The organism is Terribacillus sp. AE2B 122 (assembly GCF_902497585.1).
Taxonomy (GTDB): domain Bacteria; phylum Bacillota; class Bacilli; order Bacillales; family Amphibacillaceae; genus Terribacillus; species Terribacillus saccharophilus_A.
Map to the genome: position 1 here is coordinate 1 of NZ_LR700942.1, position 45,128 is coordinate 45,128.

Annotated in this window: 42 protein-coding genes and 1 other annotated feature; of the genes, 34 read left to right on the forward strand and 8 right to left on the reverse strand. The window is 42.9% G+C overall.

The genetic code is table 11. From position 1 onward, the window contains the following. The first annotated feature begins 46 nt into the window (after nt 1-46). On the forward strand, nt 47-610 hold the full coding sequence (locus AE2B122_RS00005) for a GNAT family N-acetyltransferase (protein ID WP_175072758.1): 564 nt from the start codon (nt 47-49) through the stop codon (nt 608-610). 15 nt (nt 611-625) lie between these two features. Here AE2B122_RS00005 and AE2B122_RS00010 read toward each other — a convergent pair whose 3' ends face one another. Further along, nucleotides 626-1,894 (reverse strand): NAD(P)/FAD-dependent oxidoreductase, encoded by a 1,269-nt coding sequence (locus AE2B122_RS00010; protein WP_175072759.1) that lies wholly within the window; start codon nt 1,892-1,894, stop codon nt 626-628. Between the two features lie 105 nt (nt 1,895-1,999). Between AE2B122_RS00010 and AE2B122_RS00015 the strand changes: the two genes are divergently transcribed. Both AE2B122_RS00015 and AE2B122_RS00020 read left to right on the forward strand, forming a co-directional pair. After that, the gene (locus AE2B122_RS00015; protein WP_254593384.1) at nt 2,000-3,646 is read left to right on the forward strand and encodes a polysaccharide biosynthesis protein; all 1,647 of its coding nucleotides are present in this window, start codon (nt 2,000-2,002) and stop codon (nt 3,644-3,646) included. Between the two features lie 3 nt (nt 3,647-3,649). Then, complete coding sequence (locus AE2B122_RS00020; protein WP_095220626.1) at nt 3,650-4,372, forward strand: pseudouridine synthase; 723 nt, start codon at nt 3,650-3,652, stop codon at nt 4,370-4,372. A gap of 61 nt (nt 4,373-4,433) precedes the next feature. Here AE2B122_RS00020 and AE2B122_RS00025 read toward each other — a convergent pair whose 3' ends face one another. Then, nucleotides 4,434-4,652 carry a DeoR family transcriptional regulator gene (locus tag AE2B122_RS00025; RefSeq protein ID WP_093879353.1) on the reverse strand — a complete coding sequence of 73 codons (219 nt, stop codon included), beginning with the start codon at nt 4,650-4,652 and terminating at the stop codon, nt 4,434-4,436. A gap of 167 nt (nt 4,653-4,819) precedes the next feature. On the opposite strand from AE2B122_RS00025, the gene pepV reads away from it, so the two are divergent. From pepV to AE2B122_RS00050, 5 genes are all read left to right on the forward strand, one after another. Further along, entirely contained in the window at nt 4,820-6,235 is a 1,416-nt protein-coding gene (gene pepV, locus AE2B122_RS00030) for a dipeptidase PepV (protein WP_175072760.1), read from the forward strand. Further along, entirely contained in the window at nt 6,235-7,419 is a 1,185-nt protein-coding gene (locus AE2B122_RS00035) for an MFS transporter (protein ID WP_175072761.1), read from the forward strand. Before pepV ends, AE2B122_RS00035 begins: the two co-directional genes overlap by 1 nt. Then, nucleotides 7,416-7,967, forward strand: a complete 552-nt coding sequence (gene thpR / locus AE2B122_RS00040) for an RNA 2',3'-cyclic phosphodiesterase (protein WP_175072762.1) — start codon at nt 7,416-7,418, stop codon at nt 7,965-7,967. The genes AE2B122_RS00035 and thpR overlap by 4 nt, the downstream gene beginning before the upstream one ends. 6 nt (nt 7,968-7,973) lie before the next feature. Beyond that, nucleotides 7,974-8,885: an NERD domain-containing protein gene (locus AE2B122_RS00045; protein ID WP_175072763.1), complete on the forward strand. Its 912-nt coding sequence runs from the start codon at nt 7,974-7,976 to the stop codon at nt 8,883-8,885. A gap of 164 nt (nt 8,886-9,049) precedes the next feature. Continuing rightward, the gene (locus AE2B122_RS00050; RefSeq protein WP_095272939.1) at nt 9,050-9,835 is read left to right on the forward strand and encodes a phosphotransferase family protein; all 786 of its coding nucleotides are present in this window, start codon (nt 9,050-9,052) and stop codon (nt 9,833-9,835) included. Here AE2B122_RS00050 and AE2B122_RS00055 read toward each other — a convergent pair. Then, nucleotides 9,832-10,116, reverse strand: a complete 285-nt coding sequence (locus AE2B122_RS00055; protein WP_095220573.1) for a YtzH-like family protein — start codon at nt 10,114-10,116, stop codon at nt 9,832-9,834. The two genes, AE2B122_RS00050 and AE2B122_RS00055, sit on opposite strands and share 4 nt — an antisense overlap. Before the next feature lie 86 nt (nt 10,117-10,202). Here AE2B122_RS00055 and trmB point away from each other — a divergent pair, with 86 nt between their 5' ends. Together trmB and AE2B122_RS00065 are read left to right on the forward strand one after the other, a co-directional pair. After that, nucleotides 10,203-10,841, forward strand: a complete 639-nt coding sequence (gene trmB, locus AE2B122_RS00060; RefSeq protein WP_175072764.1) for a tRNA (guanosine(46)-N7)-methyltransferase TrmB — start codon at nt 10,203-10,205, stop codon at nt 10,839-10,841. A 507-nt stretch (nt 10,842-11,348) separates the two neighbouring features. Further along, entirely contained in the window at nt 11,349-12,851 is a 1,503-nt protein-coding gene (locus AE2B122_RS00065; protein WP_175072765.1) for an alpha-glucosidase/alpha-galactosidase, read from the forward strand. Between the two features lie 211 nt (nt 12,852-13,062). On the opposite strand, the gene AE2B122_RS00070 is transcribed toward AE2B122_RS00065, so the two are convergent. Further along, nucleotides 13,063-13,380, reverse strand: coding sequence for a PepSY domain-containing protein (locus tag AE2B122_RS00070; RefSeq protein ID WP_038562329.1), 318 nt, complete (start codon nt 13,378-13,380; stop codon nt 13,063-13,065). 143 nt (nt 13,381-13,523) lie between these two features. Between AE2B122_RS00070 and AE2B122_RS00075 the strand changes: the two genes are divergently transcribed. Beyond that, nucleotides 13,524-14,591 carry a M42 family metallopeptidase gene (locus AE2B122_RS00075; RefSeq protein ID WP_095272930.1) on the forward strand — a complete coding sequence of 356 codons (1,068 nt, stop codon included), beginning with the start codon at nt 13,524-13,526 and terminating at the stop codon, nt 14,589-14,591. A 25-nt stretch (nt 14,592-14,616) separates the two neighbouring features. After that, on the forward strand, nt 14,617-15,144 hold the full coding sequence (locus AE2B122_RS00080; protein ID WP_095220581.1) for a DUF84 family protein: 528 nt from the start codon (nt 14,617-14,619) through the stop codon (nt 15,142-15,144). A gap of 17 nt (nt 15,145-15,161) precedes the next feature. Here the strand turns inward: AE2B122_RS00080 and AE2B122_RS00085 are convergent, their stop codons facing one another. Continuing rightward, nucleotides 15,162-17,315, reverse strand: a complete 2,154-nt coding sequence (locus AE2B122_RS00085) for a methyl-accepting chemotaxis protein (RefSeq protein WP_175072766.1) — start codon at nt 17,313-17,315, stop codon at nt 15,162-15,164. Between the two features lie 242 nt (nt 17,316-17,557). Between AE2B122_RS00085 and AE2B122_RS00090 the strand changes: the two genes are divergently transcribed. The 9 genes from AE2B122_RS00090 to AE2B122_RS00130 all read left to right on the forward strand — a co-directional run bounded on the left by AE2B122_RS00090 (nt 17,558) and on the right by AE2B122_RS00130 (nt 25,592). After that, nucleotides 17,558-17,890, forward strand: a complete 333-nt coding sequence (locus tag AE2B122_RS00090) for a thioredoxin family protein (RefSeq protein WP_095220583.1) — start codon at nt 17,558-17,560, stop codon at nt 17,888-17,890. Between the two features lie 18 nt (nt 17,891-17,908). Next, nucleotides 17,909-18,730 (forward strand): DUF1444 domain-containing protein, encoded by an 822-nt coding sequence (locus AE2B122_RS00095; protein WP_175072767.1) that lies wholly within the window; start codon nt 17,909-17,911, stop codon nt 18,728-18,730. A gap of 1 nt (nt 18,731) precedes the next feature. Next, nucleotides 18,732-19,331, forward strand: a complete 600-nt coding sequence (gene ytpR, locus AE2B122_RS00100; RefSeq protein WP_175072768.1) for a YtpR family tRNA-binding protein — start codon at nt 18,732-18,734, stop codon at nt 19,329-19,331. A gap of 178 nt (nt 19,332-19,509) precedes the next feature. Continuing rightward, on the forward strand, nt 19,510-22,248 hold the full coding sequence (locus tag AE2B122_RS00105; RefSeq protein ID WP_254593385.1) for a DNA translocase FtsK: 2,739 nt from the start codon (nt 19,510-19,512) through the stop codon (nt 22,246-22,248). A 243-nt stretch (nt 22,249-22,491) separates the two neighbouring features. Beyond that, complete coding sequence (gene murC, locus AE2B122_RS00110) at nt 22,492-23,796, forward strand: UDP-N-acetylmuramate--L-alanine ligase (protein WP_175072769.1); 1,305 nt, start codon at nt 22,492-22,494, stop codon at nt 23,794-23,796. 164 nt (nt 23,797-23,960) lie between these two features. Next, complete coding sequence (locus AE2B122_RS00115) at nt 23,961-24,443, forward strand: DUF948 domain-containing protein (RefSeq protein ID WP_095220587.1); 483 nt, start codon at nt 23,961-23,963, stop codon at nt 24,441-24,443. A 30-nt stretch (nt 24,444-24,473) separates the two neighbouring features. Beyond that, nucleotides 24,474-24,908 carry a YtxH domain-containing protein gene (locus AE2B122_RS00120; protein WP_038562301.1) on the forward strand — a complete coding sequence of 145 codons (435 nt, stop codon included), beginning with the start codon at nt 24,474-24,476 and terminating at the stop codon, nt 24,906-24,908. A 62-nt stretch (nt 24,909-24,970) separates the two neighbouring features. Next, nucleotides 24,971-25,306, forward strand: coding sequence for a bacillithiol system redox-active protein YtxJ (ytxJ, locus tag AE2B122_RS00125; RefSeq protein WP_175072770.1), 336 nt, complete (start codon nt 24,971-24,973; stop codon nt 25,304-25,306). A 13-nt stretch (nt 25,307-25,319) separates the two neighbouring features. Next, nucleotides 25,320-25,592: a YrhK family protein gene (locus tag AE2B122_RS00130; protein WP_095220589.1), complete on the forward strand. Its 273-nt coding sequence runs from the start codon at nt 25,320-25,322 to the stop codon at nt 25,590-25,592. 30 nt (nt 25,593-25,622) lie between these two features. Here the strand turns inward: AE2B122_RS00130 and pilM are convergent, their stop codons facing one another. Beyond that, on the reverse strand, nt 25,623-27,746 hold the full coding sequence (pilM, locus tag AE2B122_RS00135) for a pilus assembly protein PilM (protein ID WP_175072771.1): 2,124 nt from the start codon (nt 27,744-27,746) through the stop codon (nt 25,623-25,625). Between the two features lie 190 nt (nt 27,747-27,936). Between pilM and AE2B122_RS00140 the strand changes: the two genes are divergently transcribed. Together AE2B122_RS00140 and ccpA are read left to right on the forward strand one after the other, a co-directional pair. After that, nucleotides 27,937-29,031: a bifunctional 3-deoxy-7-phosphoheptulonate synthase/chorismate mutase gene (locus AE2B122_RS00140; protein WP_095220591.1), complete on the forward strand. Its 1,095-nt coding sequence runs from the start codon at nt 27,937-27,939 to the stop codon at nt 29,029-29,031. Between the two features lie 171 nt (nt 29,032-29,202). Further along, nucleotides 29,203-30,198, forward strand: coding sequence for a catabolite control protein A (ccpA, locus tag AE2B122_RS00145; protein WP_095220592.1), 996 nt, complete (start codon nt 29,203-29,205; stop codon nt 30,196-30,198). A 34-nt stretch (nt 30,199-30,232) separates the two neighbouring features. On the opposite strand, the gene AE2B122_RS00150 is transcribed toward ccpA, so the two are convergent. Continuing rightward, a complete protein-coding gene (locus AE2B122_RS00150) occupies nt 30,233-32,941 on the reverse strand; it encodes a transglycosylase domain-containing protein (RefSeq protein ID WP_175072772.1) in 2,709 nt (902 codons plus the stop codon). Nucleotides 32,942-33,060: 119 nt separating this feature from the next. Beyond that, nucleotides 33,061-33,266, forward strand: a binding site (T-box leader). A gap of 51 nt (nt 33,267-33,317) precedes the next feature. Between AE2B122_RS00150 and tyrS the strand changes: the two genes are divergently transcribed. From tyrS to AE2B122_RS00200, 10 genes are all read left to right on the forward strand, one after another. Continuing rightward, nucleotides 33,318-34,595: a tyrosine--tRNA ligase gene (tyrS, locus tag AE2B122_RS00155; protein ID WP_175072773.1), complete on the forward strand. Its 1,278-nt coding sequence runs from the start codon at nt 33,318-33,320 to the stop codon at nt 34,593-34,595. A gap of 123 nt (nt 34,596-34,718) precedes the next feature. Then, nucleotides 34,719-35,228 carry a general stress protein gene (locus tag AE2B122_RS00160; protein ID WP_095220595.1) on the forward strand — a complete coding sequence of 170 codons (510 nt, stop codon included), beginning with the start codon at nt 34,719-34,721 and terminating at the stop codon, nt 35,226-35,228. A gap of 175 nt (nt 35,229-35,403) precedes the next feature. Continuing rightward, nucleotides 35,404-37,488, forward strand: coding sequence for a BglG family transcription antiterminator (locus tag AE2B122_RS00165; protein ID WP_175072774.1), 2,085 nt, complete (start codon nt 35,404-35,406; stop codon nt 37,486-37,488). Beyond that, the gene (locus AE2B122_RS00170; protein ID WP_095220597.1) at nt 37,481-37,969 is read left to right on the forward strand and encodes a PTS sugar transporter subunit IIA; all 489 of its coding nucleotides are present in this window, start codon (nt 37,481-37,483) and stop codon (nt 37,967-37,969) included. Before AE2B122_RS00165 ends, AE2B122_RS00170 begins: the two co-directional genes overlap by 8 nt. Further along, nucleotides 37,969-38,253: a PTS sugar transporter subunit IIB gene (locus AE2B122_RS00175; protein ID WP_095226577.1), complete on the forward strand. Its 285-nt coding sequence runs from the start codon at nt 37,969-37,971 to the stop codon at nt 38,251-38,253. Before AE2B122_RS00170 ends, AE2B122_RS00175 begins: the two co-directional genes overlap by 1 nt. A 64-nt stretch (nt 38,254-38,317) precedes the next feature. Further along, entirely contained in the window at nt 38,318-39,577 is a 1,260-nt protein-coding gene (locus AE2B122_RS00180; protein ID WP_095272952.1) for a PTS galactitol transporter subunit IIC, read from the forward strand. A 19-nt stretch (nt 39,578-39,596) separates the two neighbouring features. Continuing rightward, the gene (locus AE2B122_RS00185) at nt 39,597-40,634 is read left to right on the forward strand and encodes a zinc-binding dehydrogenase (protein WP_175072775.1); all 1,038 of its coding nucleotides are present in this window, start codon (nt 39,597-39,599) and stop codon (nt 40,632-40,634) included. Then, nucleotides 40,631-40,879: a hypothetical protein gene (locus AE2B122_RS00190; RefSeq protein WP_255248255.1), complete on the forward strand. Its 249-nt coding sequence runs from the start codon at nt 40,631-40,633 to the stop codon at nt 40,877-40,879. Before AE2B122_RS00185 ends, AE2B122_RS00190 begins: the two co-directional genes overlap by 4 nt. A gap of 177 nt (nt 40,880-41,056) precedes the next feature. Then, entirely contained in the window at nt 41,057-42,100 is a 1,044-nt protein-coding gene (locus tag AE2B122_RS00195) for a galactitol-1-phosphate 5-dehydrogenase (RefSeq protein WP_175072776.1), read from the forward strand. 162 nt (nt 42,101-42,262) lie between these two features. Further along, on the forward strand, nt 42,263-43,129 hold the full coding sequence (locus AE2B122_RS00200) for a DUF2382 domain-containing protein (RefSeq protein WP_175072777.1): 867 nt from the start codon (nt 42,263-42,265) through the stop codon (nt 43,127-43,129). A 41-nt stretch (nt 43,130-43,170) separates the two neighbouring features. Here the strand turns inward: AE2B122_RS00200 and AE2B122_RS00205 are convergent, their stop codons facing one another. Continuing rightward, entirely contained in the window at nt 43,171-44,034 is an 864-nt protein-coding gene (locus AE2B122_RS00205) for a manganese catalase family protein (protein WP_095220603.1), read from the reverse strand. A 191-nt stretch (nt 44,035-44,225) separates the two neighbouring features. Between AE2B122_RS00205 and AE2B122_RS19405 the strand changes: the two genes are divergently transcribed. After that, the gene (locus AE2B122_RS19405; RefSeq protein ID WP_281252971.1) at nt 44,226-45,059 is read left to right on the forward strand and encodes an STAS domain-containing protein; all 834 of its coding nucleotides are present in this window, start codon (nt 44,226-44,228) and stop codon (nt 45,057-45,059) included. Nucleotides 45,060-45,128: the final 69 nt, after the last annotated feature.

The window sequence follows — 45,128 nt, forward strand, 5'->3', positions numbered from 1 at the left end:
TCTTATATGATCAGGGATTTTTTATTGTAGAAAAGGGGATGTTGAGATGAAAGATATTATTCAAAGAAAACTTATCATCCGAGAAGCAGAGTTAAAAGATGCAGAAGCTTTAGCCCGGTTGAGAGTGAAAACAGATGGAGAAACAGAATATATGGATAGAGAAGAAGGAGAAGGATATCTATCCCCGAAAGATTTTGAAGAATTGATAATGACGGATCAAAAAGAACTGAACAATCTGTGTCTGGTTGCTTGTGACAAACAAGAAATAATTGGTTATTGCAGGTGTGAAGGAAATAAATTAAAACGGTTATCGCATCAAGTGACATTTGGGATTGTTATAATGAAGGATTATTGGGGATATGGTCTAGGCAGACAGATGATTGAAATGATCATTGCGTGGTCTGAAGAGCAAAAAATACATAAAATTAATTTATCTGTTTCTGCATCAAATATACGGGCCATTCATCTGTACGAAACATATGATTTTCAAATCGAAGGCTGCTTGAAAGATGATAAAAGATTAAGGGGAGGCGAATATCATGATACCTTACTTATGGCCAGGTTCTCGAAAAAGCAAAAAATATATGATAACGAAAACCCTCCATCCTAAAGATGGAGGGCATTTTTAATTTGTAACAGAAGCTGCTTCCCAGGCTGCATGCATGCCAGCTATTCTGCCTGTCACTAAGGCAGAGGTGATATTATAACCACCGGTATATCCATGAATATCCAGGATTTCTCCGCAGAAGTATAATCCATGCATAAACTTAGACTGCATTGTTGTAGGAACAATTTCTTTAACGGAAACTCCACCTCCTGTAACAAATGCCTTTTCAATCGGCTGTGAACCATTTACAGAGAAAGAGAAGCCTTTAATTAAGCTGACAAACTGCTGCACATTTTCCCGGGAAATATTTGCTGCCTTTGTATCGGGGAGTATAGTAGCCTTATCTAACAGAAAATCTAAATACCGCTCTGGTACAATTCCTTTCACTAAGTTACGGAAAGCCTTCTTGGGCTGTTCCTCCATCATCTTAGTAATATCTTCAGTTAACGTATGAGCTTTCTTATTCGGGATTGCATCAATATGAATGCTGACTTCGTTCCTGCCTTTCATCAGCTCTTTAACAACATACTGCGAGCAGCGCAATACAGCTGGACCGGAGATACCAAAATGCGTAAATAACATGTCCATCTGATGTGTGATAATCGCTTTTCCCTTCTCGTTGAGTACACTTACAGCTACGTCCCGCAGCGCGAGTCCTTGAAGCTGCTTTTGCTTAATGAAAGCTTCAGAGGAAAGCAGAGGCACTTCAGTTGGGTAAAGTGTTGTTATAGTATGTCCTGCTTTTTTGGCCCATGCATAACCGTCTCCCGTACTTCCTGTATGGGGTACTGCTTTTCCCCCGACAGCGACAATGACAGCACCTGTGCTGATTTTTTCGCCATCTTTCAAGACTATCTCATGCCTTTGTTCACCATAATGGATCGCTTTTACAGGTGCTTCTGTGCGGATACGGACATGAAGCGTATCTAAGCGATTGAGCAATGCCTGTACTACAGATTTGGCTGAGTTACTAACCGGGAACATGCGTCCATGGTCTTCTTCTTTCAGCTTCACGCCAAGATTCTCGAAGAAATCGATGATATCGTAATTATCAAAGATAGAAAATGCACTATACAAAAATTTTCCGTTTCCGGGAATATGCTTAATTACTTCATCTTGCGGCAGACGATTCGTGACATTGCATCTTCCGCCTCCAGATATCGCTAACTTGTTGCCAAGTTTTTTCCCTTTATCAATCAAAAGTGTGGCTGCTCCATGCTCAGCTGCCGAGATGGCTGCCATAAGTCCAGATGGTCCGCCGCCGATCACTACTACATCGTAATTCATACTTGTTCTTCCTTTCTGCTGATGGTATCCAAAGGAATTCTTCCATCAGGTCTACTTTATGATAAAATAGATTCATTGGATTTTAAAGAGGAGTTAGGTGAAATAATGGCTTTGTCGACAATGATTCGCGGGACACTGCTGCTGACAGCAGCTACATTCCTGTCGAAGTTACTCGGGATCATCTATGTTATCCCGTTCAATGCACTAGTAGGTGCCTCTGGGGGAGCTTTATTTAATTTTGCATATACCCCTTATAATATATTGATTAGTATCTCAACAATAGGTATTCCGTTAGGTGTTTCGAAATTCGTTTCAAAATACAATGGTCTGGGGGACTATAGGACAAGCCAGCGTGTATTCAAGACTGGATTTACCATTATGGGTGTGACTGGTGTCGTAGCGTTTCTCATTATGTATTTTGGGGCAGACTTGATTGCACAGTGGAGTGTAGGAGATGGAAAGTCTGGTTTTACGACAGACACGGTTGCTTATGTTATTAAGCTAGTCAGCTTCGCCAACCTCATTATACCTGCAATGAGTATTGTTAGAGGATTTTTCCAAGGTAACCAATCAATGGGGCCTTCTGCCATTTCCACTGTCGTAGAGCAGATTGCTCGTATTGTATTCTTATTGCTTAGTGTCTATCTTGCCCTGCATGCTTTCAACCAAAACATCGCAGTAGCAGTTGGATATGCGACATTCGCGGCATTTGTCGGTGCACTCGCTTCATGCGCAGTGCTCTATGTCTATTGGCGTGCCCGTAAACCTCATCTGGAACAAAGGATGATACAGCAAACAGTCCGTCCTGCAGCTATGTCAGATAAGACGATTATTAAAGAATTACTAAGCTATGCAGGACCATTTGTTGTAACAGGGATTGCAACATCGCTTTATCAGTTCATCGACCAGTTTACGATGCCGCGTGCATTGGAGGCAATTGGACAAGGAAATGTGGCCGTTGATATTTTTGGAGTAATTAACTTTTATGGTCAAAAAATCATCACTATTCCGATGACATTGTCAATCGGGTTATCACTGGCAGCAGTTCCGGCCATTACTCGTGCATTTTTCTCTGATGATCGTAAGTTATACTTACAGCAAATTAATCAGTCATTACAAATAGTGCTATTTTTAATTTTTCCAGCTAGTATTGGGATTGCTTTATTGGGAAGTGAAGCTTACACAGCATTTTACGGTACAGAAGCTGTCCTCAACCCTGACATAGGAGCCGGAACGCTAATGGTATGGTACGCACCAGTAGCACTGCTGTTTGCTTTATTCACGACAACGTCATCCATTTTGCAAGGTATAAATGAACAGCGTTTCTCCGTCATCAGTCTAACAGCGGGATTATTAGTGAAGATATTCTTTAATATACCGCTCATTCATGCGTTCGGAGCAAAAGGAGCCATCTTTGGAACAGCCTTGGCAGTCGGTATTGCAACAGTATTGAATTTCCTTAAAATGAAGCATATATTAAAGTTCCCAGTGCGTCAGCTTGCAAAGCGGACAATCCTCATTGTAATTTTCACAGCAATTATGTCGGCTGTTGTACTGCTTACTAAGTATCTGCTTGGATTCGCGATTACGTTCCGAGATGGACAAATTGCATCAGCAGTGATCATTCTCGTTTGTGCAGTGATTGGTGGAGCGGTTTATATGATTCTCTCGTATAAATCTACTTTGCTTGAGCGTGTACTTGGTAATCGGATTGGGTTCTTGGATCGTCTATTGAAAAGAAAGAAGGGTTAAATGATGAGAATGGATAAACTGCTTGCCAATATGGGCTACGGCAGCAGAAAAGAAGTGAAGACGCTTCTCAAACAAGGAGCAATTACGGTGAATGGATCTCAAGTCAAATCACCGTCCATCCATGTGAATGAAAAGAAAGATATTGTACAAGTGAATGGTGAAACCGTCGAGTACAGAGAATTTATCTATTTGATGATGCATAAGCCGCCTGGTTTAGTCTCGGCTACGGAAGATAAAAGAGATGAAACAGTTGTCGATATTCTGCAGACGGAGGATCGCATATTCGAACCGTTCCCGGTCGGCCGATTGGATAAAGATACGGAAGGGCTTCTGCTGTTGACGAATGATGGGACGCTTGCCCATCAGCTGTTATCACCGAAGAAACACGTGCCCAAGCTCTACTTTGCGCGTATCGAAGGTGAAGTCACTGAAAAGACGATAGAGCAATTCCATCAAGGTGTAACGCTGGATGATGGTTATATGACGAAGCCGGCTATTCTGCAAATCTTGGAAGCAGGTCCAGTTTCAGAGATTGAGGTTACGATAACAGAAGGAAAGTTTCATCAGGTTAAGCGCATGTTCGAAGCAGTAGGAATGGAAGTTGTCTATCTGAAACGTCTGCGGATGGGCAGCCTTGAGCTGGACGAAGATCTTGAGCTTGGGGAATACAGGGAACTTTCTGATGATGAGCTTAGCAAGCTGATCCAGGATACAAAAAAAAGCTGATCTGCTCGCAGATCAGCTTGCCTTAAATTAGGAAATTATTACATAGGTTGTACGTTTTAAATCAAGAGATTTTGACTTTTTTTGAGGTTGTTGACCAAACCCCCCGATGAGGACTTTGTACTAAACCGTTATACTCCAGCACGTTTAGATCGCGCTGTACAGTACGGTCCGTTATACCAAATTCTTCAGCCAATTCTGTAGTAGAAACTGTGTCCCTTTCCTTAATATAAAGATAGACAGCTTTTACACGGTTTAGCATTCGGGATGTTGATTGATTCAAAAAACCACTCCTTAGTCTACATAAGAATCGGTGGTGCTCTAAATCTCTTTCTACCCGTATTTTACAATAATTAAGCCAAGAAGGCTAGGAGATAGGTTTAATTTTCTGTTAATTCTATTCTTAAAACGTAAACAAAATTATTGATAAGAAAACAGGAGGCGAAGGAAATGGAAAAAATCAATTGGTATGAAAAGGCATCGGCTTATAAAGATGCTTATGTGAAAGTGCTGAAAGAACTCGTATCCATTCCTAGTGTGTATGATGAATCGACAAAAACGGACAAGCAGCCATTTGGTGAAAAGATTGATGAAGCACTAACGTATATATTGCAAGTAGGGAAGAATGATGGATTTATAACCAAATATGTTGATGGCTATGCTGGCCATATCGAGTATGGACAAGGTGAAGGGTTAGTGGGCGTACTTGGTCATTTAGATGTCGTACCTGCGGATGGTGAGTGGACATATGGTGCATTTAACCCTAGCCTGGCAGATGAACATTTATTCGGAAGAGGGACATTGGATGATAAGGGACCGGTTGTAGCAGCTTACTTTGCGATGAAACTGCTTAAAGATCTTGGTTACACACCGAAGAAACGTGTCCGTTTGATTATGGGTACGGATGAAGAGCGCGATTGGCAATGTATGACGTACTACTTCCAGCATGAAGAAATGCCGGATACCGGATTCACACCAGATGCAGACTTCCCGCTTATCTACGCAGAAAAAGGAATCATTGATGGGTATATCTCGCTTCCTGCTGCTGCAGCACAAAGTGACATGCTTCGACTTGAACAGTTCGAAGGTGGAAAAGCATTGAATATGGTTCCAGGACTCGCGGAGGCGCTTCTTACTGGGGAGAGCTTGGCAAAGGTAGAAGAAGCATTCACAGCCTTCCTGGCAGCTGAAGGGTACAGCGGTAAGGCTGAAGCTAAAGAAAATGCTATCCAGCTAAGCTTGTCTGGTAAAGCTGCTCATGGCTCGACACCAGAAAAAGGCATCAATGCAGTAGTGGCTTTGGCTAAATTCTTAGTGAACTTACCATTACATGGTGATGTGACGGACAAGCTAAGCTGGCTCATCGAAAAGTTCGAGAATTATAATGGCAATGGCATTGACCTGGGTCTGACTGATGATGTATCAGGTCCTTTGACACTTAATCTTGGGGAATTCAGCATGAAAGATGCGGAGGCTTGGAAAATTGGTGTAAATATCCGTTATCCAGTTACATCTGAATATGATGACGTTACGTCTAGATTGTTTGCGCAGCTTGCAGAAGCAGGTGCAGGATTCCAGGAAACTTCTCATTTGGCATCTTTATATGTAGAAAAGGATGATCCGCTAGTTGAGACATTGCTTGATGTGTATCGTCGTCAAACAGGCGATCAAACAGATATCTTGGCGATAGGCGGCGGCACATATGCACGAGCGATGAAAAAAGGTGTTGCATTCGGACCGCTGTTCCCAGGCGGATCAGACAGTGCACATCAGCAGGATGAGCACATCTTGGTTGAAGATATGCTCCGTGCCATTGCCATTTATGCAGAAGCAATTTATCTGCTGACAAAGGAAGAGCGCGGGTAATGCAAGCATCGACTAAAAAGACTTACAGATCTTTTCAATACTTTTATCTAGCGGCTTTTCTTTCCAACGGATCCTTGTTTCCGCTGCTTGCTGTTTTTCTGCAGGAAGAAAAACAGTTGGATCCTGTACTTGTTGGTCTGATTGTAGCGGCAATTCCATTAGTGAATACAGTAATGGAGCCTGTCTGGGGGCTGCTTAGCGATTATACTCAAAAACCATTGCGTCTTTTGGCAGTAGCATTAGCTGTTGCTGCGGCGCTTGCATTCATTTATCTATTTTATGATCACTATGCATTGCTGCTGATCGGAATGCTGACTATCGCCGTATTCCAGGCAGCTGTCATTCCTTTGTCGGACAGTATGGCGTTAAGCTTTGTCGAACAGCACAAGCTTGTCTACGGGAACATTCGTTTATGGGGAGCAATAGGATTTGCGGTTGCTTCATTCCTATTAGGATACATAACAGATTTTGTAGGTACAGTGGATGTCATATTCATAGCATATGGATTGTTTCTGCTGCTTGCACTGCCAGCATTGCGTAAATTTCCGCGGAAAGGTTATGACATAGCCAGAGTATCGATGAAAGAAGGATTGCGTACTTTACGAAAAAACAAGCCATTCATGTTGTTCCTTGTATCTAATTTCCTTATATTTGGCCCTATACTTGCAAATAATTTCTATTTCGGGACATTCATTTTAGCTGCTGGAGGCACACTAAGCGCTGTCGGCATCGCATTCTTCCTAGGAGCGGGCAGTGAAGCACCATTCATGAAACTGGCTCATCTGATTATTAGGAAGATGAGCATTCTGCATGTTGTCATATTAAGTGCGGCTGTATCCGGCGCAAGATGGGTTTTATATATGTTCGACCCATCACTTACTGTCATCTTCATCACAACTATTATCCAAGGATTGTCGATCGGACTCTATGTACCGGCTGCTTTGTTATATATAAGAAGTGCTGCGCCTTCATCTGTACAAGCGACTGCCATTGCGCTTTATTCTGCGGTAGGTACAGGGCTTGGCAATGCGCTGTTTAATCTGATGGGCGGGATGATTCTCGAGGTTGCAACTGTTTATCATATGTATGCGTTGTTTGCCGCAACGACTTTCATTGGTGTTGGTATTTTGTTTATCGTGAAGAGAATGATGGGTACAGCTAAAGGGAAAAGAGGAGTAGCATGAGTACACATTATTTCATTGGTATAGGTACCGATGAATCTATTCAGGCAGCATTGGCTGAGTGGCAGAGCGACTTAAAAGCATACGTTCCGATGAAACTATGGCCAAGGCCGGAGGAATTCCATATAACACTGCAATTCCTAGGTGCCACGACAGATGAGCAGCTGGATAAGATAAAATTGGCTTGGCAGAAACAGGATTTCGGAAAAGTATTTACCTTGGACGTTGCCGGAGTGGATATTTTCGGCAGTCCAAAGCAGCCTCGTGTCGTATGGGCCGGGGTAAAACCGCTTAATCAGCTTCAAGCATTGCATCAACAAGTAACTGCAAGTACAGAGCAAGCTGGATTCAAGCTCGAGAACCGACCGTATCGACCGCACATAACACTTGGGAAGAAATGGGGTTCTGGTAAAGTAAATGGACAGCTCCCGCTTCCGGATAAACATTTGTCCGCACCTATCTTGGTGGAGAAGGTAACGCTTTACCGTATCGAACCTGGGAAACGGCCGAAATACGTTCCAGTACTGGTCAAAGATCTGGAGAAGGAGTGAATCAATGTGGCGCAATTGATCAAGCTGCATGAATATATATCCCGTTATGAACAGCATCCTTACCGATATCCTGGACAATTTATCAAATTGAAAAAAGAGAATTGGGAGAAGATGCACAGGGAATGGGAGCAGCAGCAAGCTGCTCCTGATTCCCTTTCCATTCAAGAAGAAAAGGAAGAAACATTAAAGAAATCGTGGTATCAAGTATTCCGAAAAAAAGAAGCAGATGTCGAGGAGCTGGAGCCAACTCCTGTATATGTTGCTCCTTCAGAAAAAATTCTGAAGCAGGATTTCTTGGAAGAACTTTTTGACTTCCAGCTGAAATGGGCTACAAGCACTCTTGGAGAATTTTCATTTTTTGATCACAAATTCAAAAAAGATCCGGTTCTTCGATACTTTCTGAAACGATTTCCTGACACTTTCTTTGTTATGTATAAACCTGTTTTTGAAGTGAAGCAGACTACAATGGAGGCAGAAACGATTCTAATCCATCCACTTGGCATAGAGATTGTTTCGGTTCTGGAGGACAAGCCGGATGTATTGTTCTGGGCAACTGACGAGCGAACATGGAAGCGGGAATCGAAGGGTAAGTTTTCTACTTTCCTCAATCCGATGCTTTCTTTAAACAGAACAGAAAAGCTGATACAAGGAATCCTTAGAAAATATGATGTCGAGCTGCCTGTACAAAAGGTAGTCTTAAGCAGAGAAAACCAAATCCGGTTTGCTAGTGAGCCAAGAAATACACAGTTTATCGGCAGTCAAAAGCATACAGCCTGGCTGATGGCCAAACGAGAAGAACAGTTAGCTCTCAAACATGCACAGCTTCGTGCCAGTGAGGTGCTGCTAGAGCATGCATATACAAAGGCTGTTGCTCGTCCGGAATGGGAACAGGAAGAAAAGGAAGAATTTTTTAGTTAAATAAACGGTTTTATAGGCCTATCGTATTGATAAAACCATAGCAAATGTTGTAATCTAAAGTATGTCTGTCGAATTTGTTCGGGAATGTACTTGCCTTGTGTCACGCTGGGCTTGTTTACAGCTAGTAATGCAAAGCGATTGCACTAGGAAAGTAGGAATGAACGGTGAATTGGTTAGAACACATACTGGGAAATGAGTGGAAGATTGCTCCTGCTGGCGGTGTAACAGGAGAAGCATATTATGCAAAAAGCGGAGATCGACAGCTGTTCTTAAAGCGCAATTCTTCTCCTTTTTTGGCAGTTCTTTCAGCAGAAGGGATTGTACCTAAGCTGGTATGGACAAAAAGAATGGAGAACGGGGATGTTATTACTGCGCAGGAATGGCTGATGGGACGCGGTCTGACTTTCTCGGAAATGAGTGATCCTCGAGTGGCTAAGCTGCTAAGCAAAATCCATCATTCCTCCGAGATGCTGAACTTACTGATGCGTATGGGAAAGAAACCGCTTCAGCCAGAAGCGAAAATGGAAGAGCTGCGGGGGAAAGCAGCTGGCTTCCAAGATCGGCTGCCAGCTTTAAAACAGGTGCTGGCAAGTCTGGAGCAATTCTTACCTGAAATGCCGGATCAGCTATTGGCTGTCTGTCATTTTGATATCGACCATAACAATTGGATGATAAGCCAGTGTGATGAGCTGTACCTTGTGGACTGGGATAGTGCGCTCATCGCGGACCCGGCAGCTGATATCGGAATGCTGCTGAGAAAGTACGTTCCATATACTGACTGGGAAGACTGGATGAAAGCATACGGCAAGCCGCTGAATAATGCACTACTAAGACGTATTTATTGGTATGAAGCTGCCCGTATCATTATGTCATTGCGTGATGACAATGTGGAACGCAAAAGTAAAGAATTAGAACAGCTGCTTAAGGAAGTTCATCAGCTGTCCTGCTAACCTTGAAAGCTGTTGATTGTCTCTACCCAATCCTCGAGCTGTTCTCTGTTCGATGTGATGTGCGCATTGATATCTGCAGCTTTTTCACCGGCAGAACTGTACGAATGGATACCGGGAAGCAAAGCAAGAAGCTCTTGCTGATCGGTTGATTTATTAGATAAGATAGAACGTGCCAGGCGGGATATTTGCTCGCATTCGGACTTGCTCCCGCAGCAGGATTCGCAATGCTCGCTAAGTATATCCCGAAGAAGGCTAAATTGGTTTTCAACGGAAAGTGACATCGATTTTCCCCTCCTTCCTGAGCATAGCGTGTGCGTTTTGGCATCAAACTATGCAGGCGGGCAGGGCAGAAATAGGAGTGAGGCATATGCGTGTGCGCCATAAACCTTGGGCAGACGATTATTTAAAAGAAAACGATCATATTGTCGTACAGGATCCGAAAAATTATAAAGGCAAATGGAGAGAGCTATTCGGTAATGACAAGCCTCTCCATGTTGAGATTGGATCTGGAAAAGGGCAGTTTATCACTGGTATGGCAGCCCAGCATCCGGAATACAATTTCATCGGAATTGAATTAGCGAAAAGTATTATTGTGACAGCAGTAGAGAAAGCAGCTGAAGCAGATCTACCGAATGTCAAATTATTAAATGAAAATGCAGCTGATTTTCGTGAGTTGTTTGAAGAGAATGAAGTGGATAGCATCTACCTCAATTTCTCTGATCCTTGGCCGAAGAATAAGCATGAGAAACGTCGTTTGACGTATAAAAGCTTCCTGGAGCAATACGAAGCTGTATTAAAAGATAACGGCGAAGTCGTCTTCAAAACGGATAACCAGAAACTATTCGAATATAGTTTGTCCAGCTTCTCTCGATATGGCATGGTTTTGCAGGAAGTGAAGCTTGATCTGCATACAGAGAATGACCCATTAAATGTGAAAACGGAATATGAGGAGAAATTCTCTTCCCGCGGCTATCGTATTTATCGGAGTGTGGCTACTTTTAAGTAGAAATACTCGGTGTATCAAATTGAACTAATAATATTGAAGAGATTGCCTTAGGCTGGCACGGAGACAGTAAAGTACTGGGCTCCTGTCAGTCTTTTTTTTATTGTGCTAGTTGTAAAAAACATAATTGAGCTGCGCTATAATGTTTTAAATCAAAACCATATACCATTATGAAAAATCCCAAAAGTTAAAAGTTCAAACTTTTGGGATTTCTTATGTAGTGAAACGCTCTTTGAACTTAATTCTTTTGCTCAAGTGCAAAGATGCTGCTACGTACCTTTATACTAACAATCCCTTTCGTCCGATTCCAATAGAGTTAGGCAGTTTATTTTTGGTAATGGGTGGAATGAATTCGTGTTTGACTATGTATGTATATATAATGTTCCAATTTGTAGTCCCACATGTTCAAAGGGGTGTATACGACTGACTTGGGAAATAGCAATAGCAAATTCCACATTATAAAAGTAATTAGATCTACAAAGGAGATCATGAAAAAAGGGAGTGGAGAGTGTGGGTTTTAAGATTGCGTTCATCGGAGCGGGCAGCATTGGCTTCACACGTGCATTGTTACGAGATATCTTAGCTGTATCTGCATTCAAAGACATAGAAATCGCTTTTACCGATATTGATGCGAATAATTTGAGTATGGTGACAGAGCTATGTCAGCGGGACATTTATGAAAATGGGTTATCAATAGAGATTCGATCAACTCTTAATCGCAGAGAAGCGTTGAAAGATGCACGTTACATTATTTCTGTTTTTCGTATTGGCGGGTTAGAGGCATTTGAACAGGATATTAACATTCCGCTGCGCTATGGGGTTGATCAATGTGTAGGGGACACATTGAGTGCCGGTGGTATAATGTACGGTCAGCGCGGCATTCATGAGATGCTAGAGATTTGTAAGGATATAAAAGAGGTTGCTGAGCCGGATTGTTTGTTGTTAAATTATGCGAATCCTATGGCGATGCTTACATGGGCATGTAACACGTATGGAGGAGTGAAAACAGTCGGACTTTGTCACGGTGTTCAGGGTGGGCATAGGCAAATAGCCGACGTGCTTGAGCTAGAGCAGAATGATGTAGACATAGTCTGCGCAGGGATTAACCATCAAACGTGGTACATTCAAGTAAACCACAATGGCGAAGACTTAACAGGTGGACTTCTTGAAGCTTTTGAGAACCATCCTGAGTATAGTAAAACAGAAAAGGTTCGTATCGACATGCTCCGCCGCTTTGGCTACTATAGCACGGAATCAAATGGGCATTTAAGTGAATATGTACCTTGGTATCGCAAACGAGTAGAAGAAATTAATGATTGGATCGATTTAGGTACCTGGATTAATGGGGAAACAGGTGGTTATCTGCGGGTGTGTACAGAAGGTCGCAACTGGTTTAAGGAAGACTTTCCGAATTGGATGAAAGAACCTGCATATCGGTATGTCGAAGAAGAGCGGGGACAAGAACACGGATCCTACATCATTGAAGCACTGGAAACAGGCCGAACATACCGAGGCCATTTCAATACTATTAACAAGGGCATAATCTCGAACTTACCACAAGATGCGGTCATTGAAGCTCCAGGCTATGTTGATAGAAATGGCATTAGTATGCCTATTGTTGGCGATCTTCCTCTTGGATGTGCTGCTGTTTGTCAAACGAGCATTTCGGTGCAAAGGCTCGCCGTTGAAGCTGCTGTCACTGGAGATGATCGACTTTTAAGACAGGCGTTTATGATGGATCCACTAGTTGGTGCTGTGTGTACGCCGCCAGAAATCTGGCAAATGGTTGATGACATGCTCATTGCACAGGAAAAATGGCTGCCTCAATACAAGCATAGCATTCACAAAGCAAAGGAACGTCAAAAAAGGGAAGCGCGTTTACCAACAAAAGAATATACTGGTGCTGCTCGTTTAAAAACAAAAACAGTTGAAGAAATGAGAGCGAATCGAGAAGAAGCGTCTAAAAACGCGAAAGAAGCAGATAAAGCACTGGAGCGACCTGCGAAAACATAACGCAAAGGGAAGTAACAATCAAGAATCTTTTAACTCTTATACAGTGTGTATGCCAATAGAGATGCAGGGGGCGTTCAAGAATCATACTTTTTCTAACAAGGACATCTCTGAAACTTTTATTTGTAAAGCTACCTTCTACTTAATTAAATAATAGTTCGCAAAAAAACACCCCAAAAGTTAAGTGTTACTAACTTTTGGGGTGTAACTTGTATTAGGATGCTGATTCGACAGCGTCGATTACGGATCCAGTTTCTGCATCTACGAAGAACTCGTACTGAGCAGGTTTTCCATCAATCGTACGGGAGATTCCGCCACGGTAAACAGTATACGTGAGGCCGTGCTTCACTTTTTCTTCCGGTTTCATATAGATCCAAGATCCACTGATCGGACCTTCTTTCTTAAACGCTTCTTTAGCGAATTTCAATGCTTTTTCCGGAGTTACTTTCTGTTGTTTCGCAATCTGCTTCTGGATCAAATACCCAGCTGCAAGGCCAGCACCTACGATTGCTACTGTTTTCTTTACGCCCATTTTGGTCACCTCTTCAACTTAAGTTATGTTCTATTATATCTTATTACCTTAGAAATATAAAACGAAACAACCTTTATGGCATGTTGAGGAGCAATAGTTTACAATAGATATACAATAGTCTGACAAAAAGGGAGTACATATACATGAACGAGAAAACATTGGATTTATTTAAACAATTGACAGAGCTGCAGGCAGCACCAGGCAACGAACAGCTGATGCGAGCTTTTATGAAAGAAAGGCTGAAGCCTTATGCGGATGAGATCATCCAGGATAAGCTCGGCGGTATATTTGGCGTAAAAAAAGGCAAGGGACCTAAGGTGATGGCTGCCGGACATATGGATGAAGTCGGCTTCATGGTAACAGGTATTACACCAAATGGTCTGCTTCGCTTTCAGACATTAGGCGGCTGGTGGAGTCAAGTGCTGCTTGCGCAGCGCGTGCAGGTTATGACAGACGAAGGACCGATTCCAGGTGTCATCAGCTCTACACCTCCTCATCTGTTAACGCCTGAGCAGCGGAGTAAACCTGCCAGCATCGACAGCATGCTGATTGATATCGGCGCAGATGATGAACGTGATGCATATGAGCTAGGTGTAAAGCTAGGACAGCAGATTCTTCCGTTTATGCCGTTTACCCCGATGGCCAATGAGAAGAAAATCCTGGCAAAGGCTTGGGATAATCGATATGGCTGTGGGTTGGCGCTCGAATTAATGGAAGAAGTGGCTGGAGAAACATTGCCGAATCAGTTGTATGCTGGTGCTACGGTGCAGGAAGAAGTCGGTCTTCGTGGTGCTCAAGTTGCTGCCAATATGATCAAACCTGATATTTTCTATGCGATGGATGCGTCACCTGCCAATGATGTTAGCGGAGACAAACAAGCGTTCGGTCATTTAGGTCAAGGAGCATTACTCCGTATTTTTGACGGTACAATGATCATGAATCGCAATATGCGTGAATTCATTCTTGATACAGCAGAATCTAATAATATCAACTACCAGTACTATGTCGGCAAAGGCGGCACGGATGCCGGACGTGTACATTTGGCACATGAAGGAGTTCCTTCTGCTGTCATCGGCATCGTTTCCCGCTATGTGCACACAAGTGCAAGCATCATTCATGTTGATGATTATGCAGCTGCAAAAGAGCTTCTAATTAAGCTTGTCCGGGCAACAGATCAGTCGACAGTGGATCTTATTACTTCGAACGATTGATCTCGTCGGAAAGGAAGCGTAACGGATGAAAATGATAGTCGGATCTAAAAATCCTGCCAAAGTTTCGGCTGTTTCGGCTGTGTTTGGATCTCGGTGGGAACTTGAAAGTACAGCGGTCGATTCTGGCGTTAGTGCACAGCCGATGAGTGACGAAGAGACACGCCAAGGTGCCATCCAGCGTGCAATTGCATGCAGCAAGCTGGATGGAGCGGCGGCCGGTATTGGTCTTGAAGGCGGCGTCACAGAGATGGATGACGGTCTGTATATATGTAACTGGGGTGCTTTAGCAGTCGGGGATAAAGTATGGAGCGCAAGCGGTGCTAAGCTGCTATTGCCTGACTTCATCGCCGAACCAGTACTTTCAGGTGAAGAGCTTGGTCCAGTTATGCGGGCATTTACAAGCAGGCAGGATGTCTCAACAACAGAAGGAGCGGTCGGTGTCTTTACCAATGGACATATGTCCCGCTCTGCTATGTTTGAGCATATATGTTTGCTATTGAAAGGGCAGTATAGCTTTTATGAGTCAAACAAAAAGAAGGAAGCGGGAATTTGATATCCGCTTCCTTCTTTTTATGATGTTTTTTTATAATCTGTCGTCTTGTCTTTTTCGTCTTCCGTGATAGGGAAATCTGGCTGTTCTGCTTCGACGTCCATCTCAGCAAAGGCTTCTGTTTCGGATTCAGTTGAATCAGAAGTAATTAGATCTTCTTCCTTATCGCTGAATTCAGCTGATTCATCCGATGCAGAGGCAAATTCGAATTGAGCTACCTCGATAGCCAATTCTTTGGCCAGCTGCTGCAGCTGGGAGGCTGCGTTTGTCAGGACATCAATCGAAGCTGCCTGCGTATCACTTGATGAAGCTACCTCCTGTGCTGTTGAGGCTGCTTCATCGGCAATTTGATTAATATGTCCAAGCATATCCGCAACAGAATCATTACTTGCTGCAACTTCTGAAACAGATGAAGAGATGTCCTTCATTTTCGTATTACCTTGCTGCAACTGTTTATGAATACGATCAAATGCATTTGTAGTTTCTTCAACACTGAAAGCTTGAACTTGCTGATAAGCATCGAAGGCTTTGGCTTCTTCTGCTAAATCGGTCATTTGCTGATTCATTGTCCCAACAAGCTTGTGGATTTGCTGTGCTTCTTGTTTGGAGCGTTCTGCCAGCTTCTTCACTTCATCAGCAACTACAGCAAATCCCCTGCCATGCTCACCTGCACGAGCGGATTCAATCGCTGCATTAAGTGCCAGCAGATTTGTACTTTCTGAAATCTCTTCAATTGTCTGGACGATAGAGCGAATCTGATTTGCTTGTTGTACAGCACTTTGGATTTCTGTTGTCAGCTTTTGAGCGAGCTTCAAGAAGCTATCAGAGGTTTCATGCAATTTTTGCATTTGATTGATACCGTTGCTTCCTTCCAGCTCTGCATGTTTCATTGCCTTACCGACTAGTGCTGTTTCATCCTTCATCAATGTAATTGCATGGCGGACCTTATCCAGCATCATATTGCTTTCTTCGAGCTGAGCAGCCTGATCCTGCGCGCCGCCTGCCACTTGGCCGATTGCTTGGTTCACTTCTTCATATTGAGCTGCTGTCTGCTGAGAAGCTGCTGCTAGATAAGAAGAAGAGGCATCTAATACTTCGGAAGCTTCTTTCACTTTAATCATGGACTGCTCCATCTTACCTGCCATCTGATTAAATGTTTCACCCAAATCTGCCATCTCGTCCTTTGTTGTTATGGGTACACGGTAAGCTAGGTTACCATTTCCGATAATCTCTGTAGCTTCTTTAAGCTGTCGGATTGATTTCGTGATGGCACGGATAAGCGGCCATCCGATACAAAGTACAAGCAGGAAACTAAGAATAATGACGGCAAGTAAGACAATGCCAAGAACTGTAGAAGTTCTTTCGTTTGACTGTTTTAAATTATCAGTCTGCTCAATTGCTGTTTCGCCGACACTGTCTACAGTCGTTGTTACTTCCAAGGCAGATGTTTCGAAATTCGTTGCTAACTCAGCAGCCTGGGTGCGTGTGTTCGAAAGCGTGGACATGGCAGATGTGTATTTTAAGAGACTGGAGTTTATATCACTAACTGCGTCACTTTCTAATTCCGAATCAGTAATTGCCGTTTTGAATGCATCTACTGCTCCATCGAATGCGTCTTTATCTGGTGCATTGCCATTTTGAGGCTGTATGATACCTTGCTCGGTTCTTGTAACGTTCTCCAAAGCAGCAGATACGTCTTCTCCAGCATTTCCGGCAATGCTGCGAAAATTCTCTGAAGCATCACTTATGATTTTTCGGAGTCCTTCATCAGAAGTGTAGCCGATTGTTTCATTCATACTCGTGACTTTCTCAAGTTCTTTTTCATAGGAAGCTGCGCCATCCTTGATTTGCGTAAAGTAAGCTTGCAAGTCGTTATTATCCTTGTATTTCTCTTCATATGTAGAAGCTTGTTTCTCAATGCCAGCAATAGCGCCTAGTACAGATTCGGCGTTAGATACAGATGGCTGGGCAAAGTATGTCTCCTGCTTCTCAAGTGTATCGAGCATATCATCCTTGATATACTGACTGGATACATAGGCTTCTTGGTATCGCTGCGTTTCTTCTGACATTTGATTCTGCTGGTAGAAATAATAATAACTGAATGCTCCAAGTACCAGAATACTTGCCAGTGAAGAGAACATGATTAAACGGATTCTCTGTCGAATGGTGTGCATATATTTCCCCCTTATGCTATTGTGTGCTCTCTTATATTATAGGTACAACCTACCATATTTACAATAAATTAATAAAAGTTTGATAATTTAACTGAATGATTCGACCCATTCATATGATTAGAACTGAATATTTCTAGGTACAAAGAGGAAGTAGCTTGCAAAGTGACAGCTGCAAAGCGCAGTATATTCGCTTTTGGTTCTGTGCTTTGATAAAATGAAGAAAAAGATTGAAGAAAAGATTAATGGGGGCTTTTAAATTGAAAAACTTAGAATCAGAAGCACAACTCAAAGAAATACTTCAAAATGGCAAAACAATCTTGATGTTTTCTGCTGACTGGTGTCCGGACTGCCGAATCATCGAGCCGGAACTACCAGAAATCGAAGCGAAATACAGCGAATTCGAATTCATCCATGTAGACCGTGATCAATTCATTGAAGTGTGTCAGCAATATGATGTATTCGGAATTCCAAGTTTTGTTGCATTCAATAAAGAAGAGGAAATCGGACGATTTGTATCGAAGGATCGCAAGTCTAAAGAGGAAATCGAGTCTTTCATCGAATCCTTACCGCAATAACTGCAAGGAGTATAACTTATGAAAATGACTGCTTTGAAAATGAAGAAAAAATTAGAGGATCGTCTGCAGGACCCTGCATGGCGTACTTCCTATGACCGGGATAAGAGCAAATTTCGAGTAGAATGGCAGGATACGAAGGAAGGTGTGACGCTCGCACTTCCAAATATTATTGCAAAATATGAAACGCGTGGCGAAAAAGCGCTGGATGAACTCGAACAGCATGTAAAAGAAGCTTTGCGTGTCATGCATGAAGAACAGCATCTGGAAGGAAACGAACAGCATGTCTTTCCAGTTATACGAGCTACTTCTTTTCCATCTGAAACGAAAGCCGGACTGAAGATGGTATATTCGGAGCATACGGCAGAAACGAGAATTTATTACGCGCTTGATCTTGGCAAATCGTATCGTCTCATTGACGAACAAATGATGGAAGAGCAGGGCTGGACTATCGAACGTCTTCGGGAAATTGCTGCATTTAACGCTAGAAGTCTTTCTACAGAACTGAAAGAAGACAGGGTTGCAGATAATTCCTTTTACTTTATTGCGACACAGGATGGCTACGATGCCAGCCGCATATTGAACGAGTCGCTTTTGGAAGGATTCCGTGCGAATGCGAAAGGGGATGTGCTTGTAGCTGTTCCTCACCAGGATGTGCTGATTTTAGCGGATATTGAAAATAAGACTGGTTATGATATATTAGCACAGGTAACCATGAAATATTTTGCAGAAGGCCGTGTACCAATCACATCTTTACCATTTATTTACGAAGATAAGAAATTGGAGCCAGTTTTCATAATGGCACGCAATAGACCAGAGTCTGCCAAGGGAGAGGAAAAGTAAGATGCAAGCATTTTATAACAAACAAGGAATCGGTGATGTATTGTTGCTCGCTATCAAGCAAGGAGATCGTCATTCCATTAAAGAAGAAAGATTCGGAGATGTCGTTCGAATTACAGATAAGGATGAGCTAGTCGGTTACAATATCTTCCGCGCTTCTGAATATTTGAATATCGCAACAGCAGGTAAAGTGCAGGTCGATGAGGAATTCGCCAGTAAAATTCGTGATATTTTCCGTCAGAACAACTTAGAAGATGCATTTGATGTAGACCTTACACCTAAATTTGTTGTCGGATTTGTTAAGGAAAAAGAAAAGCACAGCAACGCTGATAAACTAAGTGTCTGTCAAGTCGACCTTGGAGATGAGACAGTACAAATCGTTTGTGGTGCACCAAACGTCGATGCAGGTCAAAAAGTGGTAGTTGCGAAAGTGGGCGCCATCATGCCGAGCGGTTTGGAAATCAAAGCCGGCAATTTACGTGGTGAAGATAGTTTTGGTATGATTTGCTCCCAAAAAGAGCTGGGTCTGCCAAACGCACCGGAAGAAAAAGGAATTTATGTGCTGGACGATTCCTATAAAGTCGGCCAGGTTTTTGAAGCTTAATAGGGAAATGAACACCGGATACAAACGTATCCGGTGTTTTTTTAGGTAATTGGGACTGAAATGCCGGAGAACCGCCGTATTTTTTACGTTTTGATGGAATGTTTTTAGGGTAAAGCTATTCACGGTTTGTGAAAACCTGCTAAAATGAAGATATTATACTGAAAAAGGAAGTTTTACTATGTGGGAGCGTCTTAGGCAAGCTCTAAGCAACTTTTTTATGACCGAAGTAGTAGTGGAAGAAGAACCAGAGCTGAAATCACGGAACGCTTCTGAACAAAAAGTACAGAAACAGTATCAGACAAATCAGCAGCCACAAGCAAAAATGGCTTATACATACCCGAAAGAACGTGCTTTTCGGTTTCCAATGATACCGGATGAGTCTGGAAGTACAAAACCACCAGCCTCAAATGTGCGGCCAGTACGTCATCGAGCCCAACCAGATACAAAGGTACCAGAAAAGCGGCAGCCACGGCAGCCTGAAAAACCGAAAGTACAAGAGCGGCCTTCCAGCGTAAGCAGGCAGCGCAAGCCAGAAAGAAAAGATCCGGAACCAAAGGCAGAAAAGAAACCTTTCCAACCGACTGAAGTTCCGTCTCCTGTATACGGTTTCCGCAAGCGGAAAGAAGAAGTAGCGGATATCGTAACACTGGCATCCATTCAAGACCGGGCAGATTGGAAAAGAATCGCAGCATCTGCTACTACGATTACTCCTGAAGTGGAGGAAGAAAACAAGTTCGATATTCATGTTGAACAAGCTCCAGTAGAAGATATCACGCTGGAAAATCCTGTAATGGAATCGAAAGAGAACACGGACTTTACAGCAGCAGAATCAGAAAATAAAGAAACTCTTTTAGAAGAAACAAATACGAGCGTTGCAGAGGAAAAGGTAATCGAGGAGATTTCAGTTTCCGAAACAACGGAAGTTCTGAAACCTGAACCAATTCAGCTTGAGGAAGAGTCAGCTGGCATAAAAGAAGAGACTGCATGGGACCAATCGTCTGATATAGAAGAGACTGCTTCGAATAAAGCAGATGATAGCATTACAGAAGAAATTGTTCTGGACCAGTCGGTTGATAGGATAGAAGAAGACAATGATCCGGACTTAGAAGCAGGCACGAACGTAGATGACGAAATTAGTGATCTTATAGCCGAAGAGTCTGTTCATGATGAAGCAGTATACAGTGCAGCAGAAGACACTGCTCCGAACCGTACAACTGAAATGGAAATGACCGACGACTCTGTCGTACAAGCTGATGCTTCAGGCGTAAAAACAGCTCAGTCAGCAGAACAAACAGAAGTAAAAGAATTGCTGCAAGTAAAAGAGAGCACGGAAACAACAAATTCCGGACTTCGTGAAACTAGCAGTACAGTGAGAAAATCAGTACCTTTCAACGTATTCATGACACCAAGAGATAAACGAAGCAATTTGCAGGATAATAAGCTGTCCAGCCGCCAAGATTCAGTGAAGACGGAGCCGGTTGAACAGGAAATTCCTAAGCAGACCGAACCGATTTTTGCCAAACCTCCGATGCATCTTCTGAATGATCCTGTCGAACAGACGTTGGAAAATGATGCATGGGTCGATCAGCAAAGCCAGCTTTTAGAGACTACTTTAGAACATTTCAATGTAAACGCACACGTGGTCAATGCAATGCAAGGCCCATCTGTCACCCGTTTTGAGGTTCAGCCTGATCTTGGTGTGAAGGTTAGTAAGATCAAGAGCCTGACAGATGATATCAAACTGAATATGGCGGCCAAAGACATCCGCATGGAAGCACCGATTCCTGGCAAGAATGCAATCGGAATCGAAGTGCCGAATGCCGTATCGAAGCAAGTTGGCTTACAGGAAATACTGGAGACAGAAGATTTCCAAGGAAACAATTCGCCGCTTTCAGTCGCCCTAGGTTTGAATATTTCCGGCAATCCGATTGTGACGAACCTGCAGAAGATGCCACACGGTTTGATAGCTGGAGCAACAGGTTCCGGTAAAAGTGTATGTATCAATACTATTCTGCTAAGTCTATTGTATAAGGCGAATCATAAGCAGGTGAAATTCCTGTTGATCGATCCGAAAATGGTGGAGCTTGCTCCTTACAATGACTTGCCTCATTTAGTCTCACCAGTCATTACCGACACCAAAGCAGCTACTGCAGCTCTAAAGTGGGCGGTAAATGAGATGGAAGAACGATACATGAAGTTCGTCGGCGAAGGAGTCCGCGATATCGGACGCTACAACGAGAAACTCGATAAGCAGGGACGTTACGCTGATAAGATGCCATATTTGGTCATCGTTATCGACGAGTTGGCGGATCTTATGATGGTAGCTCCACAGGACGTTGAGGATTCCATTTGCCGGATTGCGCAGAAAGCAAGAGCAGCTGGAATCCATCTGCTGCTGGCAACACAGCGTCCGTCCGTGGATGTCATTACAGGCTTGATCAAAGCTAATATCCCGACACGAATAGCTTTCAGTGTTTCTTCTGCAATCGATTCCCGGACAATCATTGACAATAATGGTGCGGAGAAATTACTTGGAAAAGGTGATATGCTCTTCGTCGAAAACGGAGCGCGGCAAGCCCAGCGTATCCAAGGTGCTTTTGTGTCCGATGAAGAGATAGAACGTGTCGTCCAATATGTGAAACAGACAGCACCGCCAGAGTACCTTTTCCAGCATGAGGATCTGCTCGAGCGACGAGAGTCCGAGGAGGACGAGGATGAGTTGTATCGGGAAGCAGTCGAGTTTGTTATCGAGCACAATAGTGCGAGTGCGAGCTTGCTCCAGCGCCGTTTCAAAATCGGTTATAACCGTGCTGCCAGATTGATTGATCATATGGAGATGAGAGGTGTCATCTCTGAACAGAAAGGGAGCAAGCCACGCGATGTACTCGTGTCGCTGGCACAGCTCCAAACGGAATGAACGACAGCCTGGATGTTGTCCTATGGACCGTCCAGGCTGTGCTGTTATCCGAGACACCAACAAAGGGTGCTATGTATATACTGTAAAAAGCGTAACAGAAGAGATTCTGCATTTATAAAATACTGACAAAATGCTATACTGTTGCTAGTATGCTTTTTTTCATGTATATGTGACACACGACGCTTTACATACTTATACTAACACCATACAAAAGCGACATATTATTATGTGGAGGTTCCTATTATGACAACTTACCATTTCGTTGGTATTAAAGGATCTGGTATGAGTGCATTGGCGCAGATCCTGCATGATGCAGGTGAGAAAGTCCAAGGCTCCGATGTGGAGAAGGTTTTCTTCACGGATCAGGCCCTGAAAGATAAAAATATTACAATACTGCCATTTACAAAAGATAATATCAAACCGAATTTGACAATCATTGCAGGAAATGCATTCTCTGATGAACACGAGGAAATTCTTGAAGCAAAAAAACTTGGTCTTCCGATTTACCGCTATCATGACTTCCTGGGTGCATATGCGGATAAATTCCGCAGCATAGCAGTAACAGGAGCACATGGCAAAACATCGACGACAGGTCTCATGGCGTATACGCTGAAGCAGTCTCACCCGATCTCTTATTTAATCGGAGACGGAACTGGAAGCGGACAGCCTAAGAGTGATTACTTTGTTTTTGAAGCATGTGAATACCGCCGCCACTTCCTAGCTTATAAACCGGATTATGCGGTCATGCTGAATATCGATTTCGATCATCCTGACTATTTCCAGAACATCGAGGATGTATTCCAGGCTTTTCAGCAATTGGCCGATCAAGTTAAGCACGGTATCATTGCTTGCGGCGATGATCCATATTTGCGTGACCTTCAAGCAAATGTACCAATTCATTATTATGGATTCGATGCGTCTAATATGTACCAGGCAAAAAATGTACATGAAGAGCCGAATGGCACGACATTCGACGTATATATCGAAGGCAGTTTCTATCATACGTTTAACATTCCTGGATACGGGAATCACCAGGTTCTCAATGCGCTGGCAGTGACTGCAGTATGTCATCAGGAAGGTATGACACCTGATCAAATCAAGGAAATGTATGGTTTCACTGGTGTGAAACGACGTTTCTCTGAGAAGAAAGCCGGCAGCCAAGTATTGGTGGATGATTATGCTCATCATCCAAAAGAGATCGAGGTAACGATAGAATCAGCTCAGAAGAAATACCCGGATAAGCAGATTGTGGCTGTATTCCAGCCGCACACCTTTTCTAGGACAAAGACTTTCCTGCAAGAGTTTGCAGACAGTCTGAAAAATGCGGATAGCGTTTATCTGTGTGATATTTTCGGTTCTGCTCGTGAAGCAAAGGGAAATCTGACAATCCAGGATTTGCAGAAGCTCATACCAGGCTGTGAAGTATTGCAGCTTGAAGATGTAAACGTACTTAAGCAGTATGAAGATAGTGTCCTTTTATTCATGGGAGCCGGTGACATACAGAAATTCCAAGCTCGCTATGAAGAGTCGTTGCAAGCTGTCCAATAATCCATTACACTTAAAAAAGGGAGTATTACTCCCTTTTTTTTATTTGTACTTTTATGTTTAACGACGTACACCAAGGGAATAACGTAGTTAGACGAAAGAGTATAAAGCATGAGATGTGCTTCAACTACTCATACTACATACCAAGAAGGAGCTGACTAATCATTATGGAAATTCTAGGGTACATCGCTGCACTAATTGCAGCAATCGCATTCGCAGTCTTAGTAATCTACCTCGCAAAAACATTGAAAGCTGCTTCACGCACACTAAATGACGTAGCGAGCACATTGGAAGGTGTCGAAAAGCAAATGCAGGGCATTACGAGCGAAACAGCAGAACTGCTCAGCAAGACAAATCACCTTGCAGAAGACATCGGAGAGAAAGCGCAGAAGCTTAACACTCTTGTTGACGGAATTGAAGGCATCGGTGATACAGTGAACAGCCTTAACAATTCTATTCGCAATGTATCCAACAAAGTGGCACTATCTGCAGAACAGCATACAGAACAAACCGGCCAAGTACTAAAATGGGGCTCAGTTATACTTGACTTATGGAAGAAAAAGAAGCAGAATGAAGCCAATGAGGTCGCCTCTGTACCTGCAGTGCAGCCAACAGAGCAGCCGCTACCAGTAAAAGAAACATCCCATTAAACCAAGCGACGCGATAGGAGGCAATGCAGTATGTCAACGAAAAAGACGAACGGAAGAGATTTTCTGATTGGTTCGATCATCGGCAGCGTAGTAGGAGCTGTGACTGCTCTTGTTCTTGCACCTAAATCCGGTAAAGAACTTCGCAGCGATATTACGGAACAGGCTAGCTCCCTGAAAGGGCGCGCGGGCGAAATGAAAACACAGTACAGTGAAAAAGGTGCACAATGGAAAGATGTTGTCACTGAAAAATCCCGTGTAGTAGCTGATAAGGTGAAAGAATCCTCTCAGACTGTACAGGATAAAGTCAAGAACCTAAAATCCAAAGACCAAGCAGATGACACAGCTTCAAATGATAAAGAAGCAGAAGATGCAGCGGAAGAAGTAGCACGCGCAATCGAGGAAGCTGCAAGAGAATTGGAAATGGAACAGCAGAAATCCACGATTGAACGTAACAAGGATCTTTAATTATAAGACTCCTAAGCATCTTGCTTAGGAGTCTGTTTATTTTTGAAGGGAGTTTTGACAGAATGGAAGCTAAAGTCATTCAAAGCCAAGAGGAATTTCAGGATGTATTAAATAGGGATGCATCATTTTACTTGCTCAAGCATAGTCTGACCTGCCCGATCAGTGCAAGGGCGAAGCAGGAGTACGACAGATATAGCCTTGATACGCAGATACCAATGTACACATTATATGTCCAAGAAGCACGGGAGCTATCTAATACGATTGCAGACCGTTATGAGGTAAGACATGAATCTCCACAGGCGTTGCTTTTTGAGAATAATCAAGTAATCTGGAATACATCACACCATGACATTACAGAAGCTGTATTACGAGAGCAGGAAAATAGATTCAATCAATAGGTGGGTTTTTGATATGGAGCATGAACACAAATCGGATAAGAAGGAGGATGTCATTCGGGTTGGAGAATACGGCATCTTTTTCAAGCGCCCATATCAGATTCTGTATATGCTGAATGATTTTCTAATTGGATTAATCTTTCTCATCGGCAGTTTCCTCTTTCTATACGAATCTCTAAAGACAGCCGGATGCTTGCTTTTTGCAGCTGGCAGTTTGCTTCTTTTGATCCGTCCGACAATCCGTCTTGTCCACGATATTCACTATAAACGATATAGAAACAAGCAATAAAAAAGCTGTACGCTTAAGCGTACAGCTTTTTTAAGTGGTCAGTTCTATTTTATCGTGTGGAGACAAAAAGTCATGGAAGGATGCTTTGTCTCCATTTTTATATAATTGGAAGTTTCCACTAATCTTTGTCAGATCTATATCTACAAACCGGAAAATATCCTGGATAATGAATTGATCTGTGGCTACACGCATTTGAAGTCGAGCACCGCTAGAAATCTGCTCCTCATGTTCCAATGGTTTATCTCCACTATAAAGCTGTGCTGCGGGAGGAGTAAGCTTAAGTGTTTTTCCATTGAACTCAACTGTCAAACTCGCTTGATTTTCCGTCTGAAGATGAGAAAGCAGCTCAGATGCAGTTGGTGATCTGCGTTCAGAGATACGGATACTATCTCCATCATTCACCTGATCACGTAATCGTGCTGGAATTTCATTGATGGTAAACACCTGACTAAACGAATCAATCGACATTAGCTTATCATTTATGTAGACTTCATATTCCGTGTCATCAGGCAATGCCGGCAAAGATAGCTGCTGTTCATGTAAGAAATGTTCTATTGTTGTTGTTCGCTGCATGATAATTTCATCTCTGTCTTTGAGCTGATGGTTTGGGTGGACTGGCTGACCATTTACGAGCAGCTGCTGTTTCATCTGATAAGGTCGACCATTATAGAAGACTGTAATCGGATCTAAATCTCCTGTTATATCGCTTACAGTCACTTGTGGAGGCAAACCATCTACTCCAGCTTCGACATCCAGTTTATCTCCATCTCTTATAGCTGAGTCAAGACTTGCCGTCTGCTGGTTGAGTCGTATAGTTGGAGCCTGTCCTAATGTGCCAGGAAGAGTGAGCGGTTTCCCCTGGAAAGTGATCATGCAAGCGGCTCCCGGTTTCCCGTAAAGACGTGCTACCTGTATCCCTGCTGCTAGTAATGCATCACCAATAGTCAGTCTTTTCATATCGAATAAACGAATGACACGCCCGTTAACAAGTATACTGACATAATGTACAGGATTCTGTTTAGCTGCCAAGGCAATGCCGATTGGTGTTATAAAAGCAGGACCTGATGGCACGTTATCCGTTTTCGCAAGCGGTTGGATGGCTTCTGTTCCACGTATAGCTACTCTATTCTCCGGCAATTCAAGCCGTTTCGCCAAACGCATAGCCAGTCCAGGTGTCTGGCTGCCGCCACCGACGAGCATGACAGCTTTTGGGGGAACTGCATTCAACTGCATAATAGATTCTGCAATTGCTTCTGCCAGCTTGTCGACTGCATAGCCTATGTCCTGTTCGACTTGATCGGCTTCCAACTGCTGTTCAAAGCCGAGAATATCCATCGTCGTAATTGTCCCTATTTCTGCCCAGTCTCTTTTTGCCGCTTCGGCTACGTGAAAATCGAGCAAATAATGATCACTTATCGCTTCTGTGATTTCATCGCCGGCTTTTGGAACCATGCCATAAGCGGTAATTGTTCCTTCATTCGTTATGGCAATGTCACTTGTACCAGCACCGATATCAACCAATGCTACATTCAAACGACGCATTGATGGTGGTATAAGGACGCTGATTGCAGCAATTGGCTCCAATGTCAGTGCATCCATCTCCAAATCACTGCGCTTTAATGCTGACAATAAAGATTCTACAACGACCTTCGGTAAGAAAGTGGCAATAATCTCTACACTTGCTTCTTGGCCTTGCTGATCTATCAGCGAACCAATCTCCTGCTCGTCGAGCTGATAATGCAGAACCGAGTAGCCGACACAATAATAATCGGTACTCTTATCCTTCGATCGGGCGATTTCATATTGTGCCTGCTGTACAGCACTGAGCTCCAGATGCTGCACTTGCTCTCGGTCCAATACACCTCGTTCGGCTATTGAATGCTGCATTCGGATACGTTTTGTCTGCAGCGAACGTCCAGCAGCTGCGACACATACTTTATGCAGCTGACCGTGTTTTTCCTCAAGTTTAACTTTCACTTCCATGATAACCTGTGCGACGGCAACTACATCATGGATCTGGCCGTCAAGCATCGAACGCTCATCATGTTCAATTATCTCGTAATCTATCAATGTATAAATACCAGCATCTTCTTCAAGAAGCATGCCGACAACGGATCTAGTCCCAATATCCAAAGCGAAAATTCTTTCTTTCAAAACGATATTCCTTTCTGCATTGAACTCTTAGCTTCACTGAACACTGTAGCTTAATGAAACTTCTTCTGGATTCATTTAAAGCTCCTATTGTCATTCTACACTATTTGTGGATGACAGCGCGTAAACTTTTAGCTATAATGATTGCTAATTACTTGAGCTGGATATACTAGATAGAGAGTGGGAGAGAGCGATGAATATGGATGAATTAACGGTACTGCGAAAGAAATTAGATGAAGTGAACCTTGAACTGCTTGCTTTGATAAATGAACGAGGTAAACTTGTTCAGGAAATCGGCGAAGTGAAAAAAAAGCAAGGAACGAAGCGCTTTGATCCGGTACGGGAAAGAGATATGCTGAATGTCATATCTGATAATAACAAAGGACCGTTTCAGGATGCCACACTTCAGCATTTGTTCAAGGAAATCTTTAAAGCAAGCCTTGAACTGCAGGAAGATGATATGCATAAAGCATTGCTTGTATCACGGCGCCGCAAACCTGAAAACACGGTCATTACTATTAAAGGTACGAAAATAGGGAATGGAGAGCCGCAGTTCGTCTTTGGACCATGCTCTGTGGAGAGTTACCAACAGACAGCCAAAGTAGCTGAATCACTGCAGGAAAAAGGCTTGAAGCTTCTGCGTGGAGGTGCTTTTAAGCCGCGCACCTCTCCTTATGATTTTCAAGGTTTAGGCGAGGAAGGACTTCGTATCTTGAAAAAAATTGCTGATACGTATGATTTGGCCGTTATCAGTGAAATTGTAGCACCAGAGGATATCGAGAAAGCAGCCGAGTATTTGGATGTCATACAGATTGGCGCTCGTAATATGCAGAACTTTGAATTGTTGAAAGCAGCTGGTGATGTAAAGAAGCCAATTCTTTTGAAACGCGGCATGAGCTCGACCATCTCCGAATTCATCCATGCAGCAGAATATATCAGCTCCCGCGGGAATAATGACATTATCCTTTGTGAACGAGGAATCCGTACGTATGAAACTGCAACAAGGAACACATTGGACATTACTGCTGTACCGATCTTAAAACAAGAAACCCATCTTCCAGTCATGGTCGATGTTACGCATTCCACTGGCCGGCGTGATTTGCTGCTTCCAGCAGCGAAAGCAGCTCTTGCAATTGGTGCTGACGGTATCATGGCGGAAGTTCATCCAGATCCGGCTGTTGCCCTTTCCGATGCAGCGCAGCAAATGGACTTGCCGCGATTTGATGCATTTTATCGTGACCTTATTGCCCACAGCAGTTATGCTAGTCGTGTCCCTTCCGGAAATTGACAGCTGGTAGCCTAGCAATCCTATAGTATCAAGGGTTTTTTGAATCTCCTTCTACTGAAATGTTCAAAACTCTGGTATAATGGGTAAAGAATATGTGAATAAACATACAAATTGTTTTTATCATCTTTAGATGATTGGAATCGTGTAAGGTATATAGGAGGAAATGACACAATGAATGTAACCATATACGACGTTGCCCGCGAAGCGAACGTATCGATGGCAACTGTCTCCCGTGTGGTAAACGGCAACCCGAACGTAAAACCTGCAACCCGGAAAAAAGTACTCGGCACTATTGAACAGCTCGGTTATCGTCCGAATGCAGTAGCTAGGGGGCTTGCAAGCAAACGAACTACAACAGTCGGAGCAATTATACCGGATATCTCCAGTATCTTCTTCTCCGAGCTTGCGCGCGGGATTGAAGATATTGCAACCATGTATAAATACAATATGATCCTGAGCAATTCCGATCAAAATCCAGAGAAAGAATTGACACTCTTTAACAGCATGCTGGAGAAACAAGTGGACGGTATCGTCTTCATGGGTGGTAAAATTAGTGATGAGCTGCTGCAGCAGTTCGATAAATCCCCTGTACCAATCGTCATTGCAGCAACTGGACAAGGAACAGGCGAGATACCTACTGTAGCTATCGACTATGAGCAAGCAGCTTATGAAGCAACTAAACTGCTTGTCGATCATAATCATAAGCAGCCAGCGTTTGTTGCAGGAACGGCAGAAGCTGAAACAAATAACCAGAAATACAAAGGTTATCTCCGCGCTGTAACGGAAAATAATACCGAAGTGAAACAGGAATACATCGTAAAAGCCAACAATACGTACAATTCTGGTCTTGATGCTGCGAAACAGCTAGCAGACTTGGCTGATCGTCCTTCTGCTGTATTCGTATCTTCTGATGAAATGGCACTCGGTGTCATCCATGGCTTCCAGGACAATGGACTGCGTGTACCGGAGGATATTGAAGTGGTAGGGTATGACAATACAAGACTTGCAACGATGGTTCGTCCGACACTTTCCACCGTTGTACAGCCTACTTACGATATCGGTGCTGTAGCAATGCGTCTATTGACGAAGCTGATGAATAAAGAGGAAGTATCCGATAAGAACGTCATTCTTCCTCACCGCATCATCGAACGAAATTCTACAAAATAAAAACTAGCGTATCCAATCGGATACGCTAGTTTTTTTATAGTGTAATTGTTTCGGATTCTTTGTCGTCCTTACCAACAGCTTTGATTTGATAAGTGGAATCATTGTCAGGAAGATTGAACGAGGATTGATCGCTGAATCCAATCTGTTTGAAGCTATCTCCCTGCTTCTGCAGAATGCGATATCCTTTTACGTCCTCTGTTTTTGACTGCGACCACGTTAACTTGTCATCAGCTTTCTGTACATTTGTCGGCGGAAGCGGTGCACCGGAACTTGTCTTCACGGTGTCATCTTTATCATCTGATTTCTTTGCAGTACTGCCGCTTGCTGGTTTCCCAATCAGCTTTTGTACTTTCTCATTATTAGGGAAGAGCTGTTCGATGCTTACTCCCTGTAATTCGTTTGCTTTTACAAAGTCAGGATTAAGGACGATTTTGCCATTTTGTTTGATCAGACTATCATCCGCTTTTTTCGGCACATGATCTTTATCGAACAGATCAGTTTTAACCATTCCTGCTTGTTTACAGAGATCAGTTGGTTTTCCGCCGCCAATTGCGCAATAAGACGCTTTCGTCAGTCCATCAGGCTGTTTGAATGACTCGCTAGGGGCCATCATGTCTGGATCGATTTTGGTTGCACTGTTCACCAACTGTGTCCAAAGCAGCTGATTTCGCTGGCTGTATCCCATTCCAGAAGTCTGGATAGAATCCTGTTTATCATAGCCCATCCATACACCGACTGTTACGTTCGGGTTGGTAGCTACGAACCAGGAATCGTGATAATCCTGGGATGTACCAGTCTTACCTGCCCAATCGACACTCTTATTGGACAACTGCGAATTCGCATAGGTAGCTGTACCACTATCTAGAACACCGCGCATCATATCGAGCATTAAATAGTTCGTTTGCGGGCTGAACACTTTATTCGATTTCGACTCATGTTTGTAGATTTCATTGCCGTCTTTTGTTGTGATGGAATCAATCATGTAGGCATCAGTGAACTCTCCGTTATTACCGAAGGTTGCATAGGCGTTAACGTCTTCTTCAACCGTTGTACCGTATGCTATCCCGCCTAATGCTGCTGAGAGATTGTGATGATCACCCTCTGTCAAAGTGGTAATCCCCATCTTCTCCACATATTTGCTTGCAGGATCAAGATTTAGGATATCCGCGTATGCTCTGGTTGCAGGAACGTTGTAAGATTGCTCCAGTGCTTTACGGGCCGTTACTAAACCATGATAAGTGCCGCCATAGTTACCAGGACTATAAGATTTCGATTGACCAGGTATGACGAAGCTTTTGCTTACATCGGGAATGACACTTCCCGGCTGTAAAGTACCTTCTTCCATCGCTGGAGCATACACAAGCAACGGTTTCATCGTACTACCATTTGAGCGCTTTGTATCAGTGGCATGGTTTACTTGGTTTTTCTCATAATCCCGCCCGCCGACGAAACTTAGTATTTTACCAGTACTGTTTTCAATCATGATGGAACCGGCTTCGATTGGCTCGGAAACAGTCTCTGTTTCTCCGTCACTATTTGTCCGTTCCACCCAATGATCTGGCTGGTAATACGCATAGTCTTTTGCGATTTTCTGCTGCGCAACATACATATCTTTGTTGATTGTCGTATGGATTTGGTAACCTTTTTGGCGAATATCGCGTTCTGCTTTTTCAAGATACTCGTTCTTAAGGTCATTATCTTTGTTCAGATCTTTCTCAGAATGGCCATCCTGTTCAGCGAGTTGAATCGCAATAATATCTGCCGCACGCTGCTCGACTTCGGTAGTTAAATAGCCATAGTCGTCAGTAGAAGCAGGTTTTGCTTCTGCAAAATCTTGTGTTATATCATAGCCAATTGCTTCATCGTATTCCTTTTGGTCGATATAGCCTTCATCAAACATCCGGTTAAGCACTTGCTTCATCCTATTTAAACCTGGCTGAAGGGCAGTTTCTTCCTTTAGCTCTCCGCTGTTTGTAAATGGCGAATAAGCTGTTGGACTTTGTGGTAAACCGGCTAGGAAAGCGGCTTGAGGTAACGAGAGATCCTTCGCGTTTACACCGAAGATACCTTGAGCTGCAGTCTGTACACCGGCAATATTATTTCCGGAAACATTCCTTCCGAACGGAACGATATTCATGTAAGCTTCCAGAATTTCATCCTTATTCATCGCTTTTTCCAAGCGCATCGCCAGAATGATTTCCTTTGCTTTCCGTTCGAAGGATACTTCATTGGTGAGTATTTGATTTTTGACAAGCTGCTGTGTCAGCGTACTCCCACCGGTTTTCGTTTCTGAATTCGTTGCTTCCTGCATAAGAGCCCGAAGAATAGATTTCGGTACAACACCATCATGTGTTTCGAAATTATCATCCTCGGTTGCGATAATTCCATTAACAACATATGGTGAAATGTCATCGAGTTTTACATCTTCCCGGTAAAGGTCAGTTTTGATATTGCCGAGGAAGACATCATCAGCAAAGTAGATGGAAGAGGTCTCCTCATAATTGTAGATGTCTTCTTTCATAGAGTCATAGGAACGGACAGGCTCACTTTTCACAAGTGATGCAAAATATCCTGCACCAGCCCCAGCAGCAAAGAAAATCCCGACGCCAGCTATAAGCAGGAAAAAGAGGAATAAGTTCCAGATGACGTCATATGTGATACGAGAATTCCGCTGAATTCGGCCAGCCTTCCAAGCTTCCGCAATTCGTTTGCTAATTCTCGTCCATATTGCTTTGATTTGCATATTTCACCCCCGAAATTGGTTTGTCTATTATACCATAATAGTCAATTTTCGTAGTGAGTCCAAAATCCTTGTTGCATTTTATCCATGCATATGGTAATAATGTAGGAACAGTCATAATAAATATTGCGTTGAAGGTTATAGTAGCGGAACGATTCCCTGTTGCAGAGAGCTGACGGCCGGTGCGAGTCAGTATACAGTTGTTTTGCCAATTACAAGCTGGAGCTTCTCCTGTTCAAGCAGGAGACGGATGTATATCCGTTAGCAAACCGAGTGGCAGTTTACACTGCAACAAGGGTGGTACCGCGAGTCATACCTCGTCCCTTTTTTAGGGATGGGGTATTTTTTTGTTCTCAAATGTAAATGAGGAGTGGTCAATATGTCAATTTTACAGGATTTGAAAGACAGAGGTCTGGTACAGCAGACGAGTGATGATGCAGGATTGGAGAAGCATCTATCCAGCCAGCAGGTGAGCTTGTACTGTGGGTTTGACCCAACAGCCGACAGCTTGCATATCGGGCATCTTGTGCCGATGCTTATGCTGAAACGATTCCAGCAGGCAGGTCACCGTCCGATCGCGCTTATCGGCGGAGGCACAGGAATGATTGGAGATCCAAGCGGACGTTCTGATGAGCGTAACTTAAATGATGCTGCAACAGTAGAAAGCTTCAGTCAAGCTATTCAAAAGCAGCTTGCTGGCATTTTGAACTTCGATGAAGGTGAAAATGCTGCCAAAGCAGTGAATAACGCAGAATGGCTCGGTTCGATGAGCATCATTGATTTTCTACGTGATATCGGGAAGCATTTTGGAGTCAATTATATGCTGGCGAAGGATTCTGTTGAGTCTAGATTGGCAAACGGTATTTCCTTTACAGAATTTACGTACATGATCTTGCAGTCTCTGGATTATCTTCGTTTGTACGAAAAAGAAAATGTAACGCTTCAAATTGGTGGAAGTGATCAATGGGGAAACATAACAGCTGGTATGGAATTGATTCGCCGGACTCATGCAGGCAATAATGAAGAAGCGCAGGACAAAGCCTTTGCTCTAACTGTGCCGCTTATTACAAAAGCTGATGGGACGAAATTCGGTAAAACAGCTGGTGGAGCAGTATGGCTCAGCCCGGTACGCACGACTCCTTATGAATTTTACCAATTCTGGTTCAACACGGATGACCGTGATGTAATCAAATTCATGAAATACTTTACTTTCATGTCCCTTGAAGAAATAGCAACATACGAACAAAGCGTTGAGAATGAACCGGAAAAACGTCTTGCTCAAACGAAACTGGCGGAAGAAATGACAACGCTTGTACACGGTGAAGAAGCATTAGAGCAGGCAGTCAAGATTTCAGCAGCTCTATTCAGCGGCGATATCGCTTCACTTAATGGTGCTGAAATCGAACAAGGCTTCAAGGATGTGCCGTCTCACACGGCAGCTGACGAAGACAAACTGCTTGTCGATATGTTGGTGGAAGCAGGAATCTCCCCTTCAAAACGACAGGCAAGAGAAGACATCACAAACGGTGCGATCCGTATCAATGGTGAAAAAGAAGAAGAAGTGTCCCGTGTTCTTACGAAAGCGGATCGGATTGATGAACGATTCATCATCATCCGCCGCGGCAAGAAGAAGTATACTCTATTGAAATTTGCTTAATATGAGAAGCACTATCCGAGCAGGATAGTGCTTTTTATGTTTCGTTAGAATAGGAGGGGGAATGTAATAACCATCTAGTCCTTAGGCATTTACTAGAAAGTAAATCAATAGGAGGTAAAAACAATGGTTAATACAAATACAATCGAAACATTCATCAATGAAAGTGATGCAATCGTACGAGTGAACGAATTAATCTCTGCTGGCGTACCAGAAGAGGATATTACAGTCATTGTAGACAAGAAACCGAATAACAGCATTCTCGGAGATAAAAGAGATGTTCATTACAAGGAAGCAAATGGTTCCTTTGGCACAAAATTTGCATCCTTTTTCTCCAGTGAAGATCCAGAAGAGAAAGTCCTCAACAACCTGAGTCTTTCGGAAACTGAGAAAGACCGTTATGTTGATGAACTGAAGGCGGGGAAAGTTTTGCTGTATGCAGAAAATAAACCGGTAAACCCTACTACTGCTGCCAGTACTGCAACTACAAAAGACCGTAGTGATCATGCGACAGAAGGGGAAAAAGGTATGACGGCAGATGGTCTGTATGCAGCCGATAAACCGAATGACGGACTTCATGCGGAGCCGAATACGAAAGATCAAAATGCGAATGAATTGAATAAGACAAGAAGATAAAGAAACATATTCAAGCTTCATCAGCATTGCTCTGCTGATGAAGCTATTTTTGTGTGCAAAAACATAAATTGGGTTCCGTCCCATGCTGTACATCCATTCTTCAAGCGATGATGTTGAAAGCGCATACAATAAGAATATTTACGTGCTAAGATGAATTTAGAGAAAGGAGGATTTGATGAATCTTAATGAACGTAACTCCGCTATCCTGGATGCTTTATTAAGTAATCCGAGCATCTCCAGTGCATTAATTGAAAAGAAATTCGGCCTATCGAAAAGGCAGCTCGGCTATTCCATTCAAAAGATAAACAGCTGGCTCAAACAACTAAGCTTACCGTTAATAGAGCGAACGTCACAGGGTCAATTTCTCATCGATGAAAAAGTTTTTACAGCACTGAATCAAGTGAAAGAAACGGCGGAACAGAATCATTCTTCCATTTTGACAGTTCGTCAAAGAACGCATCTCCTTCTTTGTATGCTGATAAGCAAAGATTATCTTACATTGGATCATTTCTCGATTGCACTGCATATCAGCAGAAATACAATATTGCGTGATCTGAAGAATTTGCAGAAACAGCTTGAACCATTCCAGCTGCATATACGATATGGCCGAAAGCTCGGCTATTATATTGAAGGAAACGAATTTCAGCTTAGGAAGGCCCTTATGTCTACATTGATAGAATTTCTAGAGTCGGATAACATACTTCCGGAATTGATAGATGTTTTAGAGTTGAAAGAAGATTGTTTGAATTCCTTCCGTGACAGAATCGAACAGGTAGAAAAAAAGCTGTCTATCAAATTTACAGATGAAAAAATGAAAACAATGCCACTCACCTTATTCCTGATTTTGCAGCGAATTCGGAAAGGGGCGCGCTTAACAGACCCGCCGATAAGCTATAAAGAACTTGCTGGTACGAAAGAATTTCAAGCTGCAGAGGAATTATTATTTGACCAGGAAGGACTGCCGGAAGCGGAAAAGCTTTTTATCACATTGCATTTACTGTCTGCAAATGTAGTAACGACGGAGATGAAGGAGGAAGATGCAATACCAGACCTATATCCAGCGGTTGACAGCATGCTCAGTCTTTTTGAAAAAGTTACCTGTATCCGTATGCAAGAGCGGAAGCAGCTGCTCCATAAATTGATGCAGCATATCAAACCAGCTTATTACCGAATTAAATACAATCTCACTGACACTACACCGGTTCCAGGAGTATTAAACGGAGAATTTCGTTCCTTGCACCAATTGGTCAAACGGTCTCTCGAACCATTGGAGCTCTTTATTGAAAGTGAGATTCCAGAGAATGAACAGATCTATATCACCTTGCTTATCGGTGGTTGGATCAGGCAGCAGGGAGAAAGTATCGGAGAAAAAGTGAAAGCAATTGTCGTATGTCCGCAAGGTGTATCTGTCTCCAAGCTGATGTTCCATGAGTTAAGCAGGCTTTTCCCGGAATTTATATTTTTGGACAGCATGTCTGTTCGTGAATTCATCACTTATGACCTGGAGTATGACATTGTCTTCTCACCAGTATTACTAGAAACTTCGCGGAAGCTCTTCATTACGAAGACAGTGCTGGATACACACGAAAAAAGGCTTCTCCGAAAACAGGTCTTATCTTATATCCATGGATTTGTATCAAAAGAAGTCAGGACAAGCGATATCATTCAAATTATTAGTAATCACGCGACAGTGAAAAACAAGGAAGCTCTTGAAAAAGAACTGCAGGCATATCTCACTCAAGTCGACCAGCACGTAGTTAAAACAACATCGGATGAGACGCAGCAGCAACAACTGTGTGACTTCTTGATAAATCAGCATTTAAAAATGGCGTATCAGATTGGGTCATGGGAAGATGCTGTGCGCTCTTGTGCAGGCAGCCTGCTTGATAAAGGGAATATTGAGCCGAGATATATCGACGCAATGATTAAAAGCTGTGAGAAAGATCCATATATCGTGATAGGGCCTGGTATAGCAATTCCGCATGCTTCACCAGAAGATGGTGTCGTCCGCACCGGAATGAGCCTGCTTAAAATTAAAAACGGGGTTCAGTATTTAGGTTATCGCATTCATATTTTGGTAGTCATCGCTGCGAAGGATAAAAAAGAGCATATTCATGCCCTGATGCAGCTCATGAAGCTATCAAAGTCTGAAGCGGATTTGAAAAAACTGATAGATGCTTCCGGCATACCGGATATGAGGCGAATCATTCAACAATATTCAGATGATGTAGTAAAGGAGAAGGAGTTCTATTATGGCTGAATTTTACCTGGATGAAACACTGGTATTTCTGCAAATGACTGGAACAAGGGAAGAGATATTACGTGAGATGGCAGAAAACCTTGTAAAAGAGAATCTTGTCGAAGCAAGCTTTGTGTCAGGAATTATCGAACGTGAGAAGGAATATCCGACTGGCTTACCGACTGCTTCGTCGATATCTGTTGCCATCCCGCATACGGATATCGAACATGTAAAAAAGAATGCGATCAGTATTGCGTTGCTGCAGGAGCCGGCAGCCTTCCAGGTGATGGGAGAAGCGTCCATGGAAACGCCCGTCAGTATTATTTTCATGCTGGCGATGCAGCAGTCACATGCACAGCTGAGACTATTAAGAGATCTAATGAACTTCTTTCAAGATGAAACGACGCTGCAAGTACTGTATGAATCCAAAACAAAAGAGGATGTAGTCAAGCTGATAGACAGGAAGCTTAGCTTGTCCGCCAGTAAAGGAGGTGACAGATAATGGCCAAAAAACAAGTGTTGGTTGCCTGTGGTGCTGGTATTGCCACTTCCACTGTCGTAAACAGTGCAATTGAAGAGATGGCAAAAGAACATAAAATTGATGTTAACCTGATCCAAATCAAAATAGCAGAAGTCAATGCCTATGTTGACACAGCTGACTTGCTAGTTACGACAGCAATGGTAAAGACATCCTATCCTTTCCCAGTGATTAATGCGCGATCATTCTTGACCGGAATCGGTTTGGAAGAGACGAAGGATCAAATCTTGGATGAATTAAAAAAATGAGATTTGAGAGTCGGTTTCAAGTTTCTTGGAATCGACCTCATTTTCTAGAAGTGGGGGCTGCATGATGGATTCATTTGTGGGTTTCTTACAAGGTTTTCTGGACTTAGGTGCAACTGTTATTTTACCGGTAGCTATCTTCCTTCTTGGTCTATTATTCGGGCAAAAGCCTGGAAAGGCGTTCAGGTCCGGTCTGACAATCGGGGTAGCTTTCGTCGGTATTTTCCTCGTCGTTGACTTACTGACGTTGAACTTAGGACCTGCTGCACAGCAGATGGTCGACCGATTGGGAGTAGATTTGAATGTAATTGATGTCGGCTGGCCGGCCACATCGTCCATCGCTTGGGCATCCGTAGTGGCTGCATTTATTATCCCGCTTGGGCTGGTTGTCAACGTCGTCATGCTTGTGACAAAGACGACGAAAACGATGAATGTGGATATTTGGAATTATTGGCACTATACATTTATGGCTGCTGTCGTATATACCGTTTCTGGAAGTGTCGTACAAGGCCTGATTGCTGCTGTCCTATTCCAAATTGTTTGCTTGAAAGTGGCGGATTGGACACAGCCGATGGTAGAGGATTTCTATGAAATGCCTGGTGTTACTGTGGCAACAGGGAGTACGATTTCCTATGCTCCAGGCATCCTAATTGTGAAGCTGCTTGAAAAGATTCCTGGCTTGAACAAAATACATGCCGATCCGGAAACAATCCAAAAGAGATTTGGTATTTTCGGAGACTCGATGGTAATCGGCTTATTACTAGGTGCTGGTATAGGTGCATTAGCGGGTTATGGAGTCGGAGATATCATCGAAATCGGAATGGCGATGGCGGCGGTCATGGTTCTAATGCCCCGAATGGTAAAAATTCTTATGGAAGGGCTGATGCCGGTATCGGAGTCTGCCAGGAACTGGCTTAGTAAGCGATTCGGTAACAGTGAAATCAATATAGGGCTGGATGCAGCGGTTTTATTGGGACATCCTGCAGTCATCTCGACTGCTCTGATCCTTACGCCAATCACAGTCCTGTTGGCAGTCATTCTGCCTGGTAATGCTGTTCTGCCTTTTGCGGATTTGGCTACTATACCATTCATAGTTGCTTTCATCGTTGGAGCAGCAAAAGGAAACATTATTCATTCTGTGATAACCGGAACAATCATGATTGCCTTATCACTGTATATGGCCACAGATATTGCACCTATTTTCACAGATATGACGACAGCTGCCAATATTGAAATGCCAGAAGGATCGGCAATGGTTTCTAGTATCGACCAGGGAGGCAACTTAGTTAACTGGATTATATGGAAGGTTTTCGCAATATTCAATTAATAAGCTAGGAGGAGCATATATGCATGCTTTAGTGAAAAAGGAGTTGGGTTACGGCAATCTTGTCATTGAAAACAAACCTGAGCCTTATCCAGAAGAAGATCAAGTGAAAATAAAAGTAACGTATGCTGGTATATGCGGATCTGATATCCACACGTATGAAGGAAGCTACCGAGTAGCTGCTCCTGTCACATTAGGACATGAATTTGCTGGAGTTATAGTTGATGTTGGTCGGAATGTCAGCCACCTGAAGCCAGGAGATCGGGTTACTTCCGAGACGACTTTCTATATATGCGGGCAATGCAGCTATTGTCAGCAGAAGGATTATAACTTATGCAAGTATAGAAAAGGGCTTGGAACACAGCAGGATGGCGGCTTTGCAACTTATGTGATTGCAAGGGCTGAGAGCATTCACCGTATCCCGGATAATGTTGATGATCAATCGGCAGCAATGACAGAAGCACTCGCATGCACGCATCATGCAGTAGCTAAAACAACGATTAAGCCGAATGACATTGTGATCGTAATAGGACCAGGGCCTATTGGTCTCTTGACTGCACAAGTTGCTAAAAGCAAAGGTGCCACGGTAGTTATCACTGGCCTGTCATCTGATACAGTTCGTTTGGAAAAAGCAAAGGCACTTGGAATTGATTATGTGGTCAATATACAGGAAGAATCGCTGGAAGGGATTATTTCAGGACTGACAGATGGGTATGGTGCGGACGTCATTTTCGAATGTTCGGGAGCGATTCCAGCTGCGCATCAGGGTTTGTCACTTCTTCGAAAAAAGGGACAGTACGCTCAAGTAGGTTTGTTTGCCGAAGCAACCATTCCGTTTGATATGGAGAAGGTTATTCAAAAGGAATTGAAAATTATTGGCAGCAGGAGCCAGAAGCCAGCTGACTGGGAACCTTCACTGCACTTAATGGAAAGCGGTGCCGTTGATGCAGCTGCACTAGTCACCCACATCTTCGATATATCAGAATGGGAAAAAGCTTATCAATTAATAAAATCAGGAGAAGCAATCAAAGTCCTTCTGACACCAGCGAAAGAAAGGTGAAAAACGTTGGAAAAAGAAAAGCTGATTTTGTGAAAACAGCTAGCGGATTCAACGGTGGAGGTGCGACGGTAGACGATATTGAACTTTTATCCAACATTTCACAAGGAAAAATTGGTGTTAAGGCCGCAGGAGGCATAAGAACCTATGAAGATGCAGTCAAGATGATTGAGGCTGGTGCATCACGAATTGGTGCAAGCGGGGCTGTAGCGATTATCCAGAATAGAAAATCAAATGCCGACTACTAATATGGAGGTGTAAAGATGGTAGATATGATGCTTGACTTTATGCTCGGGTCCTTAAGGGAAGTAAGCTCCTTCTATTTTGCACACCAAATAATTTTTAATGGTCTAATTATAGGTGGTGTATGCCTGAAGCTGTTCACGAGTAAGAGAACAAAGCAGACATAAAAGGATGGGACATGAATGAAGACGCTGAATCTGTATGGAGTTGAAGATATAAGATATGAACAATCGCCGTGCCCAACGATTGAAGCGCAAGACGATGTAATTATTAAAATCACTGCTGCAGGCATTTGCGGTTCCGATCTGTCGCGTTATAAAAAACTTGGTCCCTATATAGCGGGCATGACATTCGGTCATGAATTCTCAGGGGTAGTGGAGGAAATTGGAGCAGCTGTCACTAATGTTAAAACTGGAGATAGAGTAGCAGCCTGTCCGACACATGCATGTGGAAACTGCTACTACTGTAATAGCGGTCAGCCTTCGCAATGTGAGGAATTAATCGTCATCGGATCTAAAGTGCCGGGTGCTTTTGCAGAGTATGTGAAGTTACCAGCTGTGCATGTCATACCACTTCCTCCTGAAGTGAATGATGAAACGGCAGCGCTTATTGAGCCTGCTGCTGTTGTAGCGCATGGTTTCTATCGGACACAAATTAAACCCGGAGCAACCGTTGCTGTAATGGGAGCCGGAAGTATCGGGCTGCTTGCGATACAATGGGCTAGAATCTTCGGGGCGAAGAGGGTCATTGCCATCGATATTGACAAAAGAAAATTAGATATTGCTTTGGAAGTAGGCGCCGATCATGTGATTGATGGTTCGACAGCTAAACCTCATGAAGCGATACTTGCATACACAGATGGCACTGGAGTCGACCTAGCAATTGAATCAGCAGGTTCACCAGTGACATCTGCACAAGTGTTATCACTTCCTAAAAAGGGCGGCGAGGTTGTCTATTTGGGTATTCCATACGCTGATATACGAATAGAACGATTTTATTTTGAGAAAATCGTCAGAAATGAGCTTACAATTCATGGCTCCTGGAATGCTTTATCTGCTCCGTTTCCTGGTAAAGAATGGGCAAACACTATTCATTACATGAAAACAGGTCAAATAAATGGCGAGAAAATGATAAGTCATCACATACCTTTAAGTGAAGGTCCGGCAATTTTCAAGCAGCTTACCAATCGAAGTATTGATGCTGTGAAGGTGCTATTTCATCCGTAATATTACTAAGAGGATGTATGAGAATACATCTTCTTTTTTGTTTGTAATTTCACTTTCGCAATAATCAATGAGGACTAAAATGTAAAGGTAATGTTTATAAATTACCTTGCCGGGAATACAAAAATCATGAAACACTTCAAAACAATTTAGGAGGCATACAACATGTTAGCACAGAATAAAATCGAAACCTTCCAAAATGAAAATGATGTGATCGTAAGAGTGAACGAATTGAAATCTAAAGGTATCCAAGAAAACAAAGTAACAGTAATCACAGACAAGAAACCCGAGTCCTCTATTCTGGCAGACAGACTGAGCGTGAATTATAAGGAAGCAAAAGGCTCCTTTGGCGATAAGGTATCTGCTTTGTTCTCTGGAGATGACCCAGAGGAGAAGGCATTAGAAGATCTTAACTTAAACCAAAAAGAAACGGATCGTTATGTAGATGAATTGAAGAGCGGTAAGATTCTGTTGTTTGTACATCCATCAGCACAACAGAAATTACAGGCAAATACTTCAGCAACAAATAGCGATACATTAAGAGCAGAAGACAACCACGTAACACCTGGTAATAAGACTGCACAAACTGGCAATACTGCTTTTGCTGATTTGAATAGCGGTAAAACTGGACAACCTAACGCATCTCAAACAGAACAAATGGAGTTGCATGAAGAGGTAGTAGATGTTGATACTAATTCAGTTAAATCTGGTGAGGTTAACATTGATAAACGTACGGTGACGGATCAAGAAGAATTCGATGTTCCTGTTACAAAACAGGAAGTGAATATTGAGCGTCGTCCAGTTAACAAAGTAAGTGAAAAAGGAAAAACTGCCGGAGCTTATACAGAAAAAGATGAAATCCACGTTCCAGTATTTGAAGAAAAAGTAGATGTGGATAAGAAGGATGTCATTAAAGAAGAGATTGTCGTAAATAAAAAAGATGTTAAAGAGAACGTCCATGTACATGAAAATGTGAGACGTGAAGAAGCTGAAATAAAAGATAGCACAAAAAAGAATAACGATTTCAAGTAATAGAAAACCTCACCGATAACTTTCGGTGAGGTTTCTGTTTGTTATCGATTCAAATCACTTAAACCTGGACTGTGCTCATTCGGCAGTTCCGGCATCTCAGGTACTGGGAAGCCAGCAGGAGGCTGAGAGACAGTGAATTCGCCCCCGTTTCTACTAGGTACAGTTCCTTGGATGATCTCAGAGATTCGAGTGGGATCCAAACGGAAATTAAACTGTGTATTATGGTAGCCCATTTCTACAAATTTTCGGCATTCCGGATATTTATTAATATCATAATTCGGGATAGGGAAGGTTTTGCCCCAATCGACTCCTAGTGTTTCCAATGCTTTAGCGAAAGCGTTTTGATGGGCATTATCGCGGACGATTAGGAATCCAAGTGTTTCTCGGAACGTGGCATTAGAACTCATTTCATAAATGCGCGTCTTCTGCAAAACCCCTGTCGATTCCAGCACGACATTGTTTAGCAAATCAGCAACAAGGTTTCCGTGGTTGTAAACCCAAGAGCCATTCCATGGATTTCCTGCAGCATCGAACGGGATAGATGACTGTGCACCAATTATATAATGGTGCGGATTCACATTCGGTGTGTGTTCGATTGGTCCATCAAGCGGTGCTCCATCAGGTGCAGTGTTTCCTGCACCTCCTTCACCAGACTCGTCAAGAAGGGCATTAATGGTACTTTGAACTAACTCGACATGCGCAATTTCTTCCAGGAAAATACCGCGAAGTAGGTCGCGAAACTGCTTATCCTTCCCTCGGAAGTTAGAGCCTTGGAAGAAGTATTGCATCATTGTACGCATTTCTCCGTAGTGACCGCCTAAGATTTCCTGCAGTGCTTTTGCTGCGGCTGGATCTGGCTTATCCGGCTTTATGACATTAATCAGTTCTTCTTTGTAGTAATACATAGATGAGCACCCCATTTTCCTGCAATTTGTATTTATTCTCTGCAGAACAGTAGCTGTTTATGTGTTTTTATTTAGGAAAATGGTATTGTTTTTTCTAGGTTTTGCTCGTACTTATAGAAAATGATTAATTAATGATGCTATAGTAAAAAGTAATCATACATTATTTGAAGCTAGGAATGAGGAGCAGAGAAATGCTATATCAACAGGAATTACATAAGCACTATCTGAAGAATATAGATCAAATAGTAGAGAAGTGGTATGCAGCTGCTGACAAAACGAGCGGCGTATATGCGGTAACAGAACCGGATGCTATTGCACAGCTGAAAGCGCAGAATAGAGGATTTCATGAGCGATTTTGTGAAGTATTGAATCAGGATTCTGATGTGTCGTGTGATGCATTTGAGGATTGGATCGTTTCCATTGCTAAGGATGATCGGCATTTGAATACGCCGATCGAAGCAATCATCAATGAGTTTCATCGAAATCAAGCATTGTATCTTGATGTTCTGCGGGATTTCTGCAGAGAAAAGAAGGTAGATGCGCAAATAGCCTTGGACTATTATCAGAAAATCACCGATTCATTCAATCAGGTAATTGTCTGGTTCATCCGGGAAAATGCAAAACAATCTCAATTCAAATTACAGTCACAGCAAGACATGATTTTGGAACTGAGTACACCAGTTATTTCGTTGACGCCTACTGTTGCGCTTTTGCCGCTGGTTGGGGAAATAGATACATATCGTGCTCAATATATGATGGAAAACGTGCTTCATAGCTGCTCCGAACTCGGAGTAGATCATCTGTTCATTGATATGTCAGGTGTCGTAGTCATTGATACAATGGTAGCTCATAGGATATTCTCGATCGTCGAGTCGTTAAAACTACTAGGAGTAGAGACAATTATTTCCGGTATGCGACCCGAAATTGCACAAACTTCAACACAGCTAGGTATTCCGTTTGGCCAGCTGAAGACAACCCATTCTTTGAAAAATACGGTAGAGAAGATTATGCTGCGGAAAATATAGTGATTGAAGAGGCTGGGACATAACTAAATTCCCATTACTTAAAACCGAATGTTATTCTTGAGCGCCGCT

What these genes read in the sequence shown, in the direction of transcription:
- AE2B122_RS00005 (WP_175072758.1), top strand. Translation starts at nt 47, where the DNA reads ATGAAAGATATTATTCAAAGAAAACTTATCATCCGAGAAGCAGAGTTA.
- AE2B122_RS00010 (WP_175072759.1), bottom strand. Translation starts at nt 1,894, where the DNA reads ATGAATTACGATGTAGTAGTGATCGGCGGCGGACCATCTGGACTTATG.
- AE2B122_RS00015 (WP_254593384.1), top strand. Translation starts at nt 2,000, where the DNA reads ATGGCTTTGTCGACAATGATTCGCGGGACACTGCTGCTGACAGCAGCT.
- AE2B122_RS00020 (WP_095220626.1), top strand. Translation starts at nt 3,650, where the DNA reads ATGAGAATGGATAAACTGCTTGCCAATATGGGCTACGGCAGCAGAAAA.
- pepV (WP_175072760.1), top strand. Translation starts at nt 4,820, where the DNA reads ATGGAAAAAATCAATTGGTATGAAAAGGCATCGGCTTATAAAGATGCT.
- AE2B122_RS00035 (WP_175072761.1), top strand. Translation starts at nt 6,235, where the DNA reads ATGCAAGCATCGACTAAAAAGACTTACAGATCTTTTCAATACTTTTAT.
- thpR (WP_175072762.1), top strand. Translation starts at nt 7,416, where the DNA reads ATGAGTACACATTATTTCATTGGTATAGGTACCGATGAATCTATTCAG.
- AE2B122_RS00055 (WP_095220573.1), bottom strand. Translation starts at nt 10,116, where the DNA reads ATGTCACTTTCCGTTGAAAACCAATTTAGCCTTCTTCGGGATATACTT.
- trmB (WP_175072764.1), top strand. Translation starts at nt 10,203, where the DNA reads ATGCGTGTGCGCCATAAACCTTGGGCAGACGATTATTTAAAAGAAAAC.
- AE2B122_RS00070 (WP_038562329.1), bottom strand. Translation starts at nt 13,380, where the DNA reads ATGGGCGTAAAGAAAACAGTAGCAATCGTAGGTGCTGGCCTTGCAGCT.
- AE2B122_RS00075 (WP_095272930.1), top strand. Translation starts at nt 13,524, where the DNA reads ATGAACGAGAAAACATTGGATTTATTTAAACAATTGACAGAGCTGCAG.
- AE2B122_RS00080 (WP_095220581.1), top strand. Translation starts at nt 14,617, where the DNA reads ATGAAAATGATAGTCGGATCTAAAAATCCTGCCAAAGTTTCGGCTGTT.
- AE2B122_RS00085 (WP_175072766.1), bottom strand. Translation starts at nt 17,315, where the DNA reads ATGCACACCATTCGACAGAGAATCCGTTTAATCATGTTCTCTTCACTG.
- AE2B122_RS00090 (WP_095220583.1), top strand. Translation starts at nt 17,558, where the DNA reads ATGGGGGCTTTTAAATTGAAAAACTTAGAATCAGAAGCACAACTCAAA.
- AE2B122_RS00095 (WP_175072767.1), top strand. Translation starts at nt 17,909, where the DNA reads ATGAAAATGACTGCTTTGAAAATGAAGAAAAAATTAGAGGATCGTCTG.
- ytpR (WP_175072768.1), top strand. Translation starts at nt 18,732, where the DNA reads ATGCAAGCATTTTATAACAAACAAGGAATCGGTGATGTATTGTTGCTC.
- AE2B122_RS00105 (WP_254593385.1), top strand. Translation starts at nt 19,510, where the DNA reads ATGTGGGAGCGTCTTAGGCAAGCTCTAAGCAACTTTTTTATGACCGAA.
- murC (WP_175072769.1), top strand. Translation starts at nt 22,492, where the DNA reads ATGACAACTTACCATTTCGTTGGTATTAAAGGATCTGGTATGAGTGCA.
- AE2B122_RS00115 (WP_095220587.1), top strand. Translation starts at nt 23,961, where the DNA reads ATGGAAATTCTAGGGTACATCGCTGCACTAATTGCAGCAATCGCATTC.
- AE2B122_RS00120 (WP_038562301.1), top strand. Translation starts at nt 24,474, where the DNA reads ATGTCAACGAAAAAGACGAACGGAAGAGATTTTCTGATTGGTTCGATC.
- ytxJ (WP_175072770.1), top strand. Translation starts at nt 24,971, where the DNA reads ATGGAAGCTAAAGTCATTCAAAGCCAAGAGGAATTTCAGGATGTATTA.
- AE2B122_RS00130 (WP_095220589.1), top strand. Translation starts at nt 25,320, where the DNA reads ATGGAGCATGAACACAAATCGGATAAGAAGGAGGATGTCATTCGGGTT.
- AE2B122_RS00140 (WP_095220591.1), top strand. Translation starts at nt 27,937, where the DNA reads ATGAATATGGATGAATTAACGGTACTGCGAAAGAAATTAGATGAAGTG.
- ccpA (WP_095220592.1), top strand. Translation starts at nt 29,203, where the DNA reads ATGAATGTAACCATATACGACGTTGCCCGCGAAGCGAACGTATCGATG.
- AE2B122_RS00150 (WP_175072772.1), bottom strand. Translation starts at nt 32,941, where the DNA reads ATGCAAATCAAAGCAATATGGACGAGAATTAGCAAACGAATTGCGGAA.
- tyrS (WP_175072773.1), top strand. Translation starts at nt 33,318, where the DNA reads ATGTCAATTTTACAGGATTTGAAAGACAGAGGTCTGGTACAGCAGACG.
- AE2B122_RS00160 (WP_095220595.1), top strand. Translation starts at nt 34,719, where the DNA reads ATGGTTAATACAAATACAATCGAAACATTCATCAATGAAAGTGATGCA.
- AE2B122_RS00165 (WP_175072774.1), top strand. Translation starts at nt 35,404, where the DNA reads ATGAATCTTAATGAACGTAACTCCGCTATCCTGGATGCTTTATTAAGT.
- AE2B122_RS00170 (WP_095220597.1), top strand. Translation starts at nt 37,481, where the DNA reads ATGGCTGAATTTTACCTGGATGAAACACTGGTATTTCTGCAAATGACT.
- AE2B122_RS00175 (WP_095226577.1), top strand. Translation starts at nt 37,969, where the DNA reads ATGGCCAAAAAACAAGTGTTGGTTGCCTGTGGTGCTGGTATTGCCACT.
- AE2B122_RS00180 (WP_095272952.1), top strand. Translation starts at nt 38,318, where the DNA reads ATGGATTCATTTGTGGGTTTCTTACAAGGTTTTCTGGACTTAGGTGCA.
- AE2B122_RS00185 (WP_175072775.1), top strand. Translation starts at nt 39,597, where the DNA reads ATGCATGCTTTAGTGAAAAAGGAGTTGGGTTACGGCAATCTTGTCATT.
- AE2B122_RS00195 (WP_175072776.1), top strand. Translation starts at nt 41,057, where the DNA reads ATGAAGACGCTGAATCTGTATGGAGTTGAAGATATAAGATATGAACAA.
- AE2B122_RS00200 (WP_175072777.1), top strand. Translation starts at nt 42,263, where the DNA reads ATGTTAGCACAGAATAAAATCGAAACCTTCCAAAATGAAAATGATGTG.
- AE2B122_RS00205 (WP_095220603.1), bottom strand. Translation starts at nt 44,034, where the DNA reads ATGTATTACTACAAAGAAGAACTGATTAATGTCATAAAGCCGGATAAG.
- AE2B122_RS19405 (WP_281252971.1), top strand. Translation starts at nt 44,226, where the DNA reads ATGCTATATCAACAGGAATTACATAAGCACTATCTGAAGAATATAGAT.